Annotated in this window: 41 protein-coding genes and 1 riboswitch; of the genes, 22 read left to right on the forward strand and 19 right to left on the reverse strand. The window is 72.0% G+C overall.

From position 1 onward, the window contains the following. Positions 1–125 precede the first annotated feature (125 nt). From AOJ26_RS21400 to AOJ26_RS21410, 3 genes are all read left to right on the forward strand, one after another. On the forward strand, positions 126–509 hold the full coding sequence (locus tag AOJ26_RS21400) for a hypothetical protein (protein ID WP_053849936.1): 384 nt from the start codon (positions 126–128) through the stop codon (positions 507–509). A gap of 50 nt (positions 510–559) precedes the next feature. Continuing rightward, positions 560–1,126: an antibiotic biosynthesis monooxygenase gene (locus tag AOJ26_RS21405; protein ID WP_053849970.1), complete on the forward strand. Its 567-nt coding sequence runs from the start codon at positions 560–562 to the stop codon at positions 1,124–1,126. Positions 1,127–1,288: 162 nt separating this feature from the next. Beyond that, the gene (locus AOJ26_RS21410) at positions 1,289–3,673 is read left to right on the forward strand and encodes a SpoIIE family protein phosphatase (RefSeq protein WP_078959989.1); all 2,385 of its coding nucleotides are present in this window, start codon (positions 1,289–1,291) and stop codon (positions 3,671–3,673) included. A gap of 54 nt (positions 3,674–3,727) precedes the next feature. Here AOJ26_RS21410 and AOJ26_RS21415 read toward each other — a convergent pair whose 3' ends face one another. The 3 genes from AOJ26_RS21415 to AOJ26_RS21425 form a co-directional block, all read right to left on the reverse strand. Beyond that, positions 3,728–4,219 (reverse strand): flavin reductase family protein, encoded by a 492-nt coding sequence (locus AOJ26_RS21415; protein WP_053849937.1) that lies wholly within the window; start codon positions 4,217–4,219, stop codon positions 3,728–3,730. Between the two features lie 9 nt (positions 4,220–4,228). After that, positions 4,229–4,897, reverse strand: coding sequence for a peptidoglycan-binding domain-containing protein (locus AOJ26_RS21420; protein ID WP_053849938.1), 669 nt, complete (start codon positions 4,895–4,897; stop codon positions 4,229–4,231). 107 nt (positions 4,898–5,004) lie between these two features. After that, entirely contained in the window at positions 5,005–5,838 is an 834-nt protein-coding gene (locus AOJ26_RS21425; RefSeq protein WP_053849939.1) for a hypothetical protein, read from the reverse strand. 156 nt (positions 5,839–5,994) lie between these two features. Between AOJ26_RS21425 and AOJ26_RS21430 the strand changes: the two genes are divergently transcribed. From AOJ26_RS21430 to AOJ26_RS21440, 3 genes are all read left to right on the forward strand, one after another. Next, positions 5,995–6,678 carry a TetR family transcriptional regulator gene (locus tag AOJ26_RS21430; protein ID WP_053849940.1) on the forward strand — a complete coding sequence of 228 codons (684 nt, stop codon included), beginning with the start codon at positions 5,995–5,997 and terminating at the stop codon, positions 6,676–6,678. A 134-nt stretch (positions 6,679–6,812) separates the two neighbouring features. Continuing rightward, on the forward strand, positions 6,813–7,226 hold the full coding sequence (locus AOJ26_RS21435) for a Zn-ribbon domain-containing OB-fold protein (RefSeq protein WP_053849941.1): 414 nt from the start codon (positions 6,813–6,815) through the stop codon (positions 7,224–7,226). Positions 7,227–7,668: 442 nt separating this feature from the next. Beyond that, positions 7,669–10,437, forward strand: a complete 2,769-nt coding sequence (locus AOJ26_RS21440) for a hypothetical protein (RefSeq protein WP_053849942.1) — start codon at positions 7,669–7,671, stop codon at positions 10,435–10,437. Positions 10,438–10,497: 60 nt separating this feature from the next. Here the strand turns inward: AOJ26_RS21440 and AOJ26_RS21445 are convergent, their stop codons facing one another. Next, positions 10,498–10,878 (reverse strand): PPOX class F420-dependent oxidoreductase, encoded by a 381-nt coding sequence (locus AOJ26_RS21445; RefSeq protein WP_053849943.1) that lies wholly within the window; start codon positions 10,876–10,878, stop codon positions 10,498–10,500. A 158-nt stretch (positions 10,879–11,036) separates the two neighbouring features. Continuing rightward, the gene (locus tag AOJ26_RS21450) at positions 11,037–12,155 is read right to left on the reverse strand and encodes an FAD-dependent oxidoreductase (RefSeq protein WP_053849944.1); all 1,119 of its coding nucleotides are present in this window, start codon (positions 12,153–12,155) and stop codon (positions 11,037–11,039) included. Positions 12,156–12,222: 67 nt separating this feature from the next. Here AOJ26_RS21450 and AOJ26_RS21455 point away from each other — a divergent pair, with 67 nt between their 5' ends. Continuing rightward, complete coding sequence (locus tag AOJ26_RS21455; RefSeq protein ID WP_053849972.1) at positions 12,223–12,912, forward strand: TetR/AcrR family transcriptional regulator C-terminal domain-containing protein; 690 nt, start codon at positions 12,223–12,225, stop codon at positions 12,910–12,912. A 266-nt stretch (positions 12,913–13,178) separates the two neighbouring features. Further along, positions 13,179–14,546 carry a S1 family peptidase gene (locus AOJ26_RS21460; protein ID WP_053849945.1) on the forward strand — a complete coding sequence of 456 codons (1,368 nt, stop codon included), beginning with the start codon at positions 13,179–13,181 and terminating at the stop codon, positions 14,544–14,546. A gap of 11 nt (positions 14,547–14,557) precedes the next feature. Here AOJ26_RS21460 and AOJ26_RS21465 read toward each other — a convergent pair whose 3' ends face one another. From AOJ26_RS21465 to AOJ26_RS21475, 3 genes are all read right to left on the reverse strand, one after another. Next, entirely contained in the window at positions 14,558–15,382 is an 825-nt protein-coding gene (locus tag AOJ26_RS21465; protein WP_053849946.1) for a DMT family transporter, read from the reverse strand. Between the two features lie 55 nt (positions 15,383–15,437). Continuing rightward, positions 15,438–15,623, reverse strand: a complete 186-nt coding sequence (locus AOJ26_RS21470) for a hypothetical protein (protein ID WP_007386663.1) — start codon at positions 15,621–15,623, stop codon at positions 15,438–15,440. A gap of 99 nt (positions 15,624–15,722) precedes the next feature. Beyond that, positions 15,723–16,883, reverse strand: a complete 1,161-nt coding sequence (locus tag AOJ26_RS21475; RefSeq protein ID WP_053849947.1) for an ROK family transcriptional regulator — start codon at positions 16,881–16,883, stop codon at positions 15,723–15,725. A 167-nt stretch (positions 16,884–17,050) separates the two neighbouring features. Between AOJ26_RS21475 and AOJ26_RS21480 the strand changes: the two genes are divergently transcribed. Genes AOJ26_RS21480 through AOJ26_RS21495 form a run of 4 tightly spaced genes read left to right on the forward strand, consistent with a single transcriptional unit; the run spans position 17,051 to position 21,545 of the window. Then, the gene (locus AOJ26_RS21480) at positions 17,051–18,016 is read left to right on the forward strand and encodes a carbohydrate ABC transporter permease (protein ID WP_053849948.1); all 966 of its coding nucleotides are present in this window, start codon (positions 17,051–17,053) and stop codon (positions 18,014–18,016) included. Positions 18,017–18,032: 16 nt separating this feature from the next. Beyond that, positions 18,033–18,962 (forward strand): carbohydrate ABC transporter permease, encoded by a 930-nt coding sequence (locus tag AOJ26_RS21485; RefSeq protein ID WP_053849949.1) that lies wholly within the window; start codon positions 18,033–18,035, stop codon positions 18,960–18,962. A gap of 10 nt (positions 18,963–18,972) precedes the next feature. After that, positions 18,973–20,313, forward strand: coding sequence for an ABC transporter substrate-binding protein (locus AOJ26_RS21490; RefSeq protein ID WP_053849950.1), 1,341 nt, complete (start codon positions 18,973–18,975; stop codon positions 20,311–20,313). A 29-nt stretch (positions 20,314–20,342) separates the two neighbouring features. Then, complete coding sequence (locus AOJ26_RS21495) at positions 20,343–21,545, forward strand: Gfo/Idh/MocA family protein (RefSeq protein WP_053849973.1); 1,203 nt, start codon at positions 20,343–20,345, stop codon at positions 21,543–21,545. Positions 21,546–21,574: 29 nt separating this feature from the next. On the opposite strand, the gene AOJ26_RS21500 is transcribed toward AOJ26_RS21495, so the two are convergent. Beyond that, a complete protein-coding gene (locus AOJ26_RS21500; RefSeq protein WP_053849951.1) occupies positions 21,575–22,270 on the reverse strand; it encodes a L,D-transpeptidase family protein in 696 nt (231 codons plus the stop codon). 104 nt (positions 22,271–22,374) lie between these two features. Beyond that, positions 22,375–23,178: an SDR family NAD(P)-dependent oxidoreductase gene (locus AOJ26_RS21505; RefSeq protein ID WP_053849952.1), complete on the reverse strand. Its 804-nt coding sequence runs from the start codon at positions 23,176–23,178 to the stop codon at positions 22,375–22,377. A 49-nt stretch (positions 23,179–23,227) separates the two neighbouring features. Here AOJ26_RS21505 and AOJ26_RS21510 point away from each other — a divergent pair, with 49 nt between their 5' ends. Then, a complete protein-coding gene (locus AOJ26_RS21510) occupies positions 23,228–23,764 on the forward strand; it encodes a hypothetical protein (RefSeq protein WP_053849953.1) in 537 nt (178 codons plus the stop codon). Between the two features lies 1 nt (position 23,765). Here AOJ26_RS21510 and AOJ26_RS21515 read toward each other — a convergent pair whose 3' ends face one another. The 4 genes from AOJ26_RS21515 to AOJ26_RS21530 form a co-directional block, all read right to left on the reverse strand. After that, complete coding sequence (locus tag AOJ26_RS21515) at positions 23,766–24,680, reverse strand: SDR family oxidoreductase (protein WP_053849954.1); 915 nt, start codon at positions 24,678–24,680, stop codon at positions 23,766–23,768. A 97-nt stretch (positions 24,681–24,777) separates the two neighbouring features. Continuing rightward, a complete protein-coding gene (locus AOJ26_RS21520; protein WP_053849955.1) occupies positions 24,778–25,152 on the reverse strand; it encodes a DUF4180 domain-containing protein in 375 nt (124 codons plus the stop codon). Further along, complete coding sequence (locus AOJ26_RS21525) at positions 25,142–25,771, reverse strand: MBL fold metallo-hydrolase (RefSeq protein WP_053849956.1); 630 nt, start codon at positions 25,769–25,771, stop codon at positions 25,142–25,144. Before AOJ26_RS21525 ends, AOJ26_RS21520 begins: the two co-directional genes overlap by 11 nt. Then, the gene (locus tag AOJ26_RS21530) at positions 25,771–26,856 is read right to left on the reverse strand and encodes an S-(hydroxymethyl)mycothiol dehydrogenase (RefSeq protein WP_053849957.1); all 1,086 of its coding nucleotides are present in this window, start codon (positions 26,854–26,856) and stop codon (positions 25,771–25,773) included. Before AOJ26_RS21530 ends, AOJ26_RS21525 begins: the two co-directional genes overlap by 1 nt. A 252-nt stretch (positions 26,857–27,108) precedes the next feature. Between AOJ26_RS21530 and AOJ26_RS21535 the strand changes: the two genes are divergently transcribed. Beyond that, positions 27,109–28,863, forward strand: a complete 1,755-nt coding sequence (locus AOJ26_RS21535; RefSeq protein WP_053849958.1) for an ABC transporter ATP-binding protein — start codon at positions 27,109–27,111, stop codon at positions 28,861–28,863. Between the two features lie 103 nt (positions 28,864–28,966). Here AOJ26_RS21535 and AOJ26_RS21540 read toward each other — a convergent pair whose 3' ends face one another. Next, positions 28,967–29,257, reverse strand: a complete 291-nt coding sequence (locus AOJ26_RS21540) for a hypothetical protein (RefSeq protein WP_053849959.1) — start codon at positions 29,255–29,257, stop codon at positions 28,967–28,969. A 172-nt stretch (positions 29,258–29,429) separates the two neighbouring features. Here AOJ26_RS21540 and AOJ26_RS21545 point away from each other — a divergent pair, with 172 nt between their 5' ends. The 3 genes from AOJ26_RS21545 (at position 29,430) to AOJ26_RS21555 (ending at position 32,182) form a co-directional block, all read left to right on the forward strand. Then, positions 29,430–29,795 (forward strand): nuclear transport factor 2 family protein, encoded by a 366-nt coding sequence (locus AOJ26_RS21545; protein WP_053849960.1) that lies wholly within the window; start codon positions 29,430–29,432, stop codon positions 29,793–29,795. Positions 29,796–29,912: 117 nt separating this feature from the next. Further along, positions 29,913–29,995: riboswitch (ZMP/ZTP riboswitch) on the forward strand. Positions 29,996–30,017: 22 nt separating this feature from the next. Continuing rightward, positions 30,018–30,881, forward strand: a complete 864-nt coding sequence (locus tag AOJ26_RS21550) for a bifunctional 5,10-methylenetetrahydrofolate dehydrogenase/5,10-methenyltetrahydrofolate cyclohydrolase (protein WP_053849961.1) — start codon at positions 30,018–30,020, stop codon at positions 30,879–30,881. A gap of 77 nt (positions 30,882–30,958) precedes the next feature. Then, positions 30,959–32,182, forward strand: a complete 1,224-nt coding sequence (locus AOJ26_RS21555) for a glycosyltransferase (RefSeq protein ID WP_053849962.1) — start codon at positions 30,959–30,961, stop codon at positions 32,180–32,182. A gap of 213 nt (positions 32,183–32,395) precedes the next feature. On the opposite strand, the gene AOJ26_RS21560 is transcribed toward AOJ26_RS21555, so the two are convergent. Next, positions 32,396–33,058, reverse strand: a complete 663-nt coding sequence (locus AOJ26_RS21560; protein WP_053849963.1) for a TetR/AcrR family transcriptional regulator — start codon at positions 33,056–33,058, stop codon at positions 32,396–32,398. A gap of 184 nt (positions 33,059–33,242) precedes the next feature. Between AOJ26_RS21560 and AOJ26_RS21565 the strand changes: the two genes are divergently transcribed. Beyond that, positions 33,243–34,487 (forward strand): YncE family protein, encoded by a 1,245-nt coding sequence (locus AOJ26_RS21565; protein WP_053849964.1) that lies wholly within the window; start codon positions 33,243–33,245, stop codon positions 34,485–34,487. A gap of 94 nt (positions 34,488–34,581) precedes the next feature. Here the strand turns inward: AOJ26_RS21565 and AOJ26_RS21570 are convergent, their stop codons facing one another. Both AOJ26_RS21570 and AOJ26_RS21575 read right to left on the reverse strand, forming a co-directional pair. Next, the gene (locus AOJ26_RS21570; RefSeq protein ID WP_053849965.1) at positions 34,582–36,441 is read right to left on the reverse strand and encodes a cellulase family glycosylhydrolase; all 1,860 of its coding nucleotides are present in this window, start codon (positions 36,439–36,441) and stop codon (positions 34,582–34,584) included. Between the two features lie 77 nt (positions 36,442–36,518). After that, positions 36,519–38,483: an elongation factor G gene (locus tag AOJ26_RS21575; protein WP_053849966.1), complete on the reverse strand. Its 1,965-nt coding sequence runs from the start codon at positions 38,481–38,483 to the stop codon at positions 36,519–36,521. 190 nt (positions 38,484–38,673) lie between these two features. Between AOJ26_RS21575 and AOJ26_RS42065 the strand changes: the two genes are divergently transcribed. The 3 genes from AOJ26_RS42065 to AOJ26_RS43540 are packed head-to-tail and all read left to right on the forward strand — an operon-like array spanning position 38,674 to position 40,234. Continuing rightward, positions 38,674–38,955, forward strand: a complete 282-nt coding sequence (locus AOJ26_RS42065) for a VWA domain-containing protein (protein ID WP_234358638.1) — start codon at positions 38,674–38,676, stop codon at positions 38,953–38,955. Further along, the gene (locus tag AOJ26_RS21580; RefSeq protein ID WP_053849967.1) at positions 38,931–40,031 is read left to right on the forward strand and encodes an XdhC family protein; all 1,101 of its coding nucleotides are present in this window, start codon (positions 38,931–38,933) and stop codon (positions 40,029–40,031) included. The genes AOJ26_RS42065 and AOJ26_RS21580 overlap by 25 nt, the downstream gene beginning before the upstream one ends. A 41-nt stretch (positions 40,032–40,072) precedes the next feature. Then, a complete protein-coding gene (locus tag AOJ26_RS43540) occupies positions 40,073–40,234 on the forward strand; it encodes a hypothetical protein (protein ID WP_159044353.1) in 162 nt (53 codons plus the stop codon). A 361-nt stretch (positions 40,235–40,595) separates the two neighbouring features. Here AOJ26_RS43540 and AOJ26_RS21585 read toward each other — a convergent pair whose 3' ends face one another. Further along, positions 40,596–41,108, reverse strand: a complete 513-nt coding sequence (locus AOJ26_RS21585; RefSeq protein WP_053849968.1) for a metallophosphoesterase family protein — start codon at positions 41,106–41,108, stop codon at positions 40,596–40,598. A gap of 313 nt (positions 41,109–41,421) precedes the next feature. On the opposite strand from AOJ26_RS21585, the gene AOJ26_RS21590 reads away from it, so the two are divergent. Then, the coding region (locus tag AOJ26_RS21590; RefSeq protein ID WP_053849969.1) for a glycosyltransferase family 2 protein at positions 41,422–42,805 on the forward strand (1,384 nt) is incomplete at its 3' end.

Consider the following 42,805-nt stretch of genomic DNA (forward strand, 5'->3'; position numbering starts at 1 on the left):
GCGCCCGAGGTGTTCGACTGGGCCTCGCCCGCACGCGACCGTGGCGGCCCCGGTCATCCCCTAGGCCGGGGCCGCCCAATCCGTCGGACCACCCGCACGACGCCGCACACCCGGAAGCGATCACCATGCCCCTGACGACCACGCGGACCACCACCCGTCCCGGCCCCGACTGGCCGTGCCAGGTCAAGACACCCGGCAGCTACGACTGGGAACGCTCGGCGGCCAAGTGGCTGCGCGAGCTGGTGCCTGCGCGGTACGCGAGCTATCCGGCCCTGACGCGGCACACCGTGCTCCTGGCCCGCCACGCGCAGATCCAGGTCCAGCACGAGATCCGGGTCGCCCGCACCGCACTCCAGACCGCCCGCGCGGACCTGCCCTCGCTCGGACTGCCGGAGTCGGTCATCGAGCACACCATCAAGCTGTACGCGGCCGAGGTGCTCCAGCTCCAGCACATCGCCCGCAGCATCCGCGCGGTCACCCAGGCCCTGGTCGACCACCAGGGGCGCTGACCCCCGCCCCGAGGGCATGACCCACGCCGTACGTGGGACCCGTGGTGAGCATGAGCACCACCGACGTACGTCACGGCGACCCGGTCACCACCGTCCTCACCTGGGAGGTGCGTCCCGGCCGGGAGCGTGAGTTCGAGCGCTGGACGCGGGGGATCACCCGCTGCGCCAGACGGTTCCCCGGCAACGAGGGCGTCTCCTGGCTGCGTCCCGAGGACGGCCACCGCTTCCACGCGGTGCTGCGCTGGTCCGATTCCCACCGGCTCACCGCCTGGTTGCAGTCGGACGAGCGGGCGGACTGGCACGCCCGGATCGACGGCATCGCCACGGAACTCGGCAGCGAACGGCAGTCGACGACCGGGCTAGAGACCTGGTTCAGCCTGCCCGGCACCACCGTGCGGCCCCCGGTCCGCTGGAAGATGGTGCTCACCACGTTCCTCGGCGCCTTCCCGTGCACGCTGCTCATCCAGTGGCTGCTGACGCCCCGCACCGCCGCCTGGCCCCTGCCGCTGCGGGCCGCGGTGTTCCCGGTGGTCCTCCTGCCGCTCCTCACCTACCTGGTCATGCCCCTGCTCAGCCGGCTGCTGCGGCGGTGGCTCTACCCGCCGCCCGAGCACTGAGCCGCCGCGAACCGGCGGCCCGGCCGGTTTCGTCAACCGGTGGGGTCACCGGTGTGTGGGATGCGTGCTCACAACAGCGCGATCGGTACCTGGCGCATGTGCGATGCTCAACGCGTGACGAGCGAGTCGACCGGCCCCCCGCACGCCGGTACCGCCCCCGACATGGCCGCACTGGCCAAGGTCGTGGCCAGACAACGTGCCGAGATGGACCGGTTGCGGGACCAGGCCGCCACCTCGGCCGTGCTGGAGCGTGCCAAGGGCGCCGTCATGGCGCTGACCGGCTGCACGCCGGAAGCGGCCGGCGAGGACCTGCTCCAGCGCGCCAGGGCCGGCAACCGCACGCTGCTCGAGGAGTGCTGGATCACCCTCGGCTCCCTGCCACCGCTCGGTACCCCCGCGGAACTCCCCGGCGACGACGTTCCCGCCGCACCCCTGTCCGTGATCCCCGGCCCGGCCGGTCCCCGCTCCGTCCCGGCGGGCACCGCCGTCCCCGCCGGGCGGGACTCCCGCGCCCCGGACGACGGGTTCACCGCGCTCGGCCGCCTCGGCAAGGCCCTCGCCCACGTGGCCACCCCCCAGGACCTGGCCGGCCGTCTCCTGGAGGAGCTCGCGGCGGACGCCGACGCCGACGCCCTCCTGATCTTCCGGTCGCTGCCGGCCGGAGGCCTCGAACTGATCGGCCACGCCGGCATCGACGCCACCCTGGCCGCCCAGTGGGCGCGGGTCCCCCCTCTGAGCGGCGTCGCCGCGCTCGAAGCGCTCCGGGCGCGGGAGCCCCTCTGGCTGGAGGACTTCGCGGCCGACCGGGAACGGCACCTGCTCATAGGGGACCCGCCCGAGCGCTGGCTCTCGCGTGCCTGGCTGCCGGTGCCGGCGGGTGACGAGGCCGAGGTCTGCCTCGGGGTGCTGCGGGCACGGAGCGGGACCTTCTCACCGCAGGTCCGGCAGCTCCTGAAGGCCGTCGTCCGGCTGTGTGCCGGCTGGCTGCGCTCCTCCGGCACCCGGCCGGAGCGCAGTGCCGCCTCCTCGGCCGCCGCCCAGCCCGTGTTCGACTCGCTGCCCGGCTCGGCAATGCTGCTCACGCCGTTGCGCGGCTCCTCCGGAGAGGTCGAGGACTACCGCATCGACGCCGCCACCGAGGAGGCGGCCGACGTCGTGGGTCGCACCGGCAGGCAACTGCTCGGCCGCCGGATCCTGGAGTGCTTCCCCGGCATGGCGGACGAGGCGCTGTGGCACGGCTGTCTGCGCACGCTGGCCACCGGCGAGCCGTTCGAGGGCAAGCCGTTCGCCTACCAGGAGGTCGTGGACGGTGTCGCCGAGCTGGCCACGTACACGGTGCACGCGGCCCGCCTCGGCGACGCCCTGGTCGTCACCTGGGTCCGCCACGACTCCTCCGACCGGCAGGAGCAGCGCCTGGCGGACGTGCAGCGGCTGGGGAACCTGGGCTGGGCGAACTGGAACCTGGTCACCGGCGAGGGCAACTGGTCCTCCCAGGCCTTCCTCGTGACGAACCGCGATCCCGCGCTCGGACCGGTCCGGCTGGCCGACCTTCCCCGGCTGGCGCTGGCCGAGGACGCGCCGGTGCTGGCCCACGCCGTGCAGGAACTCGTGCGCGCGGGGCTCCCGTTCGACGTCCCGTTCCGGATCCGGGCCGGGGACGAGGTCCGCCATCTGCGGATGGTCGCCGAAGTCGTGACGGACACCGGGAACGAACCGGTCGAGGTGCACGGCTTCGTCCAGGACCTCACCGCGCAGCGCAGCGCCGAACTGGCCCTCGTCGAGAGCGAACAGGCGATCGTGACGCAGCACGGGGTGCTGCACGCCGAGCGGACGCTGGCCACCCGTCTCCAGCACGCGCTGCTGCCCCTGCCCACCCGGCCGGTCCACCTCGCCGGACTGCGGGTCGAAGTGGCCTATCTGCCCGCCCAGTCGGGGATCCACGTCGGCGGTGACTGGTTCAGTGCCATCGAACTGCCCGACGGCGACGCCCTGTTCGTGGTCGGTGACGTCGCCGGGCACGGCATCGACGCCGTCGCCACGATGGCCCAACTGCGCTTCACCGCCAAGGGCATGGTCATCACGGGCTCCTCGCTGACCGGGGCGCTCGCCCGTCTCAACACCCTGCTGCTGCACTCACGCGACTCCCACGGCACCGCGACCATGGTCCTGGCCCGCTACGATCCCGGCGAACGGTGCCTGGTGTGGGCCCAGGCCGGTCATCCGCCACCGCTGCTGGTGCGCGACGGGCAGGCGCGCTATCTGGACCGCCCCCTCGGCATACTGCTGGGGGCCTGTTCCGATCCGGACTTCCAGGAGGCGCGCTGCGTCCTGGAGCCGGGTGACCGCGTCCTGCTCTACACCGACGGTCTGGTCGAGCGGCCCACGGAGGGCATCGACCACGGCCTGGACCGGCTCGCCGCCGCCGTCGCGGCCCACCCCACCGACGAGCCCGGCTCCCTGGCGCCGCTGCTGGCCTCGGTACTGGACGGCGACCGGCGCGACGACGTCTGTGTCGTGGACATCAGGGTGCCGTCCGCGCCGCAGTGAGGCCGAGCGAGCCGCACTGAGCCGCCGGGGCACGCACCGCGAGCCCGTGCCGGATCAGTCCGCCGGGTGGCCGGGTGAGATGGACACCGCGTCGGACAGCCGCAACAGCTCCGCGCCCTCGGTGTCCCCGCGCGCACCCCACGCCTGCGGTTCCAGGACGAACCCGACGTGGTCACCCCCCTCGACGCGTTGCACCACGGTGCCGACGAACCAGGCCGCCGCCTCCTCCAGCACCACGGCCCCGCCGGCCTCCTCCCGCCAGCGGACCCGCGCGAACTTGTCCGTCCGGTCCCCCGTCTCCCCGCCGAACAGCTCGGCCAGGCCGCGCTGTTCGCGGGTGAGCAGATGGACCGCGAGGCGGTCCGCGGTGCGGGCCACGCGGTAGGTGCGGTTGGCCTTCGACAGCCACACCGCGTACCGCACGGGCTCCAGCGAGCACTGTGAGGCGAATCCGACGAGACAGCCCGCGCGGTCGCCGTCAGCGGCGGCGGTCACGACGCACATGTCGGGGTCGAGCCGGTCGATGAACACGTCCATGCCCGCCATCCTCGTCGATCAGCCGCCCGTACGGGACTCCAGGTCCCGCCGGGTGTCGTCGCCGTACACACCGTCCTCGTCGCCGCGGATGCCGTACCAGAGCTGGAAGCGGGCCACGGCGGCGGTCAGGGTCGTGTCGTAGGTGCCGTCGGTGGCGCCGCCGTCGTAGACGTTCGGGATGCGTCGCAGGCGTTCCTGGAGGTCGGTCACCTGGGGGCCGCTGTCCCCCTGGCGCAGGGTGCCGGGGCCGTCGGGGTCGGTGTCGCCGGAGACCGTGGGGGCGGGTGCGGCGGTCGCGGAGGCGGTCGCGGTCGGCTGCGGGGCGGCCTCGGCGGCGCTCTGTCCGCGGTCGACGAGCAGGAGCGCACAGCCGAAGCCGATCACCGCGGCCGCTGCCACGGCCGCCGCGATCGCCGTGCGGCGCAGCCCCCGCACCCGGCCCCGGGGGATGTCACGGGAGGCGCGGGCGCGGTCGTGGTCGTCCCGGAGGGGCGGCAGTTCCTCGGTGGCGTCCTCGGTTCCGGACGGTGCGGCGGGCAGTGCGACGGACTCGTAGTCGACGGCCCCTCGGGGCGGCATGTCCTTCATGAGCTCCGCCAGCGCGTCGGTGCGGCGCGGACGCAGCACCCGGACGGGCTCGATGGGCGGCCCGGCCGGCGGCACCCCTCGGTCGGACGGTGTCGGCATCCTGGTCTCCTTCCCTCCCGCGCACACGGGTCTGGGCCGTCCCCCGGGGAGTGATACGGCGCCGCGGGCCCGGGAGTTCAGCTCCCGCCGGCCCCGGGGCCCGCCGCTCACCGGGGAGAGGAGCCGAGGAACTTGTGCAGGGATGCCTTCATGGCCGCGACGAAGGAGTCCCTGCCCGCGTCGTCCAGGGCGTCCAGGGAGAGGTACGGGTTGAGGTCCTCCAGCTCGACCAGCAGGAGTTCGCCGCCCGGGGCCCGGCAGGCGTCCACGCGCTGGATGCCGTGGCCGAGGGCGTTCCACTCGACGAAGCGCCGGGCGAACTCCAGGTCCTCGGGGCTGGGCCGGTACGGCTCCAGGTCCCAGCGCCGGTCGGCGTGCGGGGCGTACAGGGCGTACTGGAAGTCGTGGTCGACGAAGTAGAAGGAGACCTCGTAGGCGAAGTCGACGCACGGCTGGACGAGGACCTGCCCGTCGATGTGGTCGAGCACCTCGTCGGCGGACAGGATCCGCAGGCCTATGGAGTCGGCGCCGAGTCTGGGCTTGACGACGTACCGGTCGCCGGCCGGCAGCCGGTCCAGGTCCTCGGCACGGTCGACGGTCGGGATGACGGGGTGTCCCGCGGCCGTGAGGTCGAGCAGGTACTGCTTGCCCGCCATGTCGGCCTTGCCGGTCAGGGGGTTGTACACGCGCGTGCCGACGCGCAGCGCCCGCTCGCGGAAGGTGTCGTACGCCTCCTGGTACGCCAGGACCGGCCCGCTGTTGCGGACGACGACGGCGTCGAAGCCGTCCGCCAGCGCGTCGGCGTCCCGGGGATGGCACAGGGCGAGGTCGAAGTCCTCCCTCAGGCGCGCGCTGAGAAGGATGTCCTCGTCGCAGTAGCGGCGCCCGCGGGCCGGGTAGGCCAGGTCGGTGACGTACAGGAGGGCGGGGCGGCGGGACATGCGGGACTCCTCGGCGGGCGGGCGCCGATCGTATGCGGTGCGCCGGTCACCCGACAACGCGGCGAACGGCACTCAGTTCCCCGATCAGGCTGCACCCAGTGCCATTCAGGCGGCCCGGATGCTACGTTCGCGACCATGAGCTCCACCAAGCCCGCCATGCGGGACGCGCTGGTCGCGGCAGCCTTCCAGTTGTTCCTGGAACGGGGTTACGAGCAGACCACCGTCGACGACATCGTCGCGCTCGCCGGAGTCGGGCGCCGCTCGTTCTTCCGGTACTTCCCTTCCAAGGAGGACGTGGTCTTCCCCGACCACGAGCGGTGCCTGGCCGACATGACGGCCTTCCTGGCCGCGAGCGACCCCGGGTGCGACCCGCTGGAGCGGGTCTGCGAGGCGGTGCGGCTGGTCCTGCGCATGTACACCGAGAACCCGACCTTCTCCGTGCAGCGCTACCGCCTCACCAAGCAGGTGCCGGGCCTGCGCGCCTATGAGCTGTCCGTGGTGTGGCGCTACGAGCGCTCCTTCGCGGAGTACCTGCGCGGGCGCCTGAAGGGGCTGCACGACGGAACGCTGCGGGCCGACGTCATCGCCGCCGCCGTGGCCGCTGCCCACAACAACGCCCTGCGCTCCTGGCTGCGCTCGGACGGGAAGGGCGACGCCGAACAGGCGGTGGAGCACGCGCTGGGCTACGTCCAGGCCGCCTTCGGCGCGCCCGGCGCGCCGCCCGCCGACGAGCCGCCCGAGGACGTGGTGGTGATCGTCTCCCGCCGCGGTGCCCCGATGTGGCGGGTGGTCCAGGAGATCGAGTCCACGCTCGACCGGGACCGACCCGGCGGAAGATGAGGGTACGCAGTACCTTTACGGCTGACACTCAGTGCCATACGCTGACCGTGTGCACGGCGGCACGGGGAGCCGCGCACGTCCGTGCACGGTTACCCGGGCACGTGGGATCCGGCCGAGCGCAGGGAGTTGACAGCGTGTACCACCACTCAGGAAGCATTGCTCGTCAGGCAGCCGGTTCCGGGACGGGCGTACTCGAGCCCGCCGCTCCGGCCACGGACGCGATCCTCTTCCAGCGCTGCACCTGGTGCGGCACGGCGATGTACCACCGGCTGCTGTGTCCGGTCTGCCAGGGCGGTGACCTGCGCACCGAGCGCAGCGAGGGCGTGGGGACGGTCCGGCACTCGACGGTGGTGCACCGCAACACCCCCGCCGCCCGCAATGTGTCGCTGATCGAGCTGGCCGAGGGGTTCGTCGTCCGGGGCCGGGTCATGGGCCCGCCCGCCGCGATCCACAGCGGCGACCGGGTGCGGATGTCGACGGCCAAGGACCCGGTCCGCGGCGAACCGGTCTTCCAGCTCGTCGACGAGCCCTACCGCGCCTGGAGCTGAGACCCCGTCACCTCCGTGCGGGCGCGCGCACGGGGCTCCGGGCTCACCACATCCCGGGGAGCAGATCGCGCACCCGCACCGGCGGTCCCGTCCCTAAGCACCGGTTGGCGGCGATGCCCACGCGCCATGCGGGTGGGGCCGGGATCGCACAGGGCCGCGACACGGCGGCCGGGGCGGGTCGCGAGGGACCGGGTGAACGACTGGGCACGGTGGCCGGTGCCGACAACGGCCGCGCAGAGGTGGGGAGTCCGAGTCAGGGAAAGCGCCTCCCCCGCGGGGAGGTGCGCCAGTCCCTCGACCCCGTTGGCTTGTTCGCGCCCTCGGTCCGCGATCTTCGGCTCCGCACAGACAACCCACAGCCACTCCTCCCCCGTCCTAGGTGGCGCGAGAGACGCCCGGGACCGACGGGACGTCTGCGCACGGGGATTCGAGGAGAGAACCATTGATCCGTGCCCGGCGAATATGTGTGACCGCCGTGGCGGTACTGGCGGCCCTGGCGGGCTCGCCCGGACTGGCACAGGCTCAACAGCCGCCCGCATCGGGCCTGTTGAGCGCGACGGACGACAACGGGCTTCCGCCGGGGTGGCGGATCGACGGGGAGCGCGGGGCGCGTGAACTGGTCTGGCGCGCACCGGAGTCAGTGCCCATGGGCGACGCGCGGGTCGAGTTCCGCACCGGCGACCGGCTGCTCGGGGTGCCGAGGCCGGCGAAAGACGGACGGACCTTCCGGCTCGCCCTGGACAAGGCCGCGTCCACGGAACTGACGGACCTTCAGGTGACTGCGGCCGGACGCCGGCTGGACGCGGCGGCCGACGAGCCGCGCCGGCCCGATGCACGAGGGGTGCGGCTGCCCGCGCAGGCACCGGCGAACGCCGTCGATCCCGGCAAGCCGGGCTCGTACCGCACGGTCAGCGGCGAGTACGAACTCCCTCCCGTGCGCCTGCCGGGGTTCGACACCCCCGTGGAGATGCGCGCCCAGGTGGTGGCGCCGAAGGGTGCCACCGGCAGCCGGCCGCTCGCGCTGTTCCTGCACGGCCGCCACGCGACCTGCTACCGACCGGGCAGCGAGGACGACGTCACCATCGACTGGCCCTGCGCGGACGGCTACAAGCCGATCCCCAGCGACAAGGGCTATCTGCGCGACCAGAGACTCCTTGCCTCCCAGGGCTATGTGACGGTGTCGATCTCGGCGAACGGCGTCAACGCCCAGGACTGGGAACCCGAGGACGCCGGCGCCCAGGCGCGCTCCTCACTGGTGCGGCAGCACCTCGCCCGCTGGGCCGACTGGGCCGCCCACCGCTCCTCCGCCCCGGCCGTCGTACGCCAGGCGCCGAAGGCGGACCTCTCGCGGGTCCTGCTCGTCGGCCACTCGCGGGGCGGCGAGGGCGTCAACCGGGCCGCCATGGACAGCCTCTACCCGCCGCCCGCCGCGGAGGACGGCTACCGGGGGCCGGTGCGCTGGAAGGTGCGCGGGACCGTGCTCGTCGGACCGACGATCTTCGGCCAGAATCCGGTCGCGGACGTGCCGTCCGTGACCCTGCTGCCGGGCTGTGACGGCGACGTGTCGGACCTCCAGGGCGAGGACTTCGTCGACGGGACGCGCGGGGTCAGCCGGGGCACCGCGCTGCACAGCGCGGTCTACATGGTCGGCGCCAACCACAACTACTTCAACAGCGAGTGGACTCCGGGCGAGGCCGAGGCACCGGCCCAGGACGACTTCGGGGCCGACCCGGAGCAGCCGGACCCGGTGTGCTCCCCGGGCGCCGCGACCCGCCTGACCGCCGCTCAGCAGCACAAGGCGGGCGCCACGTACATCGCGGCCGCGGCCCGGCTCTTCCTCGCCGGTGACGACCGGGTGCGTCCGCTGCTCGACGGTTCCGGCAAGCGGGCCCCGTCCGCGGACCCGGCCCGGGTGCTGACCCACGCCGTCGGCGGTCGCCGCAGCGGCGGCTTCCTGCCGGACAACGGGGCCAGGGTGACCGGTGCCCGGCTGTGTGCGGCGGTCGACCCCGATCCGGCCGTGGCCTGTCTGGACCCGGAGACGTCCGGCTCGTCACCGCACTTCGCGCAGTGGGAGACGAACCAGGAGACCGGCCGCGGCGCGGTCGACCTGAAGTGGTCCGCGCCCGGCACGGCCGCGCGTGTCACCCCGCCCGCGCCGCTCTCCCTGCACGGCTCGCGGCAGCTCGCGCTGCGGGTCTTCGTACCGCCGAACACCAACGGCACCGAGTTCGACGTGTCCGTCACCGACTCCGCCAACCGCCGGGCCACGCTCGGCCGCGTCGAGGTGGCCGGGCTGCCGGGCTCCTCGTACACCGCGTCCTACTGGGCGCAGGAGCTGCGCGTCCCGCTGACCGCGGCCTCCCGGGCCGGACTCGATCTGCGGCACGTCAAGTCCCTTGAGCTGACGCCCCGTTCGCGGTCCGGGCGGGCCTGGCTGATGGACGCCTGGGGCTGGGCCCCCGGTACTCCGGCGGTCAAGGCGGCCGCGCTGCCCCGCGTCGACGTGGGCCGCACGATCGTCAAGGAGGGCGACTCGGGCACCCGCACCTACCGCGTCCCGGTGCGGATCTCCGGGCACGGCAGCGGCCGGGTCCGCGTGTACGTCCTCGACCCGGACCGCGGCCGGACCGCGTCCCGGCTCGTGACGGTACGGCCCGGCAGCCACGCGATCGACGTACCGGTCGAGGTGAAGGGCGACACGCAGTACGGCGAGGACGTGCAGCACGACATCGCCGTGAAGGCCGTACGGGGTGCGGTCGTCGGGAAGTACCGGGGCGGCGTCACCGTCGAGAACGACGACCCCGAGCCGGTGATCACCCTGTCGCCGGTCACGGACCGGGTCACCGAAGGAGAGGCGCTGACCTGGCGACTGTCCATCGAGGCGCCCGTGACGGTGGACATCTGGCAGCCGGTGCGGGTGCTTCCGGTCACCGAGGGCACCGAGCTGTCCACCAAGGACGTGGACCCGCAGTGGCTCCAGGACTGGTCCGGTGACGTGCCCGACCCCGAGCGGCCGCTGTCCGACGCGAGCCTGTGGGTGTGGCTGAACATCCCGCCCGGGAGCACCGGCGTGGACTTCGCCGTGCCGACCGTCGCGGACCAGGTGGCCGAGCCGGCCGAGTCGATGCGCCTCGCGCTGACCGACCGCAACGCCGAGCCGCTGCCCGGGCGGCCGGTGCTGACCGGGACGGTGCTCGACCGGCCCTGAACGCGGCCCCTGTGTGATCGCCCCTCCCGTGCGGGGCCCGGTCCTCCCGGGCCCCGCACGTCACAGGGTGACGCGGATCCCGACCGTGCCGTCCGCTCCCCGGCGCAGCCTGCTGCCGAGCAGCGTGAGCCGCCCGAGGATGCCGTACTTCCTGGCCAGCAGCTTGCGGTAGCGGGCGGTGGTCGCCGCGTCGCAGATCTCCGCCGTGGCCGGGACCTGGTCGCCGGTCGGGTTGCCCCGTACGTCGCAGGGGCCGACGAGGACATCCCCGCGGGCCCGGATCCGCTTGACCTTCCAGGAGTCGGCGACCGACCACACGCCGAGCGCGTCCCCGTCGCGGACCACCCACACGGGGGTGGCGACCGGCGTGCCGTTCTTGCGGAAGCTGGTGAGCAGCAGGTACTTGCCCGCACCGAGCCGCTCCAGCGGCGTCTCGTCCATGACGGAAGTCTAGGCAGGGGTGCCCGACGGCGCGGGTGCGCGGTCGGGCTTTCCCGCGTGCGGGGGCCCTCGGTGCCGGTGCTCCCGCGCCGCGGGGTCCTCGCTGCCGGTGCTCCCGCGCGCGGAGTCCTCGCTGTCGGTGTTCCCGTGTCCGGCGGTCAGGCCGGCTGGACCTGGTCGAACTGGGCGACGGCTTCGGCCGGGTCGGGGCTGACGAGGCGTTCCAGACCGGCTGTGGTGATCTCGGCCCATCGGCCGGCCCGTGCCCACATCCGCTCCTCGAAGGCGCGCACGGCCTCGTCCGGGTCGCCGGAGCAGGTGGCGAGGGCCTCGGCGAGTTCGGCGCCGTCCAGCATCGCGAGGTTCGCGCCCGCTCCCAAGGGGGGCATCAGGTGGGCGGCGTCGCCCAGCAGCGTCACGCCGGGGACGTGGGTCCAGGTGTGGGAGACGGGCAGGGCGTGGAAGGGGCGGTGGAAGAAGGCCGTGCCCTGGCGGAGGAGGTCGAGGACGGGAGCGGCCCAGCCGTCGAACAGGGCCAGCACGGCCGATCGCACGGCCTCGTCGTCGGCCGGGTCGAGGTCGGCATGCCAGTCCAGCGGGGCGCGGAACTTGGCGTACACCTTGACGTGGCCGCCGCTGTTGCGCTGGGCGACGACGGAGCGGTTCACGCCGTAGACGGCCACGGAGCCGTCACCGATCAGCCGGGCGAGCTCGGGGTGGCGGGTGTCGACGTCGTCCAGGGAGGTCTCGACCGAGGTGACGCCGGTGTACCGCGGTGTCTCGGCCGAGACCGCCGGACGGACCCGGGACCAGGCGCCGTCCGCGCCGACCACGAGGTCGAACGTCTCCTGCCGCCCGTCCTCGAAGTCGACCCGGACGCCGTCCTCGGTCCCCGGCACCACCCGGGTCACGCCCCGGCCCCACTGGGCGTCGAGAGGTCCGAGCAGCAGGTCACGGAGGTGCCCGCGGTCGATCTCGGGGTTGGCCCGTTCGTCCGGGCGGGGCCGCCAGTCCCGCAGGACGGTCCCGTCCGTGTCCAGGATCCGCATCGCCTGTCCCTCGGGGCGGGACAGCGCATCGAACTCCGCCAGCAGCCCCGCCTTGACCAGCGCGAGCCGGCCCAGCCCCTCGTGCAGGTCGAGCGAGCCGCCCGGGGGGCGTGAGTCCGGGGCGGGATCGCGTTCGAGCACGGTGACGGGGTGGTCATGCCGGTGCAGGACACGGGCGAAGGTCAGGCCGGCGGGACCGGCTCCGACTACGGCGATACGACGTCTCATGTCGATACACTGTATTTCTCGACTACGATGTACCGCAAGGACGTCTCGGAAACAGAACGGTGTGACCATGACTGTGTGGGACCGGCCGGAGCCGCCGGCTCGCCCCGTGCCGCTCGACCGGGAACGGATCGTCGCCGCCGCCGTCGAACTGGCCGACGAGGGCGGACTGGAGGCGGTGTCGGTGCGCAAGGTCGCCGCCCGGCTGAACGCCGGCCCGATGCGGCTGTACGGCTTCATCTCCACCAAGGAGGAGCTGTTCGACCTCATGGCGGACGAGGTCCACGCCGAAATCCTGCCCGAGGAGCGTCCCGCAGACTGGCGGGAGGCGCTGGGCGTCCTCGCCCACCGCACGAGGCAGGCCGCTCTCCGGCACGAATGGCTGGCCGATCTGCTCGGCGGCCGCCCGGCCCTGGGTCCGAACGGCCTCGCCGTGACCGAGGCCAAGCTGGCGGCGCTCGACGGCCTCGCCGACGTCGACACCGTCATGCGCGCCGCGGAGACCGTCAGCGCCTACGTGACCGGCGCGATCAGGCGCGAGGTCGCGAACCTGCGGGCCGAGCGTGCCACGGGCCTGTCCAAGCGCGACTGGCAGCGCGCCTCCGGCCCGCACGTGACGCGGATGCTGGCCACGGGCCGCTTCCCGGCGCTGGCCAAGGCCGTGTACGACGGCACGCACGTGGACGCCGAGACCTCCTTCGCGACCGGCCTGGACTGGGTCCTCGACGGCGTGGCCGCCCGACTCGACGGGGCCTCCTGAGCGGCGGGCGCCCTGTCCGTCACCGCTGGCCCCCCGGCGCACCGCAGCAGGCACGCGCCGGTGTCGCGCCCTCCATGATCCGGCCAACTCGGTTCCGGGCATGGCTGATTGAGATGCCTCACCGGGATTCCCCGACACAATTCCCCGGCACACGAACACCCGCTGCCGTGAACGCGCGCCGCCCGGGCCGCGTATGCAAGGAGGGCGCTCAACGACCGGAGGGCCCCGCGGTGCAGTCACCGCTTGTTCGGGTTCGGGAGCCATGCATGAGGCACGCACGACGACGGGTCGTCCGGCGGGTGACACGGCTGGCGGCAGTCGGCGGACTCCTCCTGGGAGGTGTGATGGTCACGCGGGCCGTCGCGAGCGAGCCTCCCGCGACCACCGCCGTGCCGCACACCTATGCCGTGAAGGCGGGGCGGACGGGGGCGGAGCTCGTGTCCCGGCTCGGCAGCTCCCGGACCGCGGGCACCTGGATCGGTGCCGACGGCAAGCCGGTCGTCGCGGTCACCGACGAGCAGGCGGCCGCCGAGGTGCGCACGGCGGGAGCCCGGGCGAAGGTCGTCGAGCACAGCATGGACGAGCTCAAGTCGGCGGCCAGGACGCTGCGTTCCGCGCCCCGGGTCGCCGGGACCGCCTGGTCCATGGACTACCGGACCAACGAGGTGGTCGTGCAGGGCGACAGCACCGTCTCGGCGTCCGACTGGGCCGCGATGACGAAGGTCGCCGACGGCATCGGCGGCTTCGTCCGCATGGAGCGCACCGAGGGCACCTTCACTCCCCGCCTGAACGGGGCGCAGCCGATCCTGTCGACCGGCGGACGCTGTTCGGCGGGCTTCAACGTGACCGACGGCCAGAGCGACTTCATCCTCACGGCCGGGCACTGCGGTCCCAACGGGTCGGTCTGGTTCGCGGACACCGGGGGCACCAACCAGCTCGGCCGGACGGTCGCCCAGAGCTTCCCGGGCAACGACTTCTCCCTGGTGCAGTACGCCGACGGGAAGGCGGGCGACGGCGCCGGCGTCGTGTTCATCGGCAACGGCAAGGGTGTGCAGATCACCGGCGCGGGCGATCCGGCCATCGGGCAGCGGGTGTTCCGCAGCGGCAGCACCAGCGGACTGCGCGACGGCCAGGTGACGGGGGTCAACTCGACGGTGAACTACCCGGAGGGCACGGTCACCGGGCTGATCGAGACCAACGTGTGCGCGGAGCCCGGGGACAGCGGCGGGCCGATGTTCTCCGAGGGAATCGCGCTCGGCATCACCTCGGGCGGCAGCGGTGACTGCACCCAGGGCGGTACGACGTTCTTCCAGCCGGTGACGAAGGCGCTGAAGGAGCTCGGCATGCAGCTGATCGTGTCGAACCCGCCCGCCGCCGGCGGGGCGTCTCCCGCACCGTCGGCCACCTCCGCGCAGGGCTCGATCGCTCCCGGTGCCGCCTCCCCCGGTTCCTCGGCGGCGGTGCAGGGGGCCGAGGGCACGCCCCTGCTGAGCCGGCTCACGGACACCCGGAACGTCGGACCCGGTCTGCTGGTCGTCGGGGGAAGTCTGATCGCGCTGGTTGCGACGCGGTACATCCGCTCGGAACAGGACCGCAAGGCGTACCAGCGCTACTACTCCGCGACCTGGGGCTGAGAGCCGGGTCCTCACCCCAGAGTGAGCAGGACCGTCGCCAGCCCCGCTCCCACGAGGCCCACCATCTGTCTCCGGCTCAGCCGCTCGTGCAGCAGGGCGAGTCCGAGGATCACGGGGAGGGCCGGGTAGAGGGAGGCCAGGACGACGGCGACGGCCAGCAACTGCCGCTGGGCGGCGAGCAGGTAGAGGGTCAGTCCGAGGGCGGCACCCGCTCCGACGAGCAGGGCCTGGACGGCTCGCACGGGCGACAGGTGCAGCCGCCCGGGTCGCCGTGCCGCCGCGGGCAGCAGGACGAGTACGGCGGCCGCCCGGCCCGCTGCCACCGGCCACAGTCCGCTGGAGGCACCGGCCTGGGCGAGGGCGATGTACTGGAGCGCGACGCCCGCGCTGGCCAGCAGCCCGTCGGGGACGCCTCCGCCGTCGTCGTCGGTGCCGCCTCCGCAGACCATCCAGAGCGCGGGCACGGAGAGGGCGATCCCGAGCCAGGCCACGGCGGTCGGCCGGTCGCCGAGCAGCACCCCGCACACCACGGAGAGGCCGACGCCGGTGACGGCGCTGACGGGTACGACCACGCTCATCGCGCCGTGGCTGAGGCCGCGGTTGAGGAAGTGCATGGCGGCGCCGCTCCCGACGCCGGAGAGGGCGCCCCACAGGAGGTCGACGGGCCGTACGGCGTCGACGGGAAGGAGAAGCGCGGCGGCGGTCGCGAGCAGCAGGCCGCCTATCTGGCCGAGGAAGGTGACGGCGGCGAAGTGGGCGCGGCGGGACAGCAGACCGCCGGTGAAGTCGACGATGCCGTAGCAGACCGCTGAGGCCAGTGCGAGGAGAGGGCCCATTCCGTCAGGGGTGCCCAGGGACGGAACGGTGATGCCCCGCGGCGGTGGCCGGGGGTCAGGCCGCCCGGACCGGCTGCGGAGCGGCGGCGGCCCACTCCAGGACGAGACGCTGGTACTCCTCGCGCTGCTCGCCGCTCAGTGTCCCGCCCGCCCGGCGCCACAGGGCCCGGATCTCCTCGTTGACCTCGTCGGCCGATCGATCGGTCACGGGTTCAACAGTGGTGGACATGGTGTGAAGCATACGGCTCCGGAAGTGAAGGCGGCGTGAGTAATCACACCAGAAACGGACATACCAGACCGTGTTGCTGATCACGTCAACTGGCAACGACTGTGGCCCGGTTCACACTTCGGCCACTCCCAGGACCAGCACCTGGATCGCCAGCACGGCGGCTCCGCGGGCCCAGTCGTGAAAGTCGGACACCCTGGTCTCCAGGTCGATGGGGGTGGCGAGGGGGTGCCGGTGGGCGCGGATCGTCTCCTCGACGGTCTTGCCCGCCACATCCATCAGGCCGACGCCCTCTCCGGCGAGCATGATCTTCTGCGGCATGGCGAAGTTGGCGATCTGGGCGACGAGGACACCGAGGGCGCGCCCGGCCTCCTCGACGACGCGGGCGGGCATGGGGTCGCCGGTCGCAGCGAGGGCGAGGATCTCCTCGTAGGTGTGATCGCGGCCGGTGGCGGCGTGCACCTGGTAGCGGATGCTGGGGATGGCGAGCAGGGAGACGGCGCTGCCGCGGTTGCCGTCGGGGGTGAGGGGACCGTTGGGGTCGATGATCCAGTGCCGCCCGAAGCCCCGGTCCTCCTCGGCGTAGGGGACCCGCCGGCCGCCGATGACCAGGCCGTAGCCGATGCCGGCCCCGATGGTGAGGACGACGAAGCGGTCGAGGCCGCGCCCCGCGCCGAACCAGGTCTCGGCCTCGACGAGGGCGGCCACGTCGTTCTCGACGACCACCGGCAACCCCGTGCGCTCCTCGACGAGTTCACCGAGGGGGACGTCCCGCCAGTGCAGGAACGGGGACTCGCCGACCACGGCACGTTCCTGGACAAAGCCGCCGACCCCGATGCCGATGCCGGCGAGCCGGGGGTACGCGCGGGCCAGCTCGCTCGTCATCTCCGCGAGCAGGTCGGCCACTTCGGCGGGGTCGTGGCTGGTGAGGGGCCGGTCGTGGCGGGCGACGATCTCGCTCCTGAGGGTGGTGACGACGCCGTAGACCATGTCTTCGGTGATCTTGAAACCGATGAAGGAGCGTGACTCCACGACCACGTCGAGGGGTTGCGAGGGGCGACCCTGGCGCACCTCGGCGGGACCGCCCGCCTCGGGGACCTCGACCAGCAGACCCGACTCGATGAGCGGCTTGGTCAGCCGGGTGAGGCTGCCCGCGGAGAGGTCGAGGCGGCGGGCGAGTTCGGTGCGCGACAGCGGGCCGTGGACGAGCACCTCGATCGCCACCGAGCGCTCACCGGCGCTCAGGGGTAGCCAGCTTGCGGCAACTGCGGTCATGAAGGTCAGACTCCCACATGATTTCTTTCACCATAAAAGCAACACGAACCAGAATACGGCGCGAACGACCCACCGAGAAGATGCCCGCCGCCCTCTTGACGCATTGATTCTTTCGCTACGAAAGTAAGTGGCCGAGGACGAGCCACCGCAGACGAGGGAGTCTCCCGATGACCATGGCCACCAGCAGCCCTCCGTCGCGGTTGCCGCTCAGCGGCACCGAGGGGGCTCGGACGAAACCGGGCAAGGGCCGTGCCCCGGACAGGGCCGGCGGGGGCGACGGGCGCCTGGCCGCGGTGTTCATCGCCCCGGCCCTGATCGGCTTCGTGGTCTTCCTGCTCTGGCCGACCCTGCGGGGCATCTACCTGAGCTTCACCCGCTTCAACCTGCTGACCCCGGCGGAGTGGGTCGGGTTCGCCAACTACGACCGGATGATCCACGACCCCATCTTCTGGGACTCGCTGAAGGTCACCGTGGAGTACGTGGTCATCAACATCGGTGTCCAGACGGTGTCCGCCCTCGCCATCGCCGTGCTCCTCCAGCGCCTGACCCAGTCCCCGGTACTGCGCGGGATCGTGCTGACGCCGTATCTGATGTCGAACGTCGTCGCGGGCCTGGTCTGGCTGTGGATCCTCGACAACCAGCTCGGCATCGGCAACGAGATCATCGCCGGGCTCGGCTTCGACCGGATCCCCTTCCTCGCCGACGAGACCTGGGCGGTCCCGACGATCGCCCTGATCAACGTGTGGCGGCACGTCGGCTACACCGCGCTGCTGCTGTTCGCGGGCCTCATGGCCATCCCGAACGACATGTACGAGGCGGCGAAGGTGGACGGCGCGAGCGAGTGGCGGATGTTCTGGCGGATCACCATGCCGCTGCTGCGTCCGGTGCTGGCGGTCGTCCTGATCATGACGGTGATCGGTTCGTTCCAGGTGTTCGACACGGTCGCCGTGACGACCGGGGGCGGCCCGGCCAACGCGACCAACGTGCTCCAGTTCTACATCTACCAATCGGCCTTCGGCCGCTTCCAGTTCGGCTACGCGTCCGCGATGTCCGTCGCCCTCCTGGTGGTGCTGAGCGCGATCACCGTCCTGCAGTACCGGCTCACCCGGGCCGGCCAGACCGATCTCGGCTGACCCGGAAGGAGTCGACATGGCTGCCGTGACCACCACCACGACCACGACACGGATACGGCCCACCCGGCGCCGCGCGCTCTCCCCCGGCCGGGTCCTCGCGTGGACGGCGATGGGCGCGATCGTGCTCGTGACCCTGCTGCCGTTCTACTGGATCCTGCGCACCGCGCTGTCCACCAACTCCGGACTCGCCACCCACGCCTCCGACCCGCTGCCGGTGGACTCGACCGGCACCGGGTTCGCCCGCGCCCTGGGCCTGGAGTCCACCAAGGACGCCATCGCGCAGGGCGGCGCGGGCGGCGGGCTGAAGTTCTGGCGCTATCTGCTCAACTCGGTGATCGTCTCGACCCTGGTCACCGGCTGCCAGATCTTCTTCTCCGCGATGGCCGCCTACGCCTTCGCCCGGTTGCGCTGGCGGGGCCGCGACAAGATGTTCGCGCTGTTCCTCGCCGGGCTGATGGTGCCGGCCATCTTCACCCTGCTGCCGAACTTCGTGCTCATCAAGGAACTCGGCCTGATCGACAACCTGTTGGGCATCGCACTGCCGACGATGTTCATGACCCCGTTCGCGGTCTTCTTCCTGCGGCAGTTCTTCATGAACGTGCCCCGCGAGGTCGAGGAGGCCGCCCTGCTGGACGGCGCCGGCAAGGTGCGGATCTTCTTCCGGGTGCTGCTGCCGATGGCGTCCGCACCCGTCCTGACCCTGGCCGTGCTGACGTACATCACGTCCTGGAACGACTACTTCTGGCCGCTGATGGTGTCCTACAGCGACAGCTCACGCGTCCTGACCGTGGCCCTGGCCATCTTCCGGGCCCAGACCCCGCAGACCGGCGTCGACTGGTCGGGCCTCATGGCGGCGACGCTCATCGCCGCGCTGCCGATGCTGGTGCTGTTCGGGTTCTTCGCCCGCCGCATCGTGTCCACCATCAGCTTCACCGGGATCAAGTGAGGGACTCCTGATGCGACTTCGTACGCTGACCGCCCTGGCCGGAGCACTGGCCCTGTGCCTGACCGGCTGTGTGCGCAGCGGCTCCGCCGGATCCTCCACGAACACGGTGACCTACTGGCTGTGGGACTCCAACCAGCAGCCCGCCTACCAGGCCTGCGCCGAGGACTTCGAGAGGCAGAACCCCGGACTGCACGTCAGGATCACCCAGTTGGGCTGGGACGACTACTGGACCAAGCTCACCGCGAGCTTCATCGCGGGCACCGAGCCGGACGTGTTCACCGACCACATCCAGAAGTTCGGCCAGTTCGCCGACCTCAAGGTCCTCGAACCCCTGGACGACCTGGGCATCGACGAGTCCGCCTACCAGCCCGGGCTCGCGGCCAACTGGAGGGGCCAGGACGGCCACCGCTACGGCGCCCCGAAGGACTGGGACACCGTCGCCCTCTTCTACAACAAGAAGATGACCGACGCGGCCGGGCTCACGGCGGCACAGCTGGGCGACCTCGCCTGGAACACCGAGGACGGTGGCAGCTTCGAGAAGGCCATCGCCCACCTCACCGTCGACCGGAACGGCAAGCGGGGCGACGAACCGGGCTTCGACAAGGACCACGTCAAGGTGTACGGCCTCGCCACCAACGGCGGCGGGGACGGTGACGGCCAGACCCAGTGGAGCACCTTCACCGCCTCCGCCGGCTGGAACTACACCGACAAGAAGCGGTGGGGCACGAAGTACCAGTACGACAGCCCAGCCTTCCAGTCGGCGGTCAAGTGGTACTTCGGGCTGGCGAAGAAGGGCTACATGGCACCCTTCACCGACTACAACTCCCAGTCCAACCAGGCCAACACCCAGATCGCGGCCGGCAAGGCGGCGACCGCCTTCGACGGCGCCTGGATGATCTCGACCTACGCCGGGTTCAAGGGCCTCGACATGCGCACCGCCGTCACCCCCGAGGGACCCACCGGCAAACGGGCCACCATGATGAACGGCCTCGCCGACTCCATCACCAGGAACGCCCGCAACAAGGAGGGCGCCCGCAAGTGGGTCAAGTACCTGGCGTCGGACGAGTGCCAGCGGACGGTGGGCGGTTACGGCATCGTCTTCCCCGCCACCCCGGACGGCACCACGGCCGCCGTGGCCGCCTACAAGAAGAAGGGCATCGACGTCACCGCCTTCACCGAGCCGGTCGCCGACAAAAAGGACTTCAGGACCTTCTCCTACCCCATCACCACCTACGCGGCGGACGTGTTCGCGTTGATGCACCCCGCCATGCAGGACATCTTCGGCAACGGCAGGTCCGTGACCAGCCTCGACGAGACCAACGACCAGATCAACCTGATCCTCTCGCAGTGATCCCGCGACCAGTGAAGGGCACGCACTCCATGACGTTCTCCCTCGGCATCGTCGGCGCCGGCCAGTTCTCCGGCCAGTTCGCCACGCTGTTCCAGGCCCACCCCGGTGTCGGCGACGTCTACGTCACCGACCTGCTGCCCGAACGCGCCGAGCAGCTCGCCTCGGCACAGGGGCTGGCCGGCACCTTCCCCACCTACGAGGCCATGCTGGAGTCGAAGGAGGTCGACGCCGTCGCCGTCTTCACCCAGCGCTGGACGCACGGCCCCCTGGTACTCCAGGGCCTGAACGCCGGCAAGCACGTGTACTCCGCGGTCCCCATGGCCATCACCACGGAGGAGATAGCGGCCATCATCGACGCGGTCCGGGCGACCGGGCTGACGTACATGATGGGTGAGACCAGCCAGTACAACCCGGCGACCGTGCACGCCCGCAACCAGATCGCCGAGGGCGCCTTCGGGCGGCTCTTCTACGCCGAGGGCGACTACGTCCACGACATGGACCTGGGGTTCTACGAGGCGTACCAGTACAGCGGCGGCGAGCGGTGGAAGGAGACCGCCAGCTATCCCCCGCTGCTCTACCCCACGCACTCGGTGGGCGGGGTGCTGGGCGCCTGGCAGACGCACGCGGTGAGCGTGTCGGCGATCGGTGTGGTCGACGACCGCGGGGACGGCGTGTTCGACAAGGAGGTCAGCCGGTTCGGCAACGACTTCTCCAACGCCACTGCCCTGTTCGAGGTGGCGGGCGGCGGTTCGTTCCGTACGAACGAGTTCCGGCGGGTGGGCTACCCCTCCCACATCCGGGAGTCGCGTTTCCGGTTCTTCGGGACCGAGGCCAGCATGGAGCAGCTCGCCACGGTCGCCCTCTGGCAGGACAAGAAGGGCGTGAAGGACATCAGTGAACTCCTGGAGCCCAAGCCCACCATGGCTCCTGACGACCCGTCACTCCAGCACATCGCGCCGGACCTGCGGGCCGCGTTCACGTCCGGGTCGGCCCCGGTGCACGACCGGGCACGGCTGCCCCGCTCTTTCGACAACCTGCACAACGGCCACGAGGGCAGCCACCACTTCCTGGTGGACGACTTCGTGACCGCGGTCAACACCCGCACCCTGCCGTCGGTGAACGCCTGGGTGGCGGCCCGCTACACCCTGCCGGGCATCATCGCGCACGACTCGGCGCGGCAGGGTGGAGCCAGGCTGGAGATCCCGGACTTCGGGGACGCGCCCGAGGCGTGAGCGTGCCGTCACGCCGGGCGCCTGGTGTCTCAGGTGCCCGGCTTGCGGCCGTACACGAAGACGTCGTCGCCCTTCTTGAGCAGCGACCAGTACTTCTTGGCGTCCTTGGGCGTCATGTTGGTGCAGCCGTGCGAGCCGGGCGGGTTCCACATGCTGAGGTTCACCGAGTGGAAGGCCTGGCCGCCGTCGAAGAACTGGCTGTAGGGCATCGGCACGTGGTAGATCGACGAGACGTGGTCGATGTCACGCCAGTAGATCTTCTTCAGGCCGGTGCGGGTCTCGTAGCCGTCGCGGCCGGTGCGGACCGGGACGGGGCCGTAGACGAGCCGGTCGCCGTCCTGGATCCAGCTCAGCTGGAGGGTGAGGTTCACGCAGGCGATGCGGCCCTTGTTCGTCGGGCACTTGCCGTCCCGGTTGGGGTTCGAGCCGACGGCCTTCTGCTTGTTCATCAGGTCCATCACGCCCCAGGTGACGGATCCCGCGTAGCCGATGTTCGGGCTGATGCCGTGCTTGGTCTGGAAGGCCTTGATCGCCTTGCAGTCGGCGGTGGACTGCCTGCCGTCGACCGGACGGCCGAGGAACTTCTCCACCTTCTTCTGGTACGGCCCCGCCTGCGTGGTGCAGCTCGCCGCCTGCGCGGGCGCGGCGCCCAGCGCGATGGTCAGCGGTGCGACGAGTCCGGTGATCCCGAGCGCGACGGCACCCCGTCTGCGTATGTCCCCCATGGTCCTGTCCCCTTCGTAAGGTCCTGCGATCTCTACCAGCTAGACGGGTGTGCCTGCCCGATCGTTGTACCGCCAGGCCTGCTGGGACGGAACGGTGACAAAGCTCACGAGACCCCGCCCCGGTCCGGATGGACCGCGGCGTGGAATCCGGTGTTGACCGCGGTGAGCCCGCCGTCGACGACCAGCGCGGTGCCCGTGATCCACGCCGCGTCGCGGGAGGCGAGGAAGGCGACCGCGGCGGCGATGTCCTCGGGTTCGCCGACCCGGCCGAGGGGATACAGCCGTCGCAGGTCGGTGAGCTCGCTCTCGCGCCCTTCCCAGGCGGAGGTGCGGACCGTGCCCGGGACGACCATGTTGACGCGGACCCCGCGGGCGGCCGCGTGCCCGGCGAGGGTACGGGTCAGGGAGCCGAGGCCCGCCTTGGCGGCGCTGTAGGCGTGGTTGCCGAAGTCCTGGAGGCCGTTGACGGAGCCGATGGTGACGATCGCGCCGCGCCCCGAGGCGGCCAGGTGTGGGAGCGCGGCCCGCGAGCAGCGGTACGGCCCGCTCAGTGTGACGTCCAGGTCACGGGCCCACTCCTCGTCGGAGTCGTCCTCGAAGAGCGGGGTGTCCGGGGTGCACCGGGCGGCGCAGTTGACCAGGACGTCCAGCGAGCCGAACGCCGCCACGGTGTGGGCGACCGCCGCCTCCACCGCCGTGCGGTCGGCCACGTCGCACTCCACCGCCCGTGCGGTGAGGCCCTGCTCCCGCAGGTGTGCCGCCGTCTCCTCGGCCACCTGCCCGTCGCGGTCGGCCAGCACGACCCGCGCCCCCTCCTCGGCCAGCCTGCGGGCGGCCGCCGCGCCGATCCCGCGGGCGGCGCCCGTGACCAGAGCCGTGTGTCCCTCGAAGCGCTTGGTGTGGGTCATGCGCCGAAGATAGCCGCTCGGTGATCAACGGGGCAGATACCGTGCGTCCATGTCCGCGTTCCTGCAGCAACTCCCCGCGCTCATCGGCGTCGTGATCGGCGCGCTCGGTTCCTACGTGGCGGTCGTGCGCAGCGACCGCGCCCGCTTTCACCGCGAGCAGGCGGCCCGTTGGGAGGAGCGACGGCTGGCTGTGTACTCCGACTACGCGCGGACGCTGAAGAAGACGATCACGCTGGCCTGCCGGGCGGCGTCCCACTTCGGCAACGATCCCCATCCGCATCCGCTCTCCCCCGAGGAGGCCGCGCCGCTGCTCGCGGAGTCCACGCTGGCCAGGGACCCGGACGGGGAGGCGCTGCTTCTGCTGGGGAGCCCGGCGGTGGTGGAGAAGGCGCGGGTGTGGGTCACGGTGGTGCTGGAGATGGAGCAGTTCCTGCGCGCCGGGACGCGCGATCCGGCGGCATGGCGGGCACTGCTGGAGCGGCATCGCAACGGGCGTGACGGCTACTACGCGGCCGTGCGCGACGACCTGGCGCTGCCACCGGGCCTCGCGGTGCGGTGGCAGCTGCCTCCCCTGCGGTCCGACTGATCTAGCGGTAGCCGGACACGTCCGCCGGCTTTCCCGCGTCCTGGACCTCGACCAGATAGCGCCAGGCGTCGGGGCGGCTGCCGTCGAGGTCCGTGAAGTCGTACGTCCGGGCGAGCGAGCCGCTGTCGAGGGACTGGCCGTTCCAGCGGGCCACGTCGGGGTCGGCGGCGAGCGCGGCGACGGCGCGTCCCACGTAGCGCGGGGTCTCCGAGATGGCGAAGTGGGGAACGCGGTCGAGGGCGTCGCGCCAGTTGTCCTCCCGGACGCCGAAGTGGTCGAGCATCATCTCCGAGCGCAGCCAGCCGGGGGTGAGCGCGACGGCGGTCGCGCCCCGCGGGCCGACCTCGTGGCCCAGGGCGAAGGCCATGCGGACGACGGCCGTCTTGGCGAGGTCGTAGAAGAAGGACACGCGGTAGTTCTCGCGGTTGTAGGCGTCGGTTCCGTCGGTCATCTCGACGACCAGGCCGCCGGGCCTGCGCAGCAGCAGCGGCAGGGCGTGGTGGCTGGTGATCGCGTGGGTGTCGATCGCGAGCCTGAGCAGCCGCAGGCCGTTGTCGAGGTCGTGCTCCCACAACGGGCTGTCCCAGGCGAAGAGGTGTTCGCCGCCCCAGATGTCGTTGACGAGGACGTCGAGGCGGTCCTGCTCGTCGGCGATGCGGTCGACGAGCGCGCGGACCTGGGCGGGGTCCAGATGGTCGGTGGGTACGGCGATGCCGTGGCCGCCGGCCGCGGTGACGAGGTCGGCGGTGTCCTCGACGGTCTCGGGGCGGTCGTACTCGGAGCGGCGGGCGCGGGTGCTGCGTCCGGTGACGTAGACGGTGGCGCCTGCCGCCCCGAGCTCCACGGCGATCCCGCGTCCGGCTCCGCGTGTGGCCCCGGCGACCAGTGCGACCTTGCCCTGCAGCGGTTGTGACATGTGTCCGACCTCCCGTTGTGCGCGATGTGGGTTCGAGCATGGCCGGGAAGCCGGACAACCTCTGTCGTGATTTACAGGAAGGTGTCGTGCAGGCGGGTCACCCGGCGGTACGCAGTCGGTCGTCCAGGGTGTCCAGATCCGGCAGGAACCAGATGTGGCCGCCCTGGTTCGTCTCGTGGACGAAGTCCCTCAGGGCCGTGCTGTCGTCGAGGTGGCGGCTGACGTCACCGACGACCGCCAGACGCACCCGGTAGGTCACGAACTTCTGCATCACCGCGCCCGCGACGCCCGACCGCAGCCGGAAGAACTCCTCGGGGACCCGGTCGACGGGTACGGCGACCACCTGGGCGTCGCGGCCCATCGCGTCGCCGATCAGGTCGAGGGCCGCCCGCTCGCCGTCCAGCGGCGGTCCGTCGGGGGCGCAGTGCAGGACGTTCACGCCCCCGCGGTGCACGAGGTCGTCAGTGGCCACGGTCGATCCATTCCTGGAGGTGGGGGGCCTCGGCGCCGATGGTGGTGGGGTCGCCGTGGCCGGTGAGGACCTTCGTCTCGGGCGGCAGGGCCAGCAGGCGGTCGCGGATCGAGTCGATGATCGTCGGGAAGTGGGAGAAGGACCGTCCGGTGGCGCCCGGGCCGCCCTGGAAGAGGGTGTCGCCGGTGAAGACGGTGCCGAGGCCCGGGTCGTAGAGGCAGACCGCCCCGGGTGCGTGGCCGGGGGTGTGCAGCACCTGGAGGTCGGCGCCCGCGGCCTCGATGACCTGGCCGTCGCGCAGATGGGCGTCGGGGTCGCGGTCGGGGTGGGTCTGCTTCCACAGGGGCAGGTCGTCGGGGTGCAGCCAGATGGTGGCGCCGGTGCGCTCGGCGAGGGCGGGCGCGGCGTCGATGTGGTCGTTGTGGGCGTGGGTGCAGACGATCGCGGTCAGCCTGCGGTCGCCCACGGCCTCCAGGATGGCGTCGGCGTCGTGGGCGGCGTCGATGACGACGACCTCGTGGTCGTCGCCGACGATCCAGACGTTGTTGTCGACGTCCCAGGTGCCGCCGTCGAGGCTGAACTGCCCCGAGGTGACGAGGCGTTCGATGCGGGCGGACATCAGAGCACCACCACCGAGCGCAGGACGTCGCCGTGGTGCATGCGCTCGAAGGCCTTCTCCACCTCGTCGAGCTGGATGGTCTCGGTCACGAACGACCCCAGGTCCAGGCGGCCCTGCAGGTGCAGGTCGATCAGCATGGGGAAGTCACGGCTCGGCAGGCAGTCGCCGTACCAGGACGACTTCAGTGAGCCACCGCGCCCGAAGACGTCCAGGAGCGGCAGCTCCAGCTTCATCTCGGGCGTCGGCACGCCGACGAGGACGACCGTGCCGGCGAGGTCGCGGGCGTAGAAGGCCTGCTGGTACGTCTCGGGGCGGCCGACCGCCTCGATGACGACGTCCGCGCCGAAGCCGCCGGTCAGCTCACGGATCGCCTCGACCGGGTCCGCGTCCTTGGAGTTGACGGTGTGGGTCGCGCCCATCGAGCGGGCCTTCTCCAGCTTCCGGTCGTCGATGTCCACGGCGATGATCTTCGCCGCGCCCGCGAGGTTCGAGCCTGCGATCGCCGCGTCACCGACGCCTCCGCAGCCGATGACGGCGACGGTGTCGCCCCGGCCGACGTTGCCCGTGTTGATCGCGGCGCCGATGCCGGCCATCACGCCACAGCCCAGCAGTCCCGCGACCGCGGCCGAGACCGAGGGGTCGACCTTGGTGCACTGTCCCGCGGCGACCAGTGTCTTCTCGGCGAAGGCGCCGATGCCCAGGGCGGGCGAGAGCTCGGTGCCGTCACCGAGGGTCATCTTCTGCTTCGCGTTGTGGGTGTTGAAGCAGTACCAGGGCCGCCCGCGCAGACAGGCCCGGCAATTGCCGCACACGGCACGCCAGTTGAGGATCACGAAGTCACCGGGCGCGACGTCGGTCACCCCCTCGCCGACCGACTCCACGACACCGGCGGCCTCGTGACCGAGGAGGAACGGGAAGTCGTCGTTGATGCCGCCCTGCTTGTAGTGCAGGTCGGTGTGACAGACCCCGCAGGCCTGCACCTGGACGACGGCCTCCCCGGGTCCCGGATCCGGCACCACGATCGTCTCCACCCGCACCGGCTCGTCCTTGCCGGGTGCGATCACTCCGCGTACCTCCTGCGCCATGGCCTGACCCCTTCCGTCGCCCGGTGCACGTCCCTCCGACCCTACGCGTGACTGATCAGTAACGGCACCGGTACCCGCGCGGAGGGGTACCGGTCGCGAGGCCGGCCCGGTCGAGGGCACGGGAGGCGGCGGCGAGCGGGTGACCGCGTCCTCGCAGTCCCGGCCCTCCTCGGCGCCGGGCCGCCGGGCTCCGCGTCGGAGCGCGGACGTAGCCTGAGGGCTCCGCACGCCCGCGAGGTCCGAAGGAGCGCCGTGAGCAGCACCGAGACGCAGACCGGGCCGCCGACCTGGCGGCTGCTCCTCGGATACGTACGGCCGCACCGCTGGGCCCTGTCGGCGGGTGCCGTGCTCTCGCTCCTGACGGGGGCCACCGGTCTGCTGCTGCCCCTGGTGGCCCGGGAGTTGATCGACGACCTGTCCCACGACCGCACGATCACGGGCGCGTTGGTCGTCATGTCGGGTCTGGTGATCGCCAACGCGGCGGTGGGGGCGCTGGGTTCGTACGTGCTGCGGCGCACCGCGGAGTCGGTGGTGCTGGGGGCGCGGCGCGCGCTGTCCTCGTATCTGCTGCGGCTGCGCGTCACGGCCGTGGACCGCACCGAGCCCGGCGACCTGATGGCCCGGATCACCTCGGACACCACCCTGCTGCGCGAGGTCACCACCGACTCGCTCGTGGGCCTCGGTACCGGCGGGCTCACGCTGGTGGCGACCGTGGCGATGATGGGCCTGGTGGATCCGGTGCTGCTGGGCGTCACGCTGGCGGTGATCCTGGCGGCGGGCACGGTCCTCGGTGTGATCGTGCCGCGCATCAACCGGGCCAGCCGGCAGGCCCAGGACGCCGTCGGCGTGATGGGGGCGGCGCTGGAACGCATCCTCGGCGCGCTGCGCACGGTGAAGGCGTCCGGCGCCGAGCACCGGGAGGAGCGGACGCTGCACGCGGCGGCCGAGGAGTCCTGGCGGCAGAGCGTGCGGGCCGCCAAGTGGTCGGCGGCGGCGGGCAACACAGCGGGGCTCGCCATGCAGATCGCGTTCATCACGGTGCTGGCGGTGGGCGGCGCGCGGGTCGCCACCGGGGCCGTCGACGTCGGCACGCTGGTCGCGTTCCTGCTGTACGTGTTCTATCTGATGTCGCCGATCCAGCAGGTCGTGGGGGCGGTCACGCAGTACCAGACCGGGGCCGCGGCGCTGGCCCGTATCCAGGAGGCGCTGCGGCTGCCCGCCGAACCGGTCGCGCCGCCCGCGCCGTTGCCCGCGGACGGGGCCGCGCCGGCCTCCGTCGCCTTCACGGACGTGCGGTTCCGGTACGCCGAGGATCTGCCGTACGTCCATCACGGGGTGACGTTCGCTGTGCCCGCGCGCGGGATGACGGCGTTCGTCGGGCCGTCGGGGGCGGGGAAGACGACGGTGTTCTCGCTGATCGAGCGGTTCTACGATCCCGACGCCGGGGTGGTGACGCTGGACGGGCGGGACCTCGCCGAGTGGGACCTGCCGCAACTCCGGTCAGCGATCGGGTACGTGGAGCAGGACGCGCCCGTCCTGTCGGGGTCCTTGCGGGAGAACCTGCTGCTCGGGAACCCGGAGGCGGACGAGGACGCGGTGGCGCGCGTGCTCGGCACAACCAGGCTGGACGGACTGGTGGCCCGGCTGCCCAACGGGCTGGAGACGTTGGTCGGGCATCGGGGGACCAAGCTGTCCGGCGGGGAGCGGCAGCGGGTGGCGATCGCCCGGGCGCTGCTGCGGCGGCCCCGGCTGTTGCTGCTGGACGAGGCCACCTCTCAGCTGGACGCGGTGAACGAGGCGGCCCTGCGGGACACGGTGGCGGAGGTGGCGCGCACGACCACGGTGCTGGTCGTCGCGCACCGGCTGTCCACGGTGACGATGGCGGACCGGATCGTGGTCATGGACGCGGGGCGCGTCCGCGCGGTGGGGACGCATCGGGAACTGGTCGACGGGGACCCCCTGTACGCGGAACTCGCGGCTACCCAGTTCCTCGCCACGGCGGGATGAGCAGGCGGGCGGAGCCCGCCGAGTCCGGGCGGCGGGACGGACATGCGTCGAGGGCCGCCCGGCGATCCCGGCGGCCCTCGGTGTTCGGTGTTCGTCGCGGAGGTCAGTGAACGGCCGGCACCAGCCCGGTGACGGGGGCGACGAGACCGGTGACCTGGCCGAGCTGGTTCAGGTCGTTGACCCGGTTGAGGCCGGCGAGCTGCCGGGAGACCGGCGGGATCTCGTCCCGGTGCTCCGCGGGGATGTCGCTCGACGCCAGCGAGTCGAGCACGGCGATCGGGTTGAGCCCGGCGTCCGAGGCGGCCGCGTCGGCCGCGTTCGCGAGGGGGGCGGTGAGGCCGGTGACGCCGACGGCGAGACCGACGGCGGCAACGATACGTCGAGTTGAGATCATGTTGTCAGCAACGCGGCCGGACCCCTGCCGGACACGGCCGGCCGATGCTCCTCACCCGTCAGGCGGAGCGCCCGCTCCGCGCTTGCCGTGGCCGCCGGGACGGAGGAGTCTCGAAGAAACAGGCCCTGCGCGGCCCGCTCCTCGTCGGGTCACGCCCTCGAAGGAGGTCACCATGGGCACCGCGGCAAGCTCCGGCTTCACCAGCGAAACCCTCCGCAGCGGCATCGAAGGAAACTCGGCGGCGAATCTCCTGTCGCTCTACGCGGACGACGCCGAGATACGCGTCGTGGACCGCAACAGCCAGCCCAGCCACCCCAAGGTGGTGCACGGCAGGGACGAGATCGGCGCGATGCTCGACGACGTCTACAGCCGTGACATGACGCACAAGCTGGAACAGTGCGTCGTCGACGGCGATCACGTCGCCTTCAGCGAGTCCTGCCTGTACTCCGACGGGGTACGCGTCCTCTCCGAGTCGATGCTGACGCTCCGGGACGGCAAGATCGTCGAACAGACCATGATCCAGGCCTGGGACGAGTAACGGGAAGGCGCCGAGGGGCTGGATCAGACCCCGGCCGACCCGGCCCCTTCCGCGCGCGAGCCGGGATGGCCCCCGGGAGAGCGGGTCCTGACCGTCGTACCGCGTCCGTTAATGTGATGTCCGGACCGTGACTGGCGCTGAGGTGGAGCACCACCGTGGAGCGGTCCGCACACTCGATGCCGTGCGCCTGGGCGATTCCTTCGATCGGCTCAGGAGTGGATCATGTCCCAGGCACGGCTCATGGACGGCACCGCGCTCGCCCGGCGCATCGTCGAGGAGACCGGGAAGCGGGCGGCCGACCTCACCGCGCGCACCGGAAGGGCGCCCTGTCTCGCCACGGTCCTGGTCGGTGAGGACCCCGCCTCCGTCACCTACGTCCGGATGAAGCGCAACCGCTGCCGCGCGGCCGGTATCGAGTCGCGGCACGTGGAGCTGCCGGCGGCCACCACCACCGAGGAACTGGTCGGCACGCTGCGCGCCCTCTCGGACGACCCCGGCGTGCACGGCATCCTGCTCCAGCACCCGATGGGCCCGCACATCGACGAGCGGGCCGCGTTCGAGGCGATCGCCCCGGAGAAGGACGTCGACGGGGTCACCTTCGCCTCCTTCGCGACGATGAGCTTCGGCCTGCCGGGGTTCGTGTCGTGCACCCCCGGCGGGATCATGCGACTGCTCGACGAGTACGGCGTCGACCCCGCCGGCAAGCGGGCCGTGGTCGTGGGCCGCAGCGCGATCCTCGGCAAGCCGGCCGGGATGCTGCTGCTCGCCCGGGACGCCACGGTGACCTACTGCCACTCCCGTACGGCGGACCTGTCGGCGGCCGTACGGGAGGCGGACATCGTGGTCGCCGCGGTGGGCCGGCCCCGGCTGATCCGCGGCCAGGACATCAAGCCCGGCGCGGTCGTCGTCGACGCCGGCTACAACGCGGGCAACGTCGGTGACGTCGACTTCGACTCCGCGGTGGAGCGGGCCTCGCTGATCACGCCGGTTCCGGGCGGAGTCGGTCCGATGACCATCGCCACGCTGCTGGAGCAGACCGTTCGGGCGGCGGAGACGGCCGCCCGGCAGAGCACCACGGGAGGGTGAACCGGCCGATGTGAAGCGGTCGTTCGCACAGGACGGCGTGCCCGGGCGCCATACTGTCGGGCGTGCGAGTAGCGATCATGACAGCGGGTTCCCGGGGTGACGTGGCCCCCTTCACCGGGCTGGGACACGGTCTGGCGCGGGTCGGGCACCAGGTCACGCTGGTCACCCACGGCCGCTTCGCACCGCTCGCTGCGCGGGCCGGCATCGGTTTCCACGCCCTGCCGGTCGACCCCCGCGCCGAGCTGGAGTCCTCGCGCGGGCGAGCCCTGCACCGCAGCACGACCGGCGTGGGCAAGCTGGTGCGGGTGGTCTCCATGGCACGGGAACTGGCCGTGGAGATGGTCGACGACCTGGTGGCCGCCGCCCGGGTGAGCGACGCGCTGCTCCTGTCCGGCTCGGTGGCACCACTCGGTCACGCCATCGCCGAGGGTCTGCGGCTGCCGAGTCTCGGCCTCAATCTCCAACCCCTCGCTCCCACCCGGGAGTTCGCGCCGCCCATGCTGGGCACCGGCTCCTGGGGCCACCTGGGCAACCGGGTCGCCGGGCTGGGCCTGAACCTGGCCGTGGAACAGGTCTTCGCCTCGGCCCTCCCCCCGCTCCGGGCCCGTCTCGGCCTGCCCCGCACGGGCACCACCGCGCCGCTGCGCACCCGTGAACGACGGGGCTGGCCGGTCCTGCACGGCTTCAGTCCACAGGTGGTGGCCCGGCCCCGCGACTGGCGGGCCGGACTCGACGTGACGGGCTACTGGTGGCCGTACGACGGCGACGCGCCGCTCCCCGACCATCTGCTGCGGTTCCTCGAGGCCGGCCCGCCGCCGGTGTTCGTGGGTCTGGGCAGCGCGACCGTGCCCGACCCCGCGCGGGTCAGCGCCGAGATCGTGCGGGCGCTGCGCCGGGCCGGGCTGCGCGGAGTGGTCCAGCGCGGCTGGGCGGGCCTGTCGGTGACGGGCGACGACATGCTGACCGTCGACGAGGTGCCGCACTCCGCGCTCTTCCCACGGACGGCGGCGGTGGTCCACCACGCGGGCGCGGGCACGACCGCGGCGGGCCTGCGCGCCGGGGTGCCGGCGGTACCGGTGCCGGTCCAGTTCGACGAGAGCTTCTGGGCGGCGAGACTGGTGGCGTTGGGCGTGGCTCCTCAGGCCCTGCCGCTGCGGCGTCTGCGCGTCGACACGCTGGAGGCGGCCCTGCTCCGGGTCACGCGGGAGGCGGAGTACCGGACGCGGGCGCGGGAGCTCGGGGCGCGCATCCGTGCGGAGGACGGTGTGACGCCGGTGCTGGAGGCGGTGGACAGGCTCTGACGCGCCGGTCCGCCGAGCCGGGTCGCTGGTCCGAGCGTCCCGGACGCCGTCCCGAGGTGATCTATCCGCCCTGGCGCCATCCCCACGTCCAGGACGACTACGACGGAGTGTCTTGTCACGACCGGCAGCCCGTCGGGGCGATCCAGGCACCCGTCGGGGCGATCCAGGCCAGCGCCCCACACGGGCGTGACGACGACGGCCGCGCGGGCCCGCTCACTCCGCGCCCGGGTCCCACCCGGGCGGCCGCAGGATCCCCAGCAACTGGCGGACCAGTTCCTCCACCACCTCGTCCAGGGTCGCGTCCACCCAGCCGGCGTTCCAGTCGTGCAGCAGGCCGTTGACGCTGCCGATGAACCCGGTCGCCGCGAGCCGGTAGTCCCTCCGGACCGCCTCCCCCCGCGCCACGGCCCGGTTCGCCTCGGCGCACACCAGGTCGACCCAGTGCGCCCGGCGGGCCAGCCGCTGTTCCTCCAGCCGCGCGCTGACGCCGATGATCTCCACGAACGTGATCCGCACCCGGCGGGGATCGGACGTGACGTTCGCCGCGTACGCGCGGAAGATCGCCGCCGCGCGCTCGGCGAGCGGCAGGTGGTCCGCGTCGGCCACCGCGGCCACCACGGCCGCCGTCGCCCAGTCGTTGACCTCCAGGTGAAGCGCGGCCAGAACGTCCTCGAGGGTGCGGAACTCCTCGTAGAACTGGCGGGTGGAGAGGCCGGCGGCCTCGCTGAGGGCCGCGACGGTGGTGGCGCGGTAACCGGGCGCGTCCCCGAAGAGCTGGAGCGCCGCGTCCAGGAAACGGCGGCGCCGCTCGGCCTGCCGCTCCGCGGCCGTCTTGCCGCCGTAGCGACCGGTCGGGGCCTTGAGCCTGCCCGTCACCGAACCTCCCACCCGGGCCGGAGCCTCCGGCCTCCCGTATGAGCGCCAATTTTGTCGTGTACGCAGTCTTGTGGAGAAGGACCCCCCTTCCTTACTTTGCAGTAAGTTGACTCTGAAAGCACGCGTCTTCAGTTTCGCCGTCTTGGCATGCCCCCGTCATGAGCCGCCCAGAGGGAGACCCGTCATGCCTGTTCTCAAGCCCCGGCACCTGTGTGCCATGGCCGCCGCCGTCGTCCTGACCATCACCGCCCCCGCGACCGTCGCCTCCGCCGCGGACAGCGCCGCCCTGCGCGAGGTGCTGTTCGTGGGCAACAACTGGGACGGCACCGCCGACGTCATCAAGTCCTCCGGCGACCTCGCGAAGATCGGCCGGATCAACGTCGTCCCCGACAAGGACGCGCGGATGGCGGAGATCAACGCCGACCCCATCAAGTGGATCTACTTCATGGCCATCCGCAACAGCGTCGGCGAGGGCCACGACCAGTTCGTCGACGACATGTACTCCACACCGGACGGCAGGTCCGTCGTCGTCTCCCGGCCGAGCTTCGCGGACGTGGTGTCGATCGACCTGGCCACCGGGAAGATCAACTGGCGCTTCAAGGTCTCGGGCTACCGGGCGGACCACATGGCGGTCTCCCCCGACGGCACCCGGGTCGCGGTGTCGGCCTCCACGGCGAACACCGTGCACGTGCTGAACATCAACACCGGTCAGCAGCTCGGCTCGTTCGCCACCGGCGACAAACCCCACGAGAACATCTTCAGCAGGGACGGCAAGTACATCTGGAACATGGCGATCGGGGACGTGAACACCGACTCCGACGCGCCCTGGCTGGACTGGACGAAGGGCGACCGGCACATCACGGTGGTGGACGCGACGACCTACAAGCAGGTCAGGACCATCGACATGAGGGACAGGCTGAACGCGATCGGCCTCAAGGACTACTCCGACGCCGTCCGTCCCGCCGTGTTCTCGCCGGACGAGTCCAAGCTGTACTTCCAGGTGTCGTTCTTCAACGGCTTCTTCGAGTACGACGTCGCCACCGACAGGATCACCCGCACCAAGACCCTGCCGAAGAACCCGGCGACCAGCGACGACCGCACCACCATGGTCAACGACTCGCGCCACCACGGCCTTTCGATCAGCCCGGACGGCAGCAAGCTGTGCGTCGCGGGCACGATGGACGACTACGCGACCGTCGTGAACCGCGCCACCCTCCAGGAGGGTCCGCTCGTCACCGCCTCGAAGCCGTACTGGGCGACCGTCAGCGGCGACGGCAAGAGCTGCGTGGTGTCCGAGAGCGGCGCCGACCAGGTCACCGCGATCGACTTCGCGACCGGGCAGAAGACGGCGTCCGTGCCGGTGGGCGACCACCCGCAGCGGGTGCGGCTGGGCCACGTGGCGGCGGACTGGACCAGCCCCTCCTCGTAGGCCGCAGGGATCCGGGCATCCGAGGCCGGGTACCGCCTCCGCGGAGAGGCGGTACCCGGCTTCCCGGCGCCGGCACCGGACGGGCCGCTCCCGCTCAGCCGAACTTCTGGGCCGCCCACGCCGCCAGCTCGGCCTTGGCCCCGCTCAGCGCGGACGCGGACGGCGAGATCGCCCCGTTGGTCACCAGCGCGTAGTGCAGGACGCCGGAGTCCGAGTCGGTGAGCAGCAGTCGGCGGCTGCCCGTGCCGCCGGGTTCCGGGGCCGCGCCGACCGGGGTCGACGAGGTGTAGGCGGGCGGACCGGAAACCGTGCCCAGGTCGGAGACCACCGTGGTCGTCGCGGTCGGGAAGGAGGCGGGCAGGTGGAGCTCGGTGGGCGCCGAGCCGCCGGCCGAGCGCCACACCAGCACCGCGTACTGACCGGACCCGACCAGGGACGAGACCTTGGGCAGGGTGCTCGGCACCGGGTTCCAGGTCAGGGTCGTGGAACCGTCGCGCGAGCGGTCCTCGTAGGTGAAGGCGGCCGTCGTGCCCGAGGTGGCGCTGGGATAGACCCGGTCGAGGAGCCGGGCGTCCTGGCGGAGCACCGCCGTGCCGGAGTCGTCGAGCCGCACGGCAGACAGGTCCTCGTCGTTCCAGGCGTCGCCCGAGGTCTTCACCTTGTCGGGGTTGTCGTTCATCAGCTCGTGGTGACGGCCGTTGTAGATGTCCCACTGCCACTGGCTGCCGGAGAGGACCGGCCCCGAACCGGCGGGCGAGGACCACCAGTTGGCGCCCTTCACCCGGGAGTCGAGGGCCTGGTACATGGCCTTGAGGACGGTCGGCGCCTTGCCGGCGGTCGAGCCGTTCAGCGGATGCCCGAACTCGCTGACCACGGCCGTCGTCCCGGCCGCCGCCGCGCGGTCGCGGACCGTGCCGAAGTCGCCGACGTACTGGCCGTCGGAGGCGTTGCCCCACATCAGGATGCCGGAGATGGCCTTCTGGTCGTAGAAGTGGGTGTTGAAGACGTACCGGGAGCCGAGGGTGCCGGCGTCGAGGAGGCCGCCCTCCTCCTTGCTGACGTTGCCGTTCCAGAACAGGTTGGGCTCGACCAGGGCGGGCTTGTCCGTCCAGCCGGCCGCGTCCATCCGGGCCCGGAACCTCACGTAGAAGGGCCAGAGCAGGTCGCGTTCCCAGGTGCGGCTGTTCTGCCCGGAGTCGTAGGTGCCGGCGTAGGGCTCGTTGTAGGGGTCGAAGCCGACGACACCGGCGAACTCCCCGGCGGAGAGGTGGTCCTTGAGGTACGCCATGGACTTCTGGGCGGTGGCCAGGAAGGCGTCCTGGAGGCCGTACCTGTTGTGCCAGAAGTCGTACTGGGCCGCCTTCACCGCGCCGTTCTGGGTGATGTTCTGCCCCCACAGCAGGCAGATGCCGCAGGACTCGGCGGGGTAGCCGCCCAGCGCCACGGCCCACGCGGGGGCGCCGTCGCCGGTGTACCAACTGCCCTGGTTGAACAGCCAGCGGGAGTACAGGTCCTGGTGGAAGTCGGGGTAGACCCGGATCCCGGCGTCGAGGAACGCCCGCATCTGCGCGGTGGCGTTCGCGAGGTAGGTGGTGTCGACCTGGCCCTTCGCCGGCTCCGCGTAGGCCCAGGAGAGCAGGAAGCGCACGGAGTTGCCGCCGCCGAGGGCTCTGAGCGCGGTGGCCGACTTCCTGGCGTCGGCGACGGAGGCGAAGGGCAGGCCCTTGTTCTCGGCGAGTTTCGTCTCGCCGGAGACGTTGTAGCCACGCAGCACGACCTCGCGGCCGTTGCCGTCGACGAACCGTCCGTTCTGGACGGTGAGGGGGGTGTCGTCGAACGGGAGGGAGTCGGTGAGGGCGTCGGCGGGGGCGGGCCGGACACCCGCGACCGTCAGGAATCCGCAGAGGACAACCAGAACAACGAGCAGACGTGCGCGTTTATTCGGCATGTCCATTACAGTCCGGCCATTTCGGTACAACGTCAACACCATCTGACTGATGAGTAAGTTTCACTTTCGTCGCATCCGCCGCCTCATCCGCCGACTCGACGCGTCACGTTCAACAGATACTCCTTGCGGTCGAGGGGGTTGTGATCGCTGCGTGGGCGCCGTGGAACGGTTCCGTGCGAGACCGGCGCGTAGTGGTCGAAGCCGCTCTCCAACTCCCCCTCGCCGCGCGTCAGTCCGGGCAGCCGCTGCTCCAGGCCGTGCACCTGGGCGGCCGGTACCGCACCCTCCAGCACGCACCGGTTGCCCCGGGTCCGCGTCGTCCGCGGTACGGCCCGCAGCGCGGCCAGCACCGGCAGCAGGGCGCCCAGGGTGTCGGCCGGGGCCTCGATGCGGAACCGGTGCATCGGCTCGTGGACCCGGGTGCCCGCCCGGCGCAGCGCCTCGACGAGGACGAGCGGGGTCAGGCCCCGGAAGTCGGCTCCGGTGCTGGACATGCTCTTGTCGAAGCCCTGGTGGGCATGGCTCTGCCGGGGGCAGTAGCCGCAGTGGGTCAGGGTGACCGTGCAGTCGGTGACCTGCCAGCCGGCGAGGCCCTGGCCGAGTGTCTCGCGCACGGTGTCCTCGACGGCCTTGAAGAAGGCGTACGGCATCGCCCCGAGCTCCACCTCCAGCCGGAAGGCCACGCCGGAGCCGACCGGTGCCGGGTCGACACGCAGGCCCACGGTGGCGAGGAACGGATTGCCGTCCTTCTTGACGAACTCGGCGGCCTCGCCCGTCCCGGCCGGGCGCTCGACGCACAGGGGCGTGGTCTCGCGGAAGGTGACGTCGAGGCCGAACTCCTCGGCGAGCGTGGCCTGGACGACCTCCTTCTGGACCTCGCCGTACAGCGAGACCGAGGTCTCCTGGCGGACCTCGTCGTGGCGCAGGCCGATCAGCGGGTCCTGCTCGGCGAGCCGGGTGAGGGCGAGGTGGAGGGACCGGGCGTCGGTGCCCGGGCCCGGCACGACGACCGTTTCGAGGGAGGGCGGGGCGAAGAAGTGGCCGTGGGCCTCGCGTGGTTCGCCGAGGGCGTCGCCGACGCGGATGTCGGTGAGGCCCCGGATCTTGGCGATCCGGCCCGCCGGGACCGACTCCCGACGGACCTCGGTGCCGCCGTCGAAGACGCTGATCGCGGTGATGCGGCCCTCCGTGCGCGCCTCACCGAACGGCACCTTGTCACGGACGCCGAGCGTGCCGGAGAACAGGCGCGCGTACGCGACCTTCTCCCCCGCCGGGCCCCGCTCGATCTTGAACACCGTGCCGGAGACGGGCCCCTGCGGGTCGCCACCGGCGGCGGGCAGCAACTCCCTGACGCCGGTGATCAGCTCGGGCACGCCCGCGCCCGTGGCCGCCGACCCGAAGTACACCGGGTGCACCAGGGCCCGCCGGGTCTGGGCGGCCAGTGCCCCGCGCAGCAGCCCTTCGTCGACCCGCCCCTCGACCCAGGCCGACAGCAGGTCGTCGTCGTGGTCGGCGAGGACGTCGTAGGCACCGATGCCCGGGAGGAACCGGGCCTCGCGCGTGCCGGAGCGGGCCACCGTCCCCATCGGCACGATCGCCGGAGTGAGCCGCTCGGCGAGGGCCCGCAGGACACCGTCGTACCGTGCTCCGCGCCGGTCGATCTTGTTGACGAAGACGAGGGTGGGGATGCGCAGCCGCTGGAGGGTCCGCATCAGGACCCGGGTCTGCGCCTGGACGCCCTCGACGGCCGAGACGACGAGCACGGCGCCGTCGAGCACGCCGAGGACCCGCTCCACCTCGGCGATGAAGTCCGGGTGGCCGGGGGTGTCGATGAGGTTGACGGTCACGTCGTCCACCGCGAAGGAGACGACGGCCGACTTGATGGTGATCCCGCGCCTGCGTTCCAGCGCGAGGGTGTCGGTCCGGGTGCTGCCGGCGTCGACGCTGCCGATCTCGTCGATGACTCCGACCGAGTGCAGCAGCCGCTCGGTCAGGCTGGTCTTACCGGCGTCGACGTGGGCGAGGATCCCGAGGTTGAGCAGGTGCACGAAGCGTCATGTCCTTCGAGGAGACGGAGATTCCTTCCGGGTTGGACATGGACGCAGTGCGCATTACGGCTCCTGGATCGTGCGACGGCAAGGACATCAGAAGTGCAGCAGGTGTGCCCCTCCGACGGCAACGGATTAACGCCCGACCGGTCGCGTCCCGGCCCTCATGGCACCCCGTCGGCTGCTGGCGATGACGGCGCGCGGGGCGGTCGTGGTGGTGCTCTCGGACGGCTGGGAGCGTGGCGATCCGGAGCTGCTCGCGGACCGGATGCGACGCTTGGACCGGCTGGCACACCGGGTGATCTGGGCAGATGCGCCTCAAGGCACGCCCCGGTCACGCGCGTGGCCATCGGGACGGCGGCCGCGATGCCGAGCGTGGACGCGTTCGTCCAGGGCACAGCCCGGCCGCGCCGGAGCGTCCGGCGGCGGTGGTGAAAGGGGCCGACGATGCGGGACATCCTCCCGGTGCTGAACGGCTGGTACACGGCGGGCCTGCCGTTCGGGCTGGCCACGGTCGTCTCGACGAGCCGCAGTGCGCCCCGTGATCCGGGCGCGGCCATGGCGGTCGGGCCGGACGACGAGGTCGTCGGCAGTGTCTCCGGCGGCTGTGTCGAAGGGGCCGTCTTCGAGCTGGCGCAGGAGGCCGTGGCGAGCGGCGAGGCCCGACTGGAGACCTTCGGGTACAGCGACGAGGACGCCTTCGCGGTGGGGCTCACCTGCGGCGGGGAGATCACCGTTCTGGTACGGCCCGTGACGGCCGCCCTCGATCCCGCGTTCGCCGACGTCGCCGAGTCGGTCGCCGCGGGCCGTCCGGTGACCGTGGCGACGGTGACCGACGGCACCGCGCCCCGCGGCGCCACGCTCGCCGTGTGGCCGGACCGGGTCGCGGGCACCCTCGGCACCACCGGACTGGACGTGGCGGTCACCGCCGACGCACGGGGCGAACTCGCCCTGGGCGCGACGGGGTTGAGGCACTACGGCCCGCACGGGGAGCGGCGCGAGGACGCGGTCGGCGTCTTCCTGCACTCCTTCGCCCCGCCGCCCCGCATGCTGGTCTTCGGCGCGATCGACTACGCGGCCGCCGTCGCCCGCATCGGCGCCTTCCTCGGCTACCGGGTCACCGTGTGCGACGCCCGCCCGGTCTTCGCCACGCCCAAGCGCTTCCCGGAGGGCGTGGAGGTCGTCGTGGACTGGCCGCACCGCTACCTCGCCGGCACCGCCACCGACGAGCGCACCGTGATCTGCGTCCTGACCCACGACCCGAAGTTCGACGTGCCCCTGCTGGAGGAGGCCCTGCGCCGGCCCGCGGCGTACATCGGGGCGATGGGCAGCCGGCGTACCCACGACGACCGGATGACGCGGCTCGCCGCATCGGGGCTGACCGGGGCCGAGCTGTCCCGGCTGCGCTCCCCCGTCGGTCTCGACCTCGGGGCCCGTACGCCGGAGGAGGTCGCCGTGTCCGTGGCCGCCGAGATCGTCGCGCTGCGGTGGGGCGGCAGCGGTGCCCCGCTGACGGCGACGGCGGGGGCGATCCATCCGCCTCCGTGAGGCCTGCCTGGCCGGAGCCAGGGAACCGCACCACGATCACCGTGCCCGTCCCGGTCGACGAAGCCCGGCGGGCACTCCTCGACGTCGAGCGGGTCGCGCACCGCCTGGTGCTGTCCAGCCGCTCGACCTTGCGCACGATCGGCGTACCGGTCACCAAGCGCGCGGTGGTCGCCGTCGTGGGCGTCGCGCCCACGCAGATGTGACGACGGCTGCGAAAGAGGTGAGGCGCGCGGAGTGTGAGGCGCGCGCAGAGGGGTAGGCGGCGACGTACGGGAGAGGGCGTCCGAGCCCTCACCCCGCCTCCGATCGGGAAGGAGGTCCGTGAAAGCGCACACTCGTAGCGTCCGGGCCGCTCCCCTGCACTCGGAGCGGCCCGGATCTCATGACCGCCGGCGGGCCGGCCTCACAGCGCCCGGCAGCGGGGACAGCGCCGGCGCCGCGGCGGCCGTGTAGCAGCGCGACGTCCACGCCCTGAACCGCCAGCACGGTCACGGACCCCACCGCCCTGGGCGAGCAGGCCGGGGAGCCCGCACCGAAGGCACCGAGGCCGGTCGGCACGACCTCTCAGGGGGAAACCGTGCGGGGCGGCAGGCGGTGCAGGTGTACGTCCGTGAGGCGGCCGTCGGACACGGTGGCGGTCATGTACGTGCAGTGGGGCTGACGGCGGCGGTCGGTCGGTGAGCCGGGGTTGAGCAGCCGCAGTCCGCCGGGGGCGGTGGTGTCCCAGGGGATGTGGCTGTGGCCGAAGACCAGCACGTCGGCGTCGGGGTAGCGGGCGGCGCAGCGGGCCTCGCGCCCCTGGGCGGCACCGGTCTCGTGGACGACGGCGAAACGCAGGCCGTCCAGTTCGACGTACGCCACCTCGGGCAGCCGGGCGCGTAGCTCGGGCCCGTCGTTGTTGCCGTAGACCCCCACGAGCCGGGCGCTGCGGCTCTCCAGCAGGTCGAGCGTGGCGGTGTCGACCCAGTCGCCGGCGTGGAACACCACGTCGGCGTGCGGGAGTTCGGCGAGCAGCGGGGCCGGGAGCTGCTTGGCGCGCTTGGGGAGGTGGGTGTCGGACATCAGCAGCAGACGCACGGGATCACCCTAGAGGGGTTCGAGGCCGGCACCCGACACCTGAGGGGCGTATCTGTTCCGGTCTCGAAGTTCGTGTCGAAGTCGGGGAACCGGCGAGGCCCGTCGGACATCTTCACTCACGCGGTACGACGATCGTGGCGTCGGCCGTCACCGGCGTCGCCGCCGCAGGTTCTCCGCACTCCGCGCCGTCGACGGGGGTGCCGCCGGGCAAGGCAGCCTGCTGCCGCGGCACTTGTCCGTCGGCGTTAACATCGGCCCACAAAGCGTCAATCCGTGACGCAAGCCACAAGTCACCCAAGGAGTCCGGACACCGATGCCGGTCAAGGTCAGCGTCGTCATCCCCGTCTACAACCCGGGGAACTACATCGAGGACTGCATCGCCTCGCTGCGCAGGCAGTCCCTGCCCCCGGACGAGTTCGAGGCGATCTTCGTCGACGACGGATCGACCGACGACACGCCGGCCCGGCTCGACGCGCTGGCCGCCGAGGTCGAGAACATCACGGTCATCCACCAGGAGGCCTCGGGCTGGTCGGGCAAGCCCCGCAACGTCGGGATCGAGGCCTCCCGGGGCGAGTTCGTCATGTTCGTCGACAACGACGACTACCTCGGCGACGAGGCCCTGGAGCGGATGTACGACTACGCGGTCGCCAACGGTGCCGACGTGGTCGTGGGCAAGATGGCCGGCAAGGGCCGCGGTGTCCCGGTGGAGCTGTTCCGCCGCAACCACCCCCGTGCCACCGTCGACAACGCCCCGCTGATCGACAGCCTGACGCCGCACAAGATGTTCCGGCGGGCCTTCCTCGACCGCATCGGCCTGCGCTTCCCCGAGGGCAGGCGCCGGCTGGAGGACCACGTCTTCGTCACCGAGGCGTATCTGCGCGCGGACAACGTCTCCGTGCTCAGCGACTACGTCTGCTACTACCACCTCAAGCGCGACGACGCCTCCAACGCGGGCTTCCAGCGCTTCGACCCGGTGGGCTACTTCGCGAACCTGCGCGAGGCGCTCGACGTCGTCGAGAAGTACACCGAACCGGGGCCCACCCGCGACCGGTTGTTCCGCCGCTGGCTGCGCAACGAGATGGTCGAGCGGATGCGCGGCAGGCGGCTGCTCGCCGCGCCCGAGGACTACCGCAGGGAGCTCTTCACCGAGATCCGCGGCGTGGTCGTGGAACGCTTCGGCCCCGGTGTCGCGGCCGGCCTCCAGCCCACCCAGCAGGTCGTCGCCGCGCTGATCGCCGACGGCCGGCTCGACGACCTGGTCGCGTTCGCCGAGTGGGAGTCCTCCGTGGCCTCCCGGGTCGAGCCGGACGGCGTCGAGTGGGACGGCGGTGTGCTGCGGGTCGGCCTGTCCGCGGAGCTCGCCTCCGGCGGTACGCCGATGACGTTCCCCGCCGAGGGCAGCGCCGCCCCGATCACCGAGCCGCCGGCCTCCGTCGAGGAGGCCGTGGACCGGGTCGGCGCCCACAGCGTGGCCGGCTTCAAGCGCGCCACGGTCGAACTGCTGCTGACGGAACGCGCCAGCTCCGCCCAGTACTTCCAGCCCGTGGAGTTCACCCGCGAGACCGTCCCGGCCGAGGACGGCCGGGTGCGGCTGGTGCTGCGGGGCACGGCGGCCCTGGATCCGGCCACCGCCGCCGACGGCGGCCCGCTGGAGCCCGGGCTGTGGGACGTGTTCGTCCGCGTCAAGCTCGGCGGCT

The sequence above is a fragment of the Streptomyces sp. NRRL B-24085 genome, assembly GCF_001282115.1.
Lineage (GTDB): Bacteria > Actinomycetota > Actinomycetes > Streptomycetales > Streptomycetaceae > Streptomyces.

Coding starts and splice junctions, on each gene's coding strand:
- AOJ26_RS21400 (WP_053849936.1), top strand. CDS start 126: ATGCCCCTGACGACCACGCGGACCACCACCCGTCCCGGCCCCGACTGG.
- AOJ26_RS21405 (WP_053849970.1), top strand. CDS start 560: ATGAGCACCACCGACGTACGTCACGGCGACCCGGTCACCACCGTCCTC.
- AOJ26_RS21410 (WP_078959989.1), top strand. CDS start 1,289: ATGGCCGCACTGGCCAAGGTCGTGGCCAGACAACGTGCCGAGATGGAC.
- AOJ26_RS21415 (WP_053849937.1), bottom strand. CDS start 4,219: ATGGCGGGCATGGACGTGTTCATCGACCGGCTCGACCCCGACATGTGC.
- AOJ26_RS21420 (WP_053849938.1), bottom strand. CDS start 4,897: ATGCCGACACCGTCCGACCGAGGGGTGCCGCCGGCCGGGCCGCCCATC.
- AOJ26_RS21425 (WP_053849939.1), bottom strand. CDS start 5,838: ATGTCCCGCCGCCCCGCCCTCCTGTACGTCACCGACCTGGCCTACCCG.
- AOJ26_RS21430 (WP_053849940.1), top strand. CDS start 5,995: ATGCGGGACGCGCTGGTCGCGGCAGCCTTCCAGTTGTTCCTGGAACGG.
- AOJ26_RS21445 (WP_053849943.1), bottom strand. CDS start 10,878: ATGGACGAGACGCCGCTGGAGCGGCTCGGTGCGGGCAAGTACCTGCTG.
- AOJ26_RS21450 (WP_053849944.1), bottom strand. CDS start 12,155: ATGAGACGTCGTATCGCCGTAGTCGGAGCCGGTCCCGCCGGCCTGACC.
- AOJ26_RS21455 (WP_053849972.1), top strand. CDS start 12,223: ATGACTGTGTGGGACCGGCCGGAGCCGCCGGCTCGCCCCGTGCCGCTC.
- AOJ26_RS21460 (WP_053849945.1), top strand. CDS start 13,179: ATGAGGCACGCACGACGACGGGTCGTCCGGCGGGTGACACGGCTGGCG.
- AOJ26_RS21465 (WP_053849946.1), bottom strand. CDS start 15,382: ATGGGCCCTCTCCTCGCACTGGCCTCAGCGGTCTGCTACGGCATCGTC.
- AOJ26_RS21470 (WP_007386663.1), bottom strand. CDS start 15,623: ATGCTTCACACCATGTCCACCACTGTTGAACCCGTGACCGATCGATCG.
- AOJ26_RS21475 (WP_053849947.1), bottom strand. CDS start 16,883: ATGACCGCAGTTGCCGCAAGCTGGCTACCCCTGAGCGCCGGTGAGCGC.
- AOJ26_RS21480 (WP_053849948.1), top strand. CDS start 17,051: ATGACCATGGCCACCAGCAGCCCTCCGTCGCGGTTGCCGCTCAGCGGC.
- AOJ26_RS21485 (WP_053849949.1), top strand. CDS start 18,033: ATGGCTGCCGTGACCACCACCACGACCACGACACGGATACGGCCCACC.
- AOJ26_RS21490 (WP_053849950.1), top strand. CDS start 18,973: ATGCGACTTCGTACGCTGACCGCCCTGGCCGGAGCACTGGCCCTGTGC.
- AOJ26_RS21495 (WP_053849973.1), top strand. CDS start 20,343: ATGACGTTCTCCCTCGGCATCGTCGGCGCCGGCCAGTTCTCCGGCCAG.
- AOJ26_RS21500 (WP_053849951.1), bottom strand. CDS start 22,270: ATGGGGGACATACGCAGACGGGGTGCCGTCGCGCTCGGGATCACCGGA.
- AOJ26_RS21505 (WP_053849952.1), bottom strand. CDS start 23,178: ATGACCCACACCAAGCGCTTCGAGGGACACACGGCTCTGGTCACGGGC.
- AOJ26_RS21510 (WP_053849953.1), top strand. CDS start 23,228: ATGTCCGCGTTCCTGCAGCAACTCCCCGCGCTCATCGGCGTCGTGATC.
- AOJ26_RS21515 (WP_053849954.1), bottom strand. CDS start 24,680: ATGTCACAACCGCTGCAGGGCAAGGTCGCACTGGTCGCCGGGGCCACA.
- AOJ26_RS21525 (WP_053849956.1), bottom strand. CDS start 25,771: ATGTCCGCCCGCATCGAACGCCTCGTCACCTCGGGGCAGTTCAGCCTC.
- AOJ26_RS21530 (WP_053849957.1), bottom strand. CDS start 26,856: ATGGCGCAGGAGGTACGCGGAGTGATCGCACCCGGCAAGGACGAGCCG.
- AOJ26_RS21540 (WP_053849959.1), bottom strand. CDS start 29,257: ATGATCTCAACTCGACGTATCGTTGCCGCCGTCGGTCTCGCCGTCGGC.
- AOJ26_RS21545 (WP_053849960.1), top strand. CDS start 29,430: ATGGGCACCGCGGCAAGCTCCGGCTTCACCAGCGAAACCCTCCGCAGC.
- AOJ26_RS21550 (WP_053849961.1), top strand. CDS start 30,018: ATGTCCCAGGCACGGCTCATGGACGGCACCGCGCTCGCCCGGCGCATC.
- AOJ26_RS21555 (WP_053849962.1), top strand. CDS start 30,959: ATGACAGCGGGTTCCCGGGGTGACGTGGCCCCCTTCACCGGGCTGGGA.
- AOJ26_RS21565 (WP_053849964.1), top strand. CDS start 33,243: ATGCCTGTTCTCAAGCCCCGGCACCTGTGTGCCATGGCCGCCGCCGTC.
- AOJ26_RS21570 (WP_053849965.1), bottom strand. CDS start 36,441: ATGGACATGCCGAATAAACGCGCACGTCTGCTCGTTGTTCTGGTTGTC.
- AOJ26_RS42065 (WP_234358638.1), top strand. CDS start 38,674: ATGACGGCGCGCGGGGCGGTCGTGGTGGTGCTCTCGGACGGCTGGGAG.
- AOJ26_RS21580 (WP_053849967.1), top strand. CDS start 38,931: ATGCGGGACATCCTCCCGGTGCTGAACGGCTGGTACACGGCGGGCCTG.